Here is a 53,327-nt window from a genome sequence, read left to right as displayed (position 1 = left end):
AGCATCTGGCGCCGTCATCATCAAAACGCGCTCAACGCAGCCACTTCCGACGACGCGGCCAGACCCCACCCTAACCACCAAGTGCGGCTGCAGTACTAGGCCGCCCCGGACGTCTACCGTTCGGGGCGACGTGGTGCTTCATCTGGGCTACTCCAGCAGGCGTGCGGGATCCCGTTGGGGCCGCCCGGGCAGGGGGTGGTGCCACTGTTCGGCTGGCAGCATGGCGTAGAAGTCGACGTCGTTCTCGATGCAGTCGATGAGATCGTTTCCGCTGGTCAGATTCCCGAACAGTGAGTCGAGCAGCATCTCGTCGTGCCAGCCGTAGCTGTCGCAGCCGTATTCGGACATCTGTCGCTCGCCCCAGGCCCACGCTCCGATACTGCTCTTCTCATCATCGGCGTTGTCGTCCTGCGCTATAGACAGCGCCCGGTGCAGGGCGACGATCTCGGCGAAGGTGGCCGGGGCCGGGTTCCTGCCGGCTTTGATGTCGCTTGCGAGGTCGAAGAAGGCGAGTGCGAAGGAATTCCACCAGCCCTTGGTCTGTGCTCCGACGGGGAGGTCTTCGGCGTCGAGGATCTCGGTGGAGTCGATGAGCGTATCCAGCGGAGTGTCGCGCAGGAGATCGTCTTTGAGGCTGTCGCCGAGCATCTCCAAATGGCCCATCAGCCGCAGCGCCTCGCGGGGGGTGAGCAGCGGCTCGCAGTCTTCTGCGTCGTCGTCGTTGGTCTTTTGGCATGCGGTGTGCGCCGGCCCGAAGTCGGCGACCAGGCGTGCCTTGTCCTCTGCGTGCCGGCGTTCGTCGCCGGATCGGTCGCCGCGCGGCGGGCAGCCGGCCAGTGCGTCGTCGATGGCTTTCACGACCGGGTCCGGGAGGTCGGCCAGGTCTTTGAACTGCCGGTCGGTGACGCGGAACGGGCCGAAGCCGGAGTTCCAGGCGATGTTCAGCAGGTGCGCGATGCGCTTGGCTGTTGTGAGGTCGCCGACGGTCGTCACCGTGACGGCCTCGGTGGAGGCCAGTCGGGGGTGCAGGGCGATGATGCGAGCCTTTCCGCCTCCGGCACGCTGGACTGCGAACGTGGGTGGGGCGGCCCTGCGGGTCACCATGCTGGTGTCGTATGTGGCCATGTCGGCCCACTCCTTTGTGAAACACGCGCACGCGGCACGCCGCCGTGCGCAAGACATTGGGGATTCGACCTGCTGGATGTCTCGATGCCGTCGAGACCCCGCGGCTGATCGGAGTTCGGTGCCTCCAGCTGGATGCCGCGACACCATCGCGGCCCCATGGCGGGGCTTCCTGCACACGGCTCTACCAACGTTCTGTCACACGTAAACGTACGACAGTGCCGAGCGATCGAACCACGATGGCAGCGGCCCATCTGGCTCGCTCGCCGCCGCAGCGGGCGCGGAGCGCACGATCTGACAGGTGGCGTTCATCGCACTGGGACTCAGAACGACTGAGCCGCTGACCGTCACCGGAACCAGCTGGCAGAAACTAGCTGCCCTGGTCACCAGCTGTACGCGGCATAAGGAGGGTTCCTCGGAAGTCTCGACGACTCGTTGACGGCCGCCCCCATACCGGCCCCACACAGGTCAGTGACACCGAACATCTGTCGCAGAACAGCTCGGCGCGTTGTCATTGGGAAACACAAAACCCCAGGTCATCGACCTGGGGCTGGTGCTCTAGCGAGTGCGCACGAAGGGATTCGAACCCCTAACCTTCTGATCCGTAGTGTGACAAGGTTCTTATATAAACCATCTGTTTGATGTTGCCCTCGGGCGTGTGGTGTCAAACTCTCCAGATACGGCAATCCCAAGCCAAGCCGGATCTGTCGTGTTCTGCCTGCAGGTGCCGGGACGTCCGTTCCCGGACCGTTCCCGGACTCGACCGCGACGTGTCGCTCCGTATCGGCCCATTCTTCCAGTGTTCGAACATCGAAAACGGCTCGTAGCTCCTACGCTGTCGCTCCAGCAGAGCCCGGCGATCAATTTGCCTTCGCTGCGTCCGCCCGATGTGGTGTGAATGTGATCGCCGTTCCGTCATCGTCTATGGCGAGTTCAACGTGGTGCCGAGCGCCTTGGCGAGCCGAGCCAACAGCGGCAGGGTGGTAACGGTGTCGCCGAGTTCGAGCTTGGAGACCTGTGTTGAGTCATTTCGGCGCGGGCGGCCACCTCGGACTGGCTCAGGCCGCGCGCTGGTCGTGGACCGCCTGGCCGAGGTCGAAGCCACCAGTTTGATCTCCCAGCGGGCCGTAGTCACCGTCGCGGGTTCGTCGCCCTCCCGCAGCCGCCGCTCGCGGGTCTTTAAGCCGTTGTGGCTCATCCCAACTCTCCTTCTTCGATGCCGCGGGTGTAGGTGTCGTAGATCTGGTGATCTTCGGCTTGGCAGGTCTTGCCTCTTCGCCTCTGGTCAGGCTATGGCTTCGCTAAAGTCATCACTGTCCGGGCTCAGGTAGAACCACCGGCTAACCAAGGTGTAGCCGGGAGGGAGGTCGTTGCCCGTCAGTTCCCTGTACCTCTCCCTGGCCGCCTCGCCGGCCTGTTGACCGGTGGGGAGCCTCCGTAGGAAGGGGTCGCGGCCAGGGTCAAGGGCGGACTGGCGGGGCTCGTTCGTGACATCAGGGTCGGAGATCGGCTCAGAGCCCTCGATGTCCTCGGCGTCATACCTCTCGCCGCCTTGCCACTCGTGGCGATGGGCGGCCATAACCAGGCCCACAACCAGCGCCACTCCGACGGCGACGCGGATCTTCGGCTTGTGCCTGTCATACCAGTTCATCGTCTTCTCGGCGAAGGAGCTGGGCTCGCCGTTCCCGAGCGAGGGCTCTTCGTGTGCGGTGGTGAACTGGTTGTCGACCTCGAAGGCCTCGGCGGACTCATCCACCCATACAGATTTACCCGACCATGCGCAATCAATGCGGTAGCGTCAAGAATCGTGACGAGACCGTGCCAACGAGTTGGCGGACTCACTTACGAGTACCAGATCGCCGCCTGACCGCGCCTCACGCTCCCCATCAGAAAACGCAGCACCAGGTGTCTTTCCGAGCCGAACGCTGTCCGACGCGGGCATACTGCGCTCGCAGGCCGAGGCGATCATTGCCTGCGGCTTCGTCGTGGTCGGCCTGCTGGTTGCCTGAATGGTGTACGTACTGGCAGTGACCTGGCACGCGACCAGCCGGGTCCGAGTGCTGAGTGCCACCTTCCCTCCGCAGCCGACTTGGTTGTCGAGCAGGCCCGGCCGGGACGTATCGTCGGTGCAGTGTTCGACACGGTGTTCACCTTCGCGGGAATCGACGTGATTTGCACCAGCGCGCGGGCACCCCGCCAGAACGCGGTCATGGAGCGCTAATTCCGATCCTGCGTGCGGAACTGATCGACCGGACTCTGACCTTCGACCTGGAGCACCGCTGCGGCTGCTTGAGGGTCTCCCATGTCCGTTGTTCCGTGGTTGTTCCAAAACGGCTGTGCATCGCCTTCAGGCGTGACAGGATGCTCCGGAACAACAAGGGAACAACGGAGGGAAGGGGGCGCGGTGGCCAAGTACTACACCGCATCGAAGAGTCGGTCGCAGGGCCGTGAGGGATGGGCGGTGATCTTCCGCCACCCCGTCCGCCTCGACGGCAGCGGCAAGCCCGGGCGCCGGGTCCGCCGTGGCCTCGGCACCAACGACGAGAACGTTGCTACCCATCTCGTCGAGGAGTTGAACGAGGTCCTCCAGCGCCCTGAGCTGTGGGAGCCAGCCGCTCGGGTCGGCCTGGCCGCACGTTTCGATGAGCGAGTCCTCGATATCTTCTACGACGGGATGGAGGCTTCCGCGCATGACCCCGAGGCCCTGCGAAACGACATCCTTCCGTTGCCCGACCAAGAGTCTGGCTATCGCTCGGTGCTGATGCTAGGGACGACGGGGGCCGGCAAAACGACGCTGGTCCGGCAGATCCTTGGCACCGACCCGGATACGGAACGCTTCCCCTCGACGTCGACCGCCAAGACGACCGTTGCCGACACCGAGCTGATCTTTCACGCCGACCCGATGTTCCGCGTCGTGGTCACGTTCGTCGGACGGGATGAGGTGATCGATTATCTGACCGAGTGTGTCTCCGAGGCAGCACTCGCGATCCTCCGCGACGCATCGGAGAAGGATCAGCGACGCCGGCTCCTCGATCACCCGAATCAACGCTTCCGGTTCAGCTACATCCTTGGTCGTGCGACCTCGACCCTAACGGACGAGGACGAGGACGAATCGGACGAGGTAGGCGACGAGGAATCCGCGAGCAAGCTGATCGACCTCAGCGCAACTGAGGCCGTAATCGCCAGGGCGCTTATCAACCTACGAACTTTGGTGGAGGCGTACGAGGAACAACTTCGCGAGCTGGTCATCGATGACAGCGACGAGCGGGTCATCGAAGAGTGGCGTGAGGTATATCTTGACTCCGAATTACGTGGTGACGAACGCTTCCACGCGATCGTCGACAGCCTCTTCGACGAGATCGAGAAAAGGTTCGATCTCTTAGCTACCGGTGCCATCACCAAGAGTCGGCAGGGATGGCCAATCAGCTGGTCGTGGGAGACCGAGGACCGTACCGACTTCATGAGGGCCGTGACCCGGTTCTCCAGCAACTACGCACCGCTGTTCGGGTCTCTGCTCACCCCTCTGGTGAACGGGATCCGCGTCGCTGGACCATTCGCACCGAAGTGGGGTGACGGCGAGCCTCCGCAATTGGTCCTCATCGATGGCGAAGGACTCGGCCACACGCCATTGTCGGCCGCCGCGCTCTCGACCGCAGTGTCAAAACGCATTGAGATCGTCGACGCCGTGCTCCTCGTCGACAACGCAGCACAGCCTATGCAAGCGGCACCAGTCGCTGCGATGAAGGCCGTGGTGACGTCAGGCAATGCCAGTAAGTTGCTTATCACCTTCACGCACTTCGACATGGTGAAAGGCGACAACATACCGTCTGTTGCCGATCGTCAGGCCCATGTGAAGGCGTCGGTCGACAACGTCCTCAAGGCTGTCGGCGAGGATCTTGGTCCCTTCGCCGAGCGTATCCTGCACCAACGGATCGACAGGGCCTGCTTCTTCGTGGGTAGCATCGACGAGACCCTCAACGCCACGAAGAGGCCTGACCGGCGAACCATCGAGCAGATGAAAGCCATGCTTGACGTCATCGAGCACATCGCCGATGAGGTCGAAACGACCGACACGCGGCCGGTGTACGACAGGGTTAACCTTGTGCTCGCTATTCGCGAGGCTGCGACCTCATTCCACCAGCGGTGGACCGGCCTCCTCGGGATCGCCTATACACCTGGCCACCCGAAGGAACATTGGACCCGGATCAAGGCCCTTTCCCGCCGGTTCGCCGAGGGGTTCGCGGACGAATACGACACCCTCAAGCCCGTCGGTGAGTTGAAGCGTGAGCTGGACGGCCAGATATACCGCATGCTGCAGCAGCCGGTTCGTTGGAAAGGTCCGGAGCCTACCGACGACGACAAGCAGTTAATGATCGACGCTCTAGCGAAGGAGATTTCCCGGGAAGTGACGGCCCTCTGCTCCCGGCGCCTCAACGCCGACCGCAAGAAGGGGTGGCAGCAGGCGTTTGCCGAGTTCGGTAGCGGGTCGACGTTTCGCCGGGCACGGATCATCTCCGGCGAGGTGTACGACCGGGCCGCACCGATCCCGACGGTGACGCCTTCACCGGACCAGAACAGCTTCCTCCATGAGGTCACCGCTCTCGTGGATACCGTTGCTGCCAACCTTGACGTCAAGCTCCTGTAGATCATCGATGCGAGGGCATCACCACGACGCCGCTAACGGCGGATCCACGCCGAGTTGGCCGGCCTCGGCATCCCAATCGCCGTCTCTCTGCTTGGCGAGTCGGCGATGCCAGGGCCAGCAGCGTTGCCGGGCTGTCTGGGAACAGCTCGGCCCAGCATCGGAGAGGGATCAGCGAGGGGAACGCCTGTGGTGGTCGCAGTTTCTGACCATCAAAGGTCTCCTCGTCCTCGATGTCGCTCTCATACGCCCTGTACAGCAGGGCGCAGGCATAGATCCCGGTCAGCAGATCTTCCAAGAGGTCGATCGCCGTGCGGGAGGTGTCCAGCGGCGTGGTGCGGATCTCGACGACCAGCCGCTCCAGCAGGTCCTCGTCGTCAAGTCGTTCGGTGTTCTCGACGGCTTCGGAGAGCGCGGCCATGAGTCCGGGCAGGTTCGGCAGTTGGCCCCAGCGATGGCGATCGCCCCACCGATCAGTGCGGTGACCGCGTCGTTGGGGCTGCCTCCAGCCTTCATCATCGCCAGCACCAGCGTTGGGGACGCGGTTGGCACCGCCTCGATGTCTTCGGCGATCTCCACGATCTGAGTGACGTCGTAGCCAGGCGCCCCGGCGGTCACGGTGGCGGCAGCATGCAGCCAGTACGCCGCCGCAACCGTGCCGACGTCGGGTCCACGGTTGTGAACAGTCCGATCCCGCCTAGCAGGCCGGCGCGCAGCAGCGCGTCAGCGGCGGCCACCCGCGCAGGGGAGGCTGAGGTGCGCGAAAGCTTCACGGCCTGCGCCGTCCGGCCTGACAGGTCGCCGAGCTCGGACCGTTCGATCGCCTCGATCTCGGCGGTGACATCCATCAGCACGTTGGCGGTGAACGTCTCGCGTGCAAAGCCCGGTCCAGCAGGTGCGCGCTCTCGGCGACCGGATCGTAATTCACGAGTGGGCCGCCGTCCTCGTAGGGGAGGTTCGGCTTGTCGATGATGGCGTGGACCTGGCCGAACTCCTCGCGATGTCGACGCCACTGAAATCGGCGACGTTCACAGTGTTTGCTGGTTGCGGTGGTTTACTCCATGCGTGCGACAGTTCTGAACCAGCCGAATGCCTCCTTCAAGAGGTCTGCGTTTTCGCCCGTCGACAGCACACTGAGGTCGAAGCTGGGCCGCAGTCCGATCTTGCCGGAGGGGATCGAGACCCCTTCTAACCGGTTGAGTCGAATCCGCAGCTCTTGCCTAAGTTCGGTGTCGCCGAAGGGCCGGCGGTCGAGGAGGTACTGGAAGACCACCTCGATTCGGCCGCCACCCTTGGCGCTTGAGGGCACTATCGCGCAGGGCCAGACAGAGGCTTCCCGGGGCCGATCGAGCATGGGGAAGCAACTGGTGACGCTCGCCGCTCCGTACTCGAATCGGCCGCCGTCGTCGGACCAGTCGGCCAGTAGGGCGTTGACTGCGGCGACAACAGCGCCAGGGTTCGCCTCGATGAGTTGCTTTTGGAACCGGACCTCGCGTTCAGCGCCGGTGTCCTCCGTGGGGCGTGCAGGTTCAAGCGGCTCGGCCAGGCCGACGAGTGCTACGAGGTCTTGCACGGTCAGCAGCTGAGAGGGGTCCGCTGTCTTGTGCTGTTCGTCGATGGTAATTCCCGCGTCACGCAGCACCTGGTAGATATCTCGCGTGTCGTCGGGGTCGCTCCAACGGAACTGCGGGGCGACTTTACCCTCGACGGTAAGCACCCGGTACGCGTTGGTGAGGCCGGGGGTGTTGGCGAGGTATTGCCCTACGGGTAGCGCTTGCGAACCGATGAGGGCGGCGAGATTTCCGTAGGTTGTCCAGGTGCCCTCGGGCAGCGCTACCAGCGCTTGGCGCAGCAGCGACCAGTCGCGGGTGCGATCAGAGTGGTTGAGCCGGGGCAGTGGAGCCGGCCATAGTGCTACGGCCCGCTCGGCAAGGTCATCAGCCCGGGCCGCGATCTCGGCGGCGCCCCAGCGTTCGAGCTCTGCAATGCGCCGGTTGGTCTCCAGGTTGCTTTCGCCGAGCAGCTGCCGCTTGCGGTCGAAGAAGTCGTTCGCGAGTTCCGCGTTGTATGCCGTGAGAGTCAGATTGCCAAGCGTGTTCACCAGGCGCTGGTGGAGATCCGACGGGTTCTCACCCTCCTTGGTCTCCGCGGAGAGAACAGCGAGCCACTTGGCGTTCGGCGACTGCGGGAGGATGTGCTCGATTGTGAGGTTGGAGCGCTCGAAATCGAGATGCTCACGGTGCCCAAAAGACTCCTCCAGACGCTGCATGACAAGTCTGCGCTGAGCGCCGCGGCCACGCAGGTAGAACGGCAGCGCGTGGATGGCCTCGGACAGTTCCGTGTCAGTGGGCCAGTCGCGCTTTCGGTCGGACAAGACCTGGTGGATGCCATCGACCAGGCCTATTCCTGAGGGTAGTTGGCTGGGTATCGCTTGAAAGATCCGGCCCAGCGAGTTCGTCGGCAGCTGGCAGATCATGCGACGGACGAGATATGACTCGATGTAGTCCAGGCCGCGCTGAAGATCTTGTTCGGAGATACTTCCGTCGGCACTGGCGTCGAGGAGCATCAACGTGATCGGGTCCGTCGCCACGGCCTGCCACGTCTTCAGCCTGCGCAGGCTTTCGCCGACGGATCCAGGTTCCGTCTCCGGGGCTATGATCCGTAGCCAGGAGCGTGAGCGGCGTAGAAGCTTCGCGACGTACTGTTCGACGGCGGCTTCGTCGCCGCTCTTTTCGAACTGTCGTTGCTGTGCGTCGTAGAGGCCTTCCTGACTGACTCGGGCGTCGCCGTCGAGGACGAGTTGGAGCCACAGCAGGCGCTCAAGGTCCTCGTTCGACATGCTTTCCTGCAGCGGGATCCAGTAGGTCTGGTAGACGTGTTCTGCGCGGGTAGGCAGGCGCATGAAGACGTGGTTGCGCATGAGGTCCGCTTGAGACAGGCGGGCGCCGGTGTTATTGATCGACTCGAAGATCCTGTGGACGTTGTCCCCGTGATCGGCGGTAATCGACACCATGGCGAGGCGGCTGGTGATCGCCCGCTCGATACTGGTGACGGCGACATCAGTAATGTCCTCGCCAAGAGCCTCGAGCCGTGCGGCGAAGAACCGGTAGGTCTCGTAGATCTTGTCATTGCCTCCGCTATGCGTGCCGCGTACCAGCGCGTCGAACGATGGACGGTCGGTCTGTGTCGGTAGCAACTTGAGATAGTCGCTGGTGCCCGAACGCCACTTGTTCACGAGATAGAGCTCATCGATCCGCTCGCCTTGCCTGGCGTCACTCACCGCGAGGTGGTCCCGCACAGCGATCAGCGCGATGAGGAGTGTGGTCAGCCGCTGTTGTCCGTCGATCACCAGCAGACGCGTGAAAGCAGCTTCGTTCAGCGGCGAGGGCGCCAGAACGATGGAGCCGAGGAAGTGGGTGCCATCTCGCCCTTCTTCTGTGAGCAACGCCTGATCGACGATGTCGGACCATAGCTGTTCAAGGTTGCGCTCCACCCAGGTGTACGTGCGCTGATAGAGCGGCACCTGGAACTGGCGCTCACCCTCGACGAGATTGATCAGTCTGGTCTGGCTCGCCTGCACGACAACCTCCTGCGCTTTGGGGCTCGGTCCCAGACCCCTGCCGGGCGAGGATCATGATATGAGGGGTCTGATGGGACGAAAGGCTATATCGGATCCGAGTGCAAGAGTGCTGGCGTTGCCGGGCTGAGGCAGTAGCCAGCGGATCGAGAACCGGGCATAGCGGCTCGGTACGGTCCGAACGTCAGTGACACTGGCAAGGCCTAGGTGGACGATCACATCCGCTTAGTGGTGAACCGATCTCGAGCTGAGCCCGAGGTGTAGGCATTCATTCCAAGACAAGGGCGTACATCACGGAGGAGCGGAGACTCAGTCGGTGCGATGCTCGCCGACCAGCCGTCTGTGGATTCCCATCGCGGCCGACCGCAATCAGACAGCCACCACAGTCGGCGATCAAGGAACTACCGTGCGAAGGCTCGGCTGTTGCTCCATAATTCCGGCATGGTTGTGGGGGACGAGAGCGCAGTTCTTGACCAGGGTGTCGCCGCGCTTAGGGAAATAGTTGCGATCCGGCAGAAGCAGGGAGTGCATGTCAGGGACCAGGCAGGGGCGTGGAGGGACTATACCCCTGATGAGCTCTGGCAGACGTTGAACGGCTCAATGGCCAACCACATCTTGTGGCGGGATCGAGAGGCCCTTGAACTGCAGGCGGCTGACCGATGTGCCCGCGAAGCGCTAGAGGTCGGTGACCCCCGTGAACTCAAGAAAGCAATGGTGTGGCTCTATCGCGCTTGCGTCACAGCTGGCCGGCGACGCAATGACCTGGCAGGCGGCGAGCGACGGGCCGCGCTTAGCCTTGCCGAGCTGATATCCCTGCGGATCAAGGTGCCGCATCGCTTCACCGAACACGCCGCGAAGCTGAGGGCCCAGCTTGAGCAGGACGACATCACACCTGACTGGTCCGCTCTGCTAAGCGTCCGCATGACCGAACGGCACGCGAAGGAGCTTCTCGCTGCGGCATATCTCGGTGCAACGGCACAGGTCCAGGCGGCGCTACTGATCCCGGATGTCGACTCTTATATACCCCCCTTTGCACTGCCGGACCTGCTGTCGCGCATGGCCCAGCGTCAAGCGGTCCGGACCTCTCGGCGAAGGGAGCCGGCTGCTTACGACAACAGCGACGCGAACGTCAAACTGTGCTCGATCACACTGAGTGGGTTCCGGGGGACGCCAGCACCGCAGATGCTTACGTTCGCCACGCGAAAGGGCGGTCCCACCTCCACGATCATCTTTGGCGAGAACGGGACTGGCAAGTCCAGCATTGTCGACGCGATCGAGTTCGCGCTGCAAGGCAGGATCGGACGCTCATTCGACCTCGAGTCACCGCATGGTCCAGCCGCCCGAAATTGGACGGTGGCCGATTCCGAGCCCTGCTGGGCCGAAGCGCAGCTGTCGAACGGCGTGACAGTGCATCGCGAAGCGCACAAGGACGCCAGCGGCGTCACTGCCGTACCGGCCGACGTGCGACCAGGGTTCCGCCTGGCGCCGCTCACCATCAAGAGGGCAGATATCCTGCGCTTTCTAGACACCGAGGCCATGAACCGGGGCGCCGTACTCTTGGATTATTTCCCCGCGTACGCCGACGCGATGGCCGCTCGCCCCGAACAGGAGTCCCGCCGGCTCCGCTCAGAGATGGCGCGCCTCTTCACCTTCCGTGCAGGGCTGGCTGAAGAGCTCGCTCCGCTACTTGGCGAGGATCCCGAAACACTTGCTGACCGCAGTGGGTTCGACCAGGCAGTCCGGCAGCATGTGATAGGCACCGAAACCCCGGAGGCGTTCGCAGTTCGCGACGGTTGGCAAGACCTCGAGCCACGACTTAATACCTTGATCAGGCTGCTTTATCGTACACACGTCGATCTCAAAGCTGTCAAGAAGCGGCTCGAGAATATGCAGATGCCCCTCAACCCGGAGCCCACCAGGAGTCAGCGTGCCGGGATCGAGACAGTCCTCGACGGAGTCGGCCGCGAGATCTCTCTGCGGTTCAAGGAGATCGCCACCCGGACACCGGTCGAGGAGATCAGCGTGGTGTTTGGCAAAGCCGGTCCTCTAGCGCTGGACATGGTAGTCGAGCTAACAACCGGGCAAAAGGCCCAGCCTCACCATGTTCTCTCCGAAGCGAATCTAGACCTTCTGGCGTTGCTGTTCTTCGCGTCCGTGGCTCAGCAGGCAGCCCTCCACGGCCAGGCCAAGATCCTCATCCTCGACGATGTTTTCCAGAGCATCGACGCCGAGATCCGCCGAGGCTTCTTGGAGTACCTTCTTATCGAGTTCAATGACTGGCAGCTGATTATCACTACCCATGACCGGCGCTGGCACAAACAGCTTGAAGAGATGTTCCGCGAGTTCGGCCTCGGGTTCATCTCGCAGCACATCCGTGGCTGGGACAGCAAACGAGGCCCGCAGTTGGACCAACCTGGGGTTGATACCCTCACCAGGAACGTCATGGCCGCGCTCGGCAGCGGAGACCCGAAGCACATCGCCAGCACTGCGGCGATTCTTCTGGAGTCAGTCTGTGACAGCTTGACAAAGAACCTCCAGTTGAGCCTTCCTCGAAAGGACTGGTACACATTGGCTGACCTGTGGCCGCCGGTCCGTCAACGATTTGCTAACGGCGTTGCAGCGCCTGCGGTCAGTGCTCTCCCGCTGTTCGGCAGTATCCGCAACCAGACGGTGCACGCTGACCCCCTGGGCCAGGACCTCACTCTTCCTGAGGCAGTTGACTACGCTGATGCCGTAATGCGCTTCTATAACGCCCTCCGCTGTCCGAGTTGTCACGGACTTGTCAATAAGGAAAAGAAGGGGGTGCCGACGTGCGGATGCGGAAAGCTGGCTCTGTAGTTGACGAAGACGCTGGAGCTCTTTCTAACGCGCAAGCCTGCCAGTTCGAGGGTAGCCGCTGCCCTGAGGACTATTCCCTTCTTACTCCAGCCTATGGGATACTTTCCCATCCGTCTGCCTGGTGATGTGCTTGCCACTCTGTGGGCCGCAGTGTTCACCTTCATCTTGCGCGAGGCCGGGTGGGCCCGCACTACCTGCATGATCACCGCCATGGCTGTATACGGGCTATTTCTGACCGGCTTCCTGGCTGACGCGTGACTTAGGAGGGCCGTCGTGGTTACTGCGTCGCGGTCGCAATTTTGTCATTCAAGGTCTGCGAAGGGTGCAGTGTGGTCGGCGGATGAGGGAAGATTGCCGGCAAGGAAAAGATGAAATTGGCGAGGTGGGAAGATAGAGTGCCGGAAGAACAGTGCCTGTGTGCGAGACTATGGCGTCGGCGTGGCCCAGGGATTGCGCGCACTTGCCGGGTAGGGATGGTGCCTCTTGGGTTTGCCGTCTGGGCCTGCGTCGTCTGGATCTGGCCGAGACTCAACCTGGGTAACGACGCTACGAGCCGTAGCTCGCAGTCGGCGGTCTTGATTGCAGTCGCGAGTATTCAGGCCGCTTTCGCGCTATTCGGCCTAACGATCGTCGCAATCGTGCTGCAAGTGATGGGAAAGTACTCCTGGACGGTGATCCGCAACGCTGTTCCGAAGTGGCTTCTGCCCGTGATGGCCGTGGCTGTCACCGGGGGAGTGGTTCTTCCATTGTGGGTGTCGTTCTCCCCCTCGTCGTGTCTGAGTACGGTCGCGTTCGCGGGGTTTGGCTGGTCGCTTCTGCTTGCCGCCGGTTCAGCTTGGGGATGGCCCGGCGGATGAACCTGCAGGCGGTATCCGCTCATGCCCGTCATCGCGCCCTATCCGAACTCTCGCGTGATCAAGATCCGTCCACCGCCTTCGCTGACACAGCGGAGGTACTTGGCCAATTGGTCGTAACGTCGAGGTTCCGTACTATGAGGGCTTGTTGCCGCTGGCCACCTACGTGATGGTCCTCGCACGTGGCTCTCGCACCGTCCCTGCAAGCCAGACGACCACCGCCGTCCGGGCGTTGACCGAGAGAGCCCTGAGAACAGATTCCGCTGCGCTCGCCTCCGGCGTCGCCAGAGCCATGTGGGTACTAGTTGTACTGACCACAGGGTAGTGACGGGGTTCACGGCTGAGTGATCTTGAAATGGGTGAGGGCCTTCTGGCTTGGTGTGGATTGCGACATCTGCACCAGCGATCAGAAAGGCCCTTATGCCCCACCGTAATGCACCGTTGTCCGAGACCGGCCGTCTGCGTCTTGCCCGCTGCGTGGTCGACGACGGCTGGGGCCTGCGTCGTGCCGCCGAGCGATTCCAGGTCAGCCCGACCACGGCCAAGCGCTGGGCCGACCGGTACCGCCAGTTGGGGACGGCCGGGATGGCAGATCGGTCCTCCCGGCCTCGCACCAGCCCGCGTCGCACTCCGACGCGCACTGAGCGGCGGATCATCAAGGTGCGGGTGCTACGCCGCTGGGGCCCGGCACGGATCGCGTTCCTGCTCGGGCTGAACCCGGCCACCGTGCACCGGGTCCTGACCCGCTACCGGCTGCCCCGGCCGCGCACCTGGACCGGGCCACCGGAAGGGTGATCCGCCGCTACGAGCACGCCGCTCCCGGCGACCTGATCCACGTCGACATCAAGAAGCTCGGGAACATCCCCGACGGCGGCGGTCACCAGGTGCTCGGCCGCGCCGCCGGGCGCAAGAACCGCTCGGGCGTCGGCTACGCCTACCTGCACAACGCCGTCGACGACCACTCCCGGCTGGCCTACACCGAGATCCTGGCCGATGAGACGAAGGAAACCGCCCCCGCGTTCTGGACCCGCGCTCACAAGTTCTTCACCGACGCCGGCATCACCGTTCACAGAGTCCTGACCGACAACGGCGCTTGCTACCGCTCCCATCCCTGGCGCGACGTGCTCGCCGAGGCCGGGATCACCCACAAGCGAACCCGGCCCTACCGGCCTCAAACCAACGGCAAAGTCGAACGCTACAACCGCACCATGCTGGAGGAATGGGCCTACGCCCGTCCCTACACCAGCGAGCAGGAACGACGCGCCGCCTTCCCAGCCTGGCTATACACCTACAATCACCACCGCGGACACACCGCGCTGAACGGCTCACCACCAGCCAGCCGCGTCCCCAACCTAATGGGGTGGTAAGAGCTTCCGCGGATGCCTATCCCCAACCCGGACCGCGAGTCCCACCGAGAGACTGGCCGTCGCGGGAGCTCTTCGGCCGGCGTCGGTGACTCATGTGAAGGCCCCGGGGCGGTGATCCCTGATTCTAGAGCTGAGCCCGATGCTGGCCGATCAGCCCCTCGATGGGGTGGTTTGCCCGCCCCTGGCTGTCAACGCAGCCGTCGGCCGGGAACCTGGTTCGTTGTCCTACGCCGTCTTCGCAGTCACCTCTTGACCAGGCCGGAAGCCCTCGACTTCCCGGTTAGACCGAGGCCCGCGCGGATCGCTTGGACCGCGAACGGCTAATCGGATGACGGACCGGATCCATCAGAGTCCTTCCATTAGGGAGCACGCGCGGGCCTGCCAGGCGCAAGGACGTACTGACCAGCCAGATGAGGGGAGCCCTGGTGCCCGACAACGACGTGTACTGCGGAATCGACTGGGCCAGCGACCACCACGACATCGCCCTGATCGACCAGGACGGCACCCTGGTGGCCAAGGCCCGCGTCCCTGACGACGCCACCGGCCTGACCACGCTGCTCGACCTGCTGGCCGAGCACGGAGACACCGCCGACAAGCCGATCCCCGTCGCGATCGAGACCTCCCGGGGCCTGCTGGTGGCAAGCCTGCGCGCCACCGGCCGCCGCGTCTACGCGATCAACCCGATGGCCGCGGCCCGCTACCGCGACCGCACCGCAGTCACCCGCAAGAAGTCCGACCATCTCGATGCCACCGTGCTGGCCAACATCCTGCGCACCGATGCCGCAGCGCACCGGCCGCTGCCGGCCGACAGCGAACTCGCCCAGGCCATCGCGGTCTTGGCCCGCGCTCAGCAAGACGCCGTCTGGGACCGCACCCAAGCCGGCAACAAGCTGCGCTCCCACCTGCGGGAGTACTTCCCAGCGTTCCTCGCGGCGTTCGATGATCCGGCCAAGTTCACCGGGCCAGTCGCCCGTGCCGTGCTGGCCGCAGTTGCGACTCCGGAGGTCGCGGCAAGGCTGACCGTGGGCCGGCTGCGGACCCTGCTGCGCAAGGCCGGCCGCCAGCGTGGGCTGGACAAGGAAGCCGCCCGGATCCTGAGCGCACTGCACAGCCCGCAGATGCGCCTGGCACCACTGGTCGAGCAGGCCATGAGCCAGCGCACCCTGGCCCTGCTACGGCAACTCGACGCGGCCTGCGCCAGCGCCGACCAGCTCGAACAGGCCGCCGCCGGCGCCTTCCAAACCCACGCTGACGCCGAGGTGATCGCCAGCTTCCCCGGCCTCGGACCCCTACTCGGAGCCCGAGTACTGGCCGAGCTCGGCGACGACCACGACCGCTTCGCCGACGCCAGAGCACTGAAGGCCTACGCCGGCTCAGCCCCGATCACCCGCGCCTCGGGCAAGAAGACCTCCGTAACCGCACGCCGCGTCAAAAACGACCGCCTGGCCAGCGTCGGCTACCGCTGGGCGTTCTGCGCCCTGACCACCTCACCCGGAGCCCGAGCCCACTACGACCGCCGACGCCAGGCCGGAGAACGCCACGTCGCAGCCCTCCGCAACCTGTTCAACCGCCTACTCGGCTGCCTCCACCACTGCCTGCAACACCACATCCCCTACAGCGAAGCGATCGCCTTCCCGACAGCCACACAAGATCGACAAGGGCTCGCAGCTTGACTCCGAAACCCCATCGGATGTCTCACGGGGCAGTACAACTAGGGCTCGATCAAATTGCGGACCCAGCAGTGTGCGTTGAAACGCTCAGATGCTTGAGAACGATCGCGGCTGACGCACGCAAACAGGGCCGACGCGACGTCGCGGATACCGCGCTCGATGCATTGGCGAACATCACTGCCGTACGCGTGGGTCAAGGTCTTCAGCAGATCGGGTTCCGCACGCCGCCTTCGCAGCTGACTCCACCGCCAGAACGACTCTCGTCGGGTTACTTCCCGCAACAACGTTATCCGTCGTCCTTCCCCCCGGTTGATGAGCTCGAACCAACACACGTGCCGCTCACAGAAAAGGAGCGTCGCGGGCAGTTAGATCATTTCGCCGCGGCCTTCGCCTCGGAAGACGACGCGGATACCGGGAGCTTGGTCGAGGTTCTGCAGGCCGGACTCCTGCTCCCGAGCGATGTCAGACGGCGTGCCGTACCACCGGGAGACACCTCTGGGCGGCACTCTAATTACGTGCCCCGACTGCCTAGGGACCATCGCGCTTAGTGCCAACAGCCTCGTATGCGGGGCGTGCTCGAACACCGGCGTGCGCCACGGAGTTGGACACGTCCGAAGCGTGGCACTAGCGAAGATCATCGCGGGGCTGCCGCACAAATTCGAGCACACGCGTCTCAACCTGCTACGAAGTATCGTTGACGGCTATCCCGGCCGAGCGTCGTCGCCGAGTATCTGACCATTACAGTCAGTTCCCCGACTGCTCCTGGGCTCTGACGGATCGTCCGCCACACCGAGGCTAGTAGCGGGCTCCTGTACCTCCAAGGCGTGTGCGACTGCCGATGCTGGAGTCAAGGCGTGGGTCGTCCTCGGTGAGGCCAGTTGCCGCAGCGACGTTCTTCCTCAGCTCACCCATCGAAGCCTCGAACGCAAACTGATCAAACCTTTCAGCGTCCGCATGGCCGCTCGGCAGGAGCCCGTCGAAGACTCGGTCAGCGTAATGCAGAACCTCATGATAGGCGCGCTCCGCCTGTATCAGCATTTCCTCAGTCGCAACCAGGGAGAGCTGGAAGTACGCATCTCTAGTCCTGTCCCAGCTTGCGGTGCAGCGACCTCTGATGCGTTCTTCCTCCCCGTCTTCGTCTTCGTCCTCGAACTCGACGTTGGCGAATTCGACCGCGCTCGTATCGCCCAGCCAGGTCTGGATCGTCGATTCGAAGCGATGTAGTGAGCCAAGCAGCGCGATCCGATTGATGGATGGTCCGCCGAGGTTGGAGGTCATGACACGAGGCTACAGCGGGGTACTGACACGCGCGGTGGAGCGTTAGGTGTATGGTCCGCGACCGTACCCTGATCTGGAACCATGCACGTCAGCCTGCGGATCCTGCGGCCTGCCATCTATTCCACAACGCCCACAGGCGACACATGAGCCTGTCCGAAGCGGTGCCGGTGAAGGCGAGGCACAACGAATGTCACAGACCTCGATGCCTCCCGATCTCGAAGCACCGGAGGCGCAGGAGGCCTCTAGTGAGCATCGTCGACCGCCCTGAACTGCACGAAGGTTGGAAGGTTGCTCGGAATGGGCTCATCGTGTCATGTTTCGCTAGCCAATACCGGTACGTCGGTTTGTCAGCGGACGACAATCTTCCACTGTCCATTGACATCGGTTCTCGGGCGGTACCCGAACTCAACGGGCGTTTCAGATATCGCTGGCATCGGGAAGAGGGACACGGCTAGGTTTCCTCGAAACGATCCGTGATCAAGTGGCGGAGGAGTCGCGCCACATCACCCTCTCATAGAGCAATGGTTCGACGGAGCGTAATTCCCGTTCGACAGCTTCGGTCAGTGCCCGATCGTCGACGAGTACACCGAACTCGACGTTGTGGCGCTCGGCGCTCCACGAGAAGTTGGCGCTGGTCACCAGGAGGAACCTGTGATCGATGGCAAGGAACTTGGCATGGTTGCGGATAATGGCGCCGTCAAATTCCTTAGTCCGCAAGACGATCGCCGGACGAAGCTGGGCCGCTATCACTTCCGCGGCCGGGGCATTAATCCCAGTTGCCCCGGTATCGATGTAGACCCGGACCTGCATCCCCGCGCGCTTAGACGCGTCCGCCAGCACCTGCCAGAGTTGCGAGGTCGGCTGGAAGTTGAACGTCGAGCACGTGATGGATTGACGGGCTCCGTCCACGATGTGCGCTACAGACGATGTAAGCGGGCCGCTGCGACCAAGCGGGCCCGGCATCGTCCATATTGGCGTCGCCATGCTTGGTGTCGAAAGGGCGCCTTCTATGGCTCGGAGCACGGCGATCCGCGCCGGCGTCGAGACCTTGGCCAGCAACGGACGGACCAGCGCTCGTTCCGCCTGTCCGAGCACACGGAGTGCGCCAGTCAGAGTGTCGCCCTCGGCCAGGCGGTCAGCCATGCGGGCGGCCGCGGTCCCGGTCAGGATCCGCCCGAGCTCACGCGCCGCTGCCTGGTCAACCGCCTGATCCGAAGAAGCCAAGGCCATTCCCTCCCGGCAGATCAACAAGGAACCTACGGTCCAGGAATCTATTAGAACGCTCGCAGGAAGTTTCGGAGGCCATGACGCAGCAGTGGCATGCGGCTCCGTGTAGGAAATCTTCCGGGTCCTGCGGCGTACGCATCGCGCAGATCGGGTCCGAAGAACATCGGGTGGCCCGAAAAAGCGCGTCGGCGACCACCTGTTCGAAGCGATCAGGTTCGCTGCCGCTGACCAAGCCGCCCAGCGTGCCATCACTGTCTGATGCCGTGGTGCAGATCAACAATCCGGCAGCGGGTCCTCGCGCCTCTGAGCCCTGCCATGCATAAAGCCGTTCGCTCAGACTCGCAGCCGAGTATCCGCAGGACATCGCAAGTTCTCGGATGAGGACGTGTGCGAGCGTATGGATGAGCCAATAGCGTGGCGGACGAAGCCGCGTATCAGGGTCTACGTCCTCCGCGGTCTCTGAGAAACGGCGATCGAAGTTGCGCTTGTGCGCGTCGCGATGAGCGGTCCAGATGGCGGCGGATTCAACCCGTGTCTCCCACCTGGCGACAGCTGACTCGTCCAGTTGGAGATAGATACCCTCGCCGTGGTCCTCGGTGGCGACCGTCCATGCCGGTCGTGGTGCGCGGGCCAGCGGAACCAGACGCCGCGGCAGGTCGCCGACTCGGTCCATTGCGTCGATCCTGGTGAAGCCGACCAGCGCGTTAACCTTGCGCAAGCGGTCCACCGCCAGCACTCTCGTGACTTCTGGTGCCAGGTTGGCACCGCGCTTACGCAAGGTCAGGGTAAGCCCGCTGACCTCATCCTGATGTTGTGCATTGAGCGGGTCTTTCTGAAGATACGTCCACTCAGGAACGAGCAAATCCACCGGATCCCACGTCTTCACCCATTTCTCAACCGTTTCAGCCGATTCCTCCGGAACGAGCGCGGCGTGGACAGCTTGCTCAAGCGCCTCATCGGAGTACGCCGTCACATCCACCTTGCCGTCGAGTACGTCACGGAGTGTCTCCAGATCGTCGGAGTACTTGCCCAGCTTGTCGCCGAGTGCCGCGCGGATGCGGGCGGCGAGTTCGTCGAGGGTCTCCTGCTCGGATTCCGGCATTACGATGATCGATTGCGTCGCCGCAAACCATAGGTTCGATGCGCCGATCAATATCAGTTTGGCCCTTTTGCGGCAGCCTTTGGGCTCGAACGCATCAAGATGCGGATGCCGTCCCCGGCAGAGCGGGAGCTTGGCTTGCCCGGCTTCGCCCTGGGCTTCGTTCATCGGCCTGCTAGCGTCGCAAGACTCACATTTGATGATCGCCGAGGCGCCTTTGCCCGTGGTGCGGTCAACCATCTTGAGTGTCGGGACGCTTGCCTCTGAACAGGGCCGCCAATGATGAACCCACTCTTCATAGGGAAACTCGTCGAGGTGACCGTCGACACAAGCCAGGAGATAGCGTGCGGGCACCGCAGCCCGCCGCGCCGGCCTGCGGGAGCGGCTTCCCGCTCGGCCGGTGCATCTCTCGTGTTCAAAACGAGCAAGATCGCTGCGGAACGGATGGGTGTTCGTGTAGGCGAATTGCGAAAGCGTGCCGAGCATGTCGCAGCCTGTGCAGCGTAGCCACTGTGGAAAGATCCGGGCTGGCACGCCGAGATCGTTTCCCTCGGTAGAGATGCTGGACTTCTTGGGCTGCCACGGATGCGGTCGCAGCTGAACGTCCCGAGATCGCAGGAGCTTGGCGACGACGTCACGCAGCCGTGGCGCCCTGATCTGCGGGATGCCATCGCGCCGCCGCCAGATTCGATCCCAGTCGTCCAGTCCGGTCGGCATGATCGTGAACTGCGGCAGGTCCATGATCGAGCCCGGGCCGTAGGTATAGAGCAACGATGACGGACGTGCGGAACCGACCTTCGCGCGGTTGAGCTTTGCTGCGTTCTTGACCTCGAGTTCGGCGTCCCCCAAAGGGTCGACCGCGTTCGCGGGATCGTATACGTATCTGGGTTCGGGCTCGGCGGCGGTCACGCGTTCTCCTGAGGCGGTGTCCACCGTGGTGCTCCCGGCGGTGCGATATAGACGAGGTTGTCTTTGATAGGGCTCACCAGCAGGTTAATTTCGGGCTGCACCTCACGCATGGAGTTGGCGACCACGAAGGGTGGCGCGTCGCGCGTCCCGGACCGGGACCGCGCGTTCTCGGCGCTCATCATCAGCGCGTCGAACCGGGTGTCGTCCGTGACTCGCTCGTAGACCAACGACTTGCGGCGGTCGGCAAGGTGGGCGCGACGCTTCTCCCACTGGTCCAGCCGGTTCGACAACCGATTGCGCGCGGATCTCGCCGCGACTTCGTTAGAGGCGCGGAGCACGCGCTCGGTCAGAGTGTCGATCAGTGAGACCGCGAAGTCGCGTTCTGACCCGATCTTGGCCGCGCCAGCCTCGGGGGACAGACCATCGTCGCGCGAGGCTTGAAGCACACGAGCGGAACTGACGAACACGCCGTCAAGCCCGCGATCCATCGAGGTCGCCGAGAATGGCGTGACCGACAACGCCTCGACCTGGGCGTAGAACGTCTCGTGGTAGTGCCGGAACTGCTCGTAATGTGCCAGGTCCCGAGGCCTGGCCCAGTTGCCGAGCGATACGACGAGACCGGGCCGCTCTGCATCACGTCCGACGCGGGACGAGGCCTGAATGTACTCGGCGGTGTTCTTCGGCTGGCCAACCACCAGCATCAGGCCGAGACGCGAGACGTCTACGCCGACCTGGAGCATCGATGTGGCGAGAACGGCGTCGAACGGTGCGACGTCACGCTCCTTCACTTTCCGTCCGGCAGCCCGGTCTTGTGCCAGTTGACGCTTCCCCGAGCTCGAGTCATACATGACGTCGAAGGGGACGGCCATCTGATCGAGCGTGCCGGTTATATCGGAACTCGACACTCGCGACGTCAGCTCGGCAACGTGCAGCGATCCGAAGTTTGTTCCGGTCCGTCCTGGCAGAAGCGACCACGGCCGACGCTTGCGCAGCGCGGTCTGCACGTCATCGCCGAGGAACCGGGCCATGCCCGCCAATTCGCGGGTCGCGCTGAAGTATCCGACGAGCGTCATGTAAGGGTCGGCTGCGTCTCCAGACCGGTCGAGCAACAATTGTCCGGCGGCCATCAGAACCTCCGCGATGCGGATCTCGGCGGTTGTCAGACGTACGCCGGTCGTTGAAATGCCGATGTAGCGGCGACCCGGATGACCGGCATCGATCGGCTGCTCCTTCGAGAAGAACGTCGCACCGGCATCCAGCACCTGCGGCGGGAAGATGGTGATGTCCCGTCCGTACAAGGCCTTGACCTGATCGGCGGCATTGCGCGCGGTGGCTGTGGAGGCGACCAGCAGTGGCAGCACCGGCTTTCCGCTGGCATCCTGCCATGCCGCCATCGCGTCGACCGCCACCTCGAACAGCCCGACGGTGGTCCCGAGCGCTCCGCTGATGAGGTGGAGCTCATCTTGGATGATCAAATCTGGCGGACGCAGCCTTGCGGACTGCCGCACTGCCGCTGCAGGCAGGCCGGACTTCGCCGGATGCTTGTTCCCGACCTTGATATCGCACTGCGGGTAGTCGGGATGGACGAATCCGTGGCGTTCGCAACGCCGTGCGACGTGACCGAACACGGAAGCGGCCTCGCCTTCGCGGGCCAGCCGGGCGAATTTGTCGACGGTGGCGATCAGGAAAGCCGGCGCGAGCCGGTAGATCTCCTCGTCCACGGTAAGTACGGGAAGACCTTCGGAAACGGTGCCGCCCTCGGCAAAGGGGCATTCGGCGAGATCATCACCGCAGTACACAAACACGCGGCGATTCTCCGCAATCGGCTTCACATCCCGTGCTCCGATCGGTGTGCCGCACCAGGGACAACGGTTGAGCTGTAGAACTGTCAGCCTGGAGCTTCCGCCGCTCTTGTTGGCACGGGCAAGCTGTTGGTCCGCCTCGTCGAAGCGCTTGGGACTGACATCCGTACCCACCCAGAGACCGATACGGAACGGCTCACGACCCCAGGTTGCCTCGTCCTCCAAGCGGGCGAGCTCCGCCGCACAGACCAGTGCGGTCGCACGCTGGAACTGTTGAGCCGTGAGCAGGCGCAATGTGTACCGCATGAGAACGGCCGTCCCGGCGCCGCCGTCGAGCGGGCCGTCCGGCGTATTGATGATGCCTTGACGGCGGCGGATTGCGAAGGTGTATGCGGCCAGACCAAGGTAGGCCTCAGTCTTGCCGCCGCCAGTCGGGAAGAACAGCAGTTGCGCCTTCGGGTCTGTTCCGGAACGGCGAGGCAGGCTGGGATCTGAGAGCATCGGCAGCTGCATCAGGACGAAGGCGAGCTGGAACGTGAACCATGAGTGCGCCTTTGGCCCCTGGCCGAGAACCTTGTCCCGAGCTGATTCGTAGCTCAGGCTGGGATCATTCGCACGCATTCGCGCGACCTGCGTCTGAACACGCTGATCAGCCATGACCCGGTTCATGAATCGGAAGCAGCGCAGCGCCTCGTCATCGGACAACAGGTGATCCAGCCCCTCGGCAAGCTGATGCTGCACTCTACGTGCCTCCGCGACGAGTTCGGCTGCATCCTCGCGAAGGTGGTCCGGGAGCCCTTCAGCACGCGCACCCTGGATGTCGAGCCAGCTCGTGTACTCGTCGACGATCGGGGCCAGGCCCGCGCGTAGCTCTTCGCGGCTTGCCTCGGCCAGCGCGCGCATGTCGAGCAACGCAGCTCCGATCTCCTCCGCTGTGGTCTGCGGAGTCTCAGCGGTGGGTAGCCAGGTCGTCCAGACCGCGACTGCGCGGCGGTCGTCGGGGGACTCCACTTTCCAGTCCACCGAGCAGGTGCGGCCCACCGCGAACTCAAGCCGATCCCGGTATTGCAGGCGCAGGCGACGCAGCTCGTCGTCACGCTCAGGCCGGGTGTCGGTGAGCCGGTCGCTCACCGGCACGAACGCGGGTTCGCCGTCGGCCGTGACGTGCAGCTTCGCCTGGTAGAGCCACGCATCGACCGGAATCTTGCGCGGTGACACGCGGTCGTTGCACAAAGCGATCTCGATCAGCTTTCTGGCATTGTTCGGGTCGTCGTAGCGGTCGACGCGCAAGACGACCGTGTCGAGGAGCTGGATCGTGGTGGTCTGCCGGGGATCGAGGTCGGCGATGACGATCGGTGTCGTGATCTCAATGGGGGTGCGCTTGTAGCGCCGGGTTCCCGCAGCGGCGGTCTTCTCGTTTTCGCCATCGGCGCCTTTGGCACGATCAGGCTCCTTGAAGCTCTCGTAGCGGCCCCAGGAGGACGTGACTGTGAAGGCGGTGACGTCGTCGGCGATCTGGCAGCGGAGCCCCATCGATGCCGGCATCATCAAGCCACGCTGCTGTGGGCTGTCCTCCACTTCATCGTCCTCGGAGCCCGGGCTGCTGTCGTCGACGGCTGTCATCGGGACTCCACGGCCCTCATAAGCGTCGAGTGCGTCGCCGACGTCGGTAGCGGCATCTGGCTCGTCGGCGGAGCTCGGAGCCTCCGTCCGGGTGCGCGGCGATTCGAGTCGGAAGGGAGCGATCCGGCCGATGAGATAGGCCACATCCGGTGCGCCTTCGAGTACTTCCTCCGGGCCGTTTGCTGGGCCGAGGAGTTCGCGCTCGAGAATGTCGACCAGATTCTTGCGAACGGTGACGGAACGACCGTCCGGTTCGGAGGCGAGCTGGTACTGACGCTGCTGCGCCGGCTGGGTCATTCGTCAGCCCCCTCGTCCTCGGGGTCGGCGTCATCGTCGAAGACCACGTCGCCCTGAGCGGCCGCGCGGCGGTGATTTTCCTCCAGTAACCGGTCGAAGATTTCGACACGGGCTTCCGGGCTGACGGTCCAGCGGGTCATCTGCCGGTAGGTGTGGAAGCCATGATCCAAGGGGACATCGGACCAGCCGTAGGCAGCCATGACGGCCTGGTCGAGCTCGACGTGGATGGCGCGTAGGCGAGCGACATCGGCGTCGGTGGAATCTGGTGTGCTGTAGTCGTTGATGAGGTTGTAGAGCTTGGTCAAGCCGAGGCCACGGCGCAGCATGATCTCACGGCGCACAGTGTCGAGTTCATGGCCCAGCTCGGCGAGACGCTCAGTACCGGCCGGACGCGGGAAGGTCTCGAAAATGCCGGACGAAGTATAGGTCGGATCAACCCGCATCGTCGTTCCATATTTGATCGCCCACATCTGGTGCAACCCGGATGACAAGAGCGCTTGATCGCTGAACGAATCGGTTGCGAATACCACGAGCTTCTCGTGAAACACCTGGCCGGTTCGGACCCGCAATGGCATTACGGTCTTGCTAACGCGAGCGATCACCAGCACCTCGTCCAACCGGGCAATTGCCTTCCGCATCTCTGGTGCGTTACGCGTAAATTGCCACCAGATTTCGCGGCGTTGCTTGACCTTGTTGCGGGCTCGCTCTGGTAGAACTCGTTCCAAAACGCGCTCGTATGGCAAGGCGTAAGTCTGGGCTGCTTCTCGAGTTCGGTCGTTGAAGTCGATGACCCAGCGTGAGCCGGACGTATCAGGTCGGGAGTTGAGGTCCTCACCGTTGAGATACGGGAACAGGACCTCACTATTCTTGAAGTCCTCACTGATCCAGGCTGCGGCCTCTTCCGGTTCCAACACGAAGCCCATACCCAAGATATTACATCCCTGGAATGTCTTCTTTGTGTTTTCGGCCAGACGCTTCGGCTTGCCCTCGACGCGACCGGCGGGCTCCAGCAGCGTCGTAATTGCCCGGCAGTTCATGTCGTCAGCTACGCGTGGGGCGATATCAGCAACCTTGCGTCGACTGCCCCATACGGCCGCGTATTCCACGCTAGCTCCGGCCGCCGACCAGGACCGGCTTTGGATAGCTCGCATGATCGTGAACCCGTCGCGCTCCATCTGATCCAGTCCGACCTCGCGTGTGTCACCCTGCCAAAGGGTGTTCGTCCCGATCAACCCGATGTTTCCTCGTTCGTTGAGGAGGGACAACGCCCGCAGAAAAAAGTAGGCGACCAGGTCGGCACTACCCTTCTTCCCGCTGGCCAGCACGTTCAGATACCAGTCTCGGATATTCGTTCCCATTGCTCCGGTGAGCTTCTGCCCACCTAGGAACGGCGGATTGCCGATGATCGCATCGAATCCGCCGCGCTCCATGACATCCGGCACCATCAGAATCCAGTGCAGCGGCTGCCAACGTTCGTAGTCCGTCTCTACCTGGGGCGTTAGGCCTTTCTTGAGGATTTCGTCGAGCATCGCTCGCTTCGGATCCGCGTCGGCGTAGGCGAGTCCGGTCGCATAGCTCAGGATTTCGTATGCTTCCTTCAGCTTCTTCCCTGGCTTGCCGTTGTCCTTCTCGCTCCGAAGCCCGGCCGCGATCACCGCGTCCCCGACCTCGTTCAGGCGACCCACCAGCTGTTGATAATCCCGCCACAACCGCCGTTTGGCCGTCGCGGAACGTTGCGGGTCGGCGTCGTCAACCTCGCTCGTCAACTGACGGCGCATTGCAGTGGCGCGACGCAACGTCGACTCGACGTCCAACTGGTCCAACGTCTGCTTCATCGAGGGGAGCGGGGCAATGTGCTGGTACTCCAGCTGCCTTCGGTCCGTGAGGCCCAGCAGCGAATTGCCGTGCAGAATCTTGTCGTCCACGAACGAGAAAGGCAGCTTCGCGTCCAGCGAGACGAGCCACAACGACAGCTTGCACATCTCCACGGCCATACCGTTGATGTCCGCACCATACAGACAGTTCGCCACGACGGTCCGCATCGCATGCGTATGCTGCTCCTGAGGCGTCCCTATCGACACGCCGTCCCGTTGCCAAGCTTCGACAAGGCGCTCGGCTAGATAGCGTGCCGCGGCGACCAGAAAGGCGCCCGACCCGCAGGCGATGTCCGCGACTTTGAGCTCCAGGATCTGATCCCAGGACACCGGCACCCAGCCCTCGTCCTCTGGGCGGTCGTACGGCCCCGGCTTGTATACCAGCGGTTGGAGCGTGTGCTGCACGACCTCCTTCGCCAGCCATTGAGGCGTATAGTGCGCGCCGGCCGACGATCGGGACGGCGACTCGGCAACGAGCACGCCACCCGGGCGCACGACCGTCAGCCGGCCTCGGAGATCGCGCCGGATGATGCCGACGAAGGGGCGCAACCGGTCGCGAAGCTCCTCCTCGTCGGGGCTTGTGATCGCGCGGAGGGCGCGCTCGGCGTCCTCGACTGCGCCGACGTCCCTGAGCGCTTTGGCCAACGCGGCCTTCGTCGAGGCGGTGGCCGCGGGCTGGTGGTTCTTGACCCATTCGCGGATCGCTTCCGCTAACGCATCGGTCCCCGCGTGCAGGTGCCCAAGCCGCTCGACCTCGGCGAGCGGGATCTCCGGTTCCTCGCCTTCCTTGCCGATCAGTCCGAGCACCACACCGGTCTCGTCATCGACGTTCTTACAGGTGTAGCCGAGCAACCCTTCGTAGATATAGCCGATCTGCTCGACATCGATGTCACGAAACGAGATTCGCGCGGACTGTCCCTTCAGCTTCGCGATCTGCACAGCGCGCAGCATTTCGAGCATCACCCGGTCAGAGACCGTGATGACAAGCGGACCCTGCGCACTGCGTGCGTCGAGAAACGGGAACCGGATGGGATCGAACAGCGACCCGCCATACGATGGTATCCGGATGTCCTCGAAGCTCGCGCCGGCGTACAGCGCGCACGAGGTGGCGAGCAGCCGGTGCCAGGTCAGATGGGTGGCGTCCAGCGATTCTGCGCCCTCCTCCCGCGCCCGCGCGTCGAGCGTGTCGAGCTCCTCACTGATGCCGTATCCGCTGACGAACGCTTGGCTAGTCGGCAGGAGGCCTCGTTCCTCGGCGAAAAGAAGGAACACCACCCGCATCATGATGGTGACCGCGGCCTCGTACACCTGCCCGCGCTCCTCGGGCAGTGGGTCTGCAGCACCCGCTCGACGGGCTTCGAGCCCTGCCTCGGACAGCGCTTGCACAAGGAGTTCCACTGCCCGGCGCACCTGGGTGCCAAGTGCCTCGGTGATCTCCTCGGCAGCGGCTACCGATTCGCCGAACAATTCGGTCAGTCGATCCTTTGGCTTTCCGCCGAGCAGACGGCGTACGTGAAGCAGCTCGATGAAGGCGTTGCGGGTCTGCGGTTCCTCGATCCAGGTCTGCGCGTCGACGATCCCGGAGGCCGCCACCGTCTCCTGGCGTGCGCTGACGATTGCCCACCACCGGCCGTCGGTCACCACCCCGATCGGCACACCGTTGGTACGCAGGAGTTCCTCAGTACGGTCGATCGGCGTGGTGGCCCAGCCGTCGGTGAGCGGTTCACGCAGCGAATCCACCGGATCCACGACGAGTACCAGCACCGGAGTCTCATCACCGCGCCTCAGCGCACCCGTCGGGGATACTGTTACCGAGTGGTCCGGCGAGTGCACGGGATCAACCGACACGGCCGTCGTGTAGTACTCACCCCACTCGAACACATCTCGCAGGACGGTTTCCACCCAGCGGTCGCGTTCCTGACGGTAATGATCGAGCTGTGCAGCCACAGCCTGTTCGTCGCTCGATGTCGCGTTCTCAGTACGTCCGCGGTCCCACCGCTCCCAGGCCTTCTCGAAGGCGGCTTTCGAATCCTTCAGCACCGCGAGGGTGGCATCCTTCGGCTGCGGCATGCCCTGCGGCCAGACCCGCTTGAGCGCCGGTACCGCGATGAACGGGCCGTCGCGATCGACGAGTTCGAGCCAGTTGCGGTGCAGTTGGGTACCCGTTGGAGGTGTGCGCCGACCGCCGTAGCGACTCGCGGTCATGCCTTGACCCTTCCGCTCTCGGCGTCAGCCGGTGTGATGGCGAAGACGATGGCCGCCGCCGAGACGTGCGGCCGGATATCCCGGTAGCGCTCACGAATCGCGGCGATCTCGCGTTGCTCCTCATCGCCGAGGCCGACCAGCCGGTCTTCGATCGCGCGCAAGTCACGCCGCCGCTGCGCCTGCTGGTCATCGGTGAACAGCATTTCTTCCTGCGAGAGGATCTCTTGGTTCAAGCGTTCCCTGGATTCACGCAGGTTGGTGCGGAACGCTGCGAAGATCTCCTGCACGCGGGTGACGTCCGCATCGCGCCGGGCTTCCAGCGCCTCGGTGACCTGCTGCTGACGGCTGTCGGCCTTGCGTGACATTGCAGTCAGCAGTCGATTGCGTAGCCGGGAGTCCGGGGCATTCCACATTTCGGTGACTGCCTTCCGGACATCGCGACCGGCGAGGTCCAGATTCTGCGCGTCGAGGGTTTCGTCGAGCACCGCTTCAACCTTGGCTTCGGCCATGGCATTGCCGTGCAGCCGGATCCCAGTGAGGAAAACCTCTTCGTGTAGACGCAGGCCGCCGCGTCCGACGAGGACCAGGCGTGAGACCGCGGCCACGCACGATTCCGGTAGCCCCTCCGCCACGACGGCGGTCACCCTGTTGACGCTGGCGTCGACGTCGAAAAGCGCGCTGCGCAGGATTCGGGTGGAACGCTGCATGAGCGCGTGACCCAGGTGGATGTACACCAGCTCATTGGAGTTCAGGTCGACTGCGTCGTCGAAGGTTATGGGCCGGGGGACGCCCGGTTCCAGACGTGTATCCAGGCCACGCAACGCCGGTTGCCAGGCTGCGCTCAGCCCGGGAATACGGTAGACAGGCGCGTCGGTGTCTTCCGCGAAGGAGTCGTCCGCAATAAGTGGAGGTTGAGCCGTTAGCTCGAGCGCGGTTTCCACGACGCGTCGCGCGTTGAAAGCGGTCAGGTGCATCTCGCTCTTGCGCTCGGCGTAGTTGCGCGATAATTCGGTGAGTTGGCGGTTGAGCGCCAACCCACCGGCGAGCACGCGGGTGATGACCGCGTTGCCGCTCTCGTTAGAGTCCGCTGGGGCAGGCTTGGTCTTGCGGCCGGCTGCAGACGGGACGAAGTAGCTACGCACATCGTTGTCTACAACCTCGTTGACAGACCCAAGGTCGTCCCCAACAGTTCCGATCTTCACGACGACCCGCTCCACCAGGGCCTTCAGATCCTTCGCATATTGAGAAGCGTTGTCGACGACCGAGAAGCTATAGATCTGCGGGGGGTTCGGCTGCCCGTACCGGTCGATCCGGCCGATGCGCTGTTCCAGCCGCGATGGATTGAACGGAATATCGAAGTTGACCAGCCGGAAGCAGTAGGTCTGCAAGTCGATACCTTCGCCGGCCGAGTCGGTCGCGAGCAACACCCGCACCGGGTGTTTGGCCGGATCGGCGGTGAATTGCGAGCGGATCAGCTCTCGGTCGTCGGAGTGCGTGCTGCCTTGGATCGTCGCAAGCACGTCACGGTAGCCGCGCTGGATCAATACACCAGCGATCCAGTCGAGAGTGGCGGCGTATTCCGTGAAGACGACGACGCGCTCACGGGTCCAGATCTCCCCATCGGGCCGGCACACGCCGTCCAAGAAGGCGATCAAAGCCTCCAACTTTGCGTCGGCTCTGTGCTCGAACCCCGAGCCCCAGTCGATGAGCTTCTCAATTGCGCCGGTCGGCGCAGTGATCAATGGATCGGTGGCTTTGCTCTGCCGCAGCGCGGTGAACTCTGGGTGCTCGACATCGCCCTCTTCCTCGTCGGACTGGCCGCTGCCCAGGACCTCGGCGTAGTAGTCCTCATCGTCGTCCAAACGCGGCTGGTACCCGGTTTCGGGCGCATCCTTGTACAACTCCAGGGTGCGGGCGAACGACCAGGGACTCGACAGGAATCGCTTCTTTAGAAGCATCCCGGCCATGCCGCCGGAGTTCTTCGTCCCGTTCGCTTCGGCGCTGTCGGTCAGGATGCGATGTAGCAGCTCGAACTGTGTCTGTTCGCTGTTTCCGGGCGTGAACGGAATGGTGTGCAGTTCGCGGGGCTGGAAACCTTTGTCCGGCAGGTCGGTCTTGAGGCGCCGGATGGCCACATCGCCCAGTGCCCGCTCGTCGAGGTTCGCACCACGGCTGAACCGCCGGCCGTCGATCATCGCCATAAGCGCGGTAAATGACTCCGTGTAACCGTTATGTGGGGTGGCACTGAGGAAGAGCCGGTGCTCGCACTTGTCCGCGAGCGCCTTTGTGGCGATTGTGCGCTGGCTGTCCACCGCATAGCCGCGTTGACCTGGAGCCGTGTTCGGGCTGGCAGGGGCGACGTGATGAGCCTCGTCGACGACGAGTATGTCGAAGGCGAAACGCCGAGCCGAAGCGGTGTCCGCGACATCGGCGAAGACGTCGCGCAACAGCCGCTGGGCACGCAGCGACGGCAGCCACGCCATGCTCACGATCACCCGCGGGTAGAGTCGGAACGGGTTCGCCGCCAGGCCGTGGGTCCGGCGGACCCGAGCGAGCAACTCACTGTTCACGACGACGAAGTCGAGGCCGAATTTCTCGAGCATCTCGTCCTGCCACTTGCGGGCCAGGCTCGGGGGGCAGACGATCACCACCGAGCGAGCGCGATGACGCAGAAGCAGCTCCTGGACGACCAAGCCGGCCTCGATTGTCTTGCCGAGCCCGACATCATCCGCGAGCAGCAGGTTTGTCCGTGATGACTGGAGCGCTCGGCGTAGCGGCTCAAGCTGGTAGGCCTCGACGTTCGCGCCGCTGCGGAACGGAGCCTGGTAGGAATTCGCGTCGGCAGAGGTCACCGCTCCCCAGCGGACGGCATCGACGAAGGCGGCAAGGGTGTTCGGATCGTCGAAGGAGTCGGGGCTGACGCGTTGCGGTAGCCCTTGGTCCGGCGCCACCGTGTGCCCCACCTCCAGCTCCCACACGACTGTCAGCTCCTGCCCCAGACGGTCTTCTGCAAGGGACTGAAGGCTCACTGTGTGTGACAGACCTGGCTGTGCCTCGTCGGCGGGGCTGCGCGGGAGTCCTTGCCGGCGCACATCGGCCACCGCCCAGGTCGCGCCTCGCACGGTGACGATCTGCCCCGGTTCCGGCACAGGCGGCATCCCGCCTGTGGTGTCCTGCGTGGCTTCCGCCGCGGCTGTCACGGAATCTCCCCTCATCGCTGCCCGAGGCTTCATCCTCCAGCAGCCTTGCGATTTTCGCAAGGCGGTCGCTAGGCTGCTCTCATGCCCAGTCTCTCCGAACGCGTACTCGACCTCGTAGCAGCGTCCGGTGCGACACGCCGCGAGTTCGCCCGGCGCATCGGGCTCGACGAGTCCAAATTCTCCAAATCGATCACCGGCACGCGCCGGTTCTCCTCCCTCGACCTCGCCCGAATCGCCGAAGAGTGCGACGTCACCGTGGACTGGCTCATCACTGGCGAGCAGTCACCCCTGGCGGCCACAGCCGCACGCGGGACCGGAGGCAGCGCGGAGGCTGCCCTCGCAGCCGCCGAGCGATACAGTGCACTGCGAAGCGATATGACTGCGCTCGGCTATGGCCGGACATGGCAGTCCGTCGTCACGGTTGCCAAGGGCAGATACGACGAACAAGGACGCGTTCTCGCTGTTCAGGCACGGGCACGGATGCAGGGGGCGGGGGACACGGTCGATACGGGCACACTGGCTACCGCGATTGAAGATGTTTTCGGGGCGGACGTGACCATTGTCGAGCTGGGCGCCGGGTTCGACGGTCTGGCTGCCTGTACCCCGGACGTCAAATTGATCGTCCTCGCCACATCGCGGACGCCGACCCGGCAGAGGTTCACCCTCGCGCACGAACTCGGCCACCTACTCGCCGGAGACGACCAGGAAATTCACGTCGACCCCGATGTCTACGATCGTGACCGGGCGCGGGAACCGAGTGAGATGCGTGCTAACGCCTTCGCGTCTGAGTTCCTGATGCCTGAGGCACGCATTCGATCCGCCGTAGGCCAGGCAGCATTGACAGAGCGGTCATTTGCGGAGATGGTGTGCGAATTCGGTGTCAGTCCCTCGACGCTGGCATACCGATTGCTCAAGCTGCGGCTGATCGATGCAGGGTCCTGCGACCGATTCAAGCGGACGACCAGCGCAGAGGCCGCGCGACTCGCCGGATTCGGCACACGCTTTGCCCAGCACGTGGTCGAAGCCGCAGCTCCACGCGTCCCGCGGTTGCTCGCGCAGGACTGCTATTCGGCATACGAGGCTGGCGCGGCGACACTGCGTCCGTACGCTAATCTGCTGGACCGGGATGTGGATGAACTCAGGCACGAACTCGAATCGACCGAGGGAGCGCCCGAGGCCAGATGACCAGATTCCTTTTTCCGGACAACACGGTTCTGTGTAACTTCGGTGCGGTAAACCGCCTTGATCTACTCGAATCCCTCCTAGAGGGCCTCGGTCGCTGGACCGATGCGGTCGCGAACGAGTCGTCGATGTCTGCGCGTTTCGTCCCCGCGCTCGGTGACCTCGCCAACGGGCACCTGCTCGGCGAACCGATTGAGATCACCGATCCCGACGACATCCTGCAGATCGAACGAGCGCGCCGCGCAGTCTTCGGCGGCACCCTGCACCAGCCGCTCAGGCACCTCGGAGAGGCCCAGACCTGCCACGTGATCCTCACCTGGCACGAATACGCCGGGTCATGGTGGATCTCAGACGACCTCGAATCATTGCGCTATGCGAGTCGAAATGGCATCACCACGCGCACAACGGGCAATCTTATAGAAGCTGCGGTCAACAAGACTCTCATCAGCAAGAATGAGGGCTTCGCGTTATTGCATCAGATGGTTAACAACGGCCGCCCTCCACGGCTCCTTCGCGCCGCCGGACGCCTCGATACCTAACAGATTCGTGGATCAGCCACAGCTCTATGAGCGCTAGCGCCATAAGCCAAAGGTCCACAATCCGCTGCCCGGCTCACTGCTGGCGAGCCCGGCGGACGGTGCCTTGCCGCCGTCAACGAGGGCAGCAGCCTGCCCCCGGCGGACACCCCGCGCTCGACCAAATCTGCCAGCAGCGACTTCACCACGGCGGTGCTCTCCGCAGCGTTTTTCCACAGGACCAGTCGGGTCTTGGTGCCGTCAGCGCCGATCCCGGGCGCGCCACGACCATGCAGTGGTCGCCGATGTGCACCCCGCCGATCATGAGGACCTTGATGTCCAGCCCGGGACGGTCAGCGGCCAGCAACTCAGCCAGCGCGGTCTTTGTCGCCGCGACGAACCGGTGGGAGGCCGCTGACCAGCACGTGGACTTCGCCGTGTCCCCACCCTGGTGCCGACCGGCTCCAGCGTGCAGGCATGCCGCCTGGTCGCTACCCCGGCCAACATCTTCTCCATGATGACCGCCGAGAGCTGGTCTTCGGCAGCGAACGGCTTGTAGGGCTGGAGCTGGACCTCGGCGCCGTCGACGCTGCGCACCAGCGGCCGGGTGACCTGAACCGGCCGGTTGCCCAACTCGACCGAGCCGCGCTTGCGGCCGTGAAGCACCGCAATGCGCCCGGCGTCGTGCTTGCCACGGGGCCTGACCAGCTGCTCGACCTCGGCGTCTAACATCGCCTGTCACCCCGGCGGCCATGCTCATCGCCAGCAGGTCGTTCGGGCCACGGCGGCGATGTCGCTGAATACCCCAGGCAGCTCGAGGGGCAGTTCCGCAGGCCCGCTTGCCGTGTCGGCATCGGCGACCAGGCGCAGGTTGGGTACGGCCTTCTTCACGGCGGTCCCCCGCATATCGGATTGAATGTGGTGTTCCACCCGATCTACCACTTAGCGAATGTCGGTGGGGACCACTATCCAAGTTCCACGAGATCCGGGACGTCCTCCGTGTTTCGTAGATGCAAGCGCCTTACGAGCTGGCGATCGGCCATTGGAGCCTTAAGTGCCGTACGCTCTGTGCCATGCATCGTGTCCGCGCTGCGGTTTTCGATTTCTTCGGTACCTTGACGCCGAGTCGGCCTAAGAGCCTGCGGGATGCGGAGAAGCACGCTACGGCGGACTTGCTCGGGATTCCACGTACGGACTGGATCCGGGCGGTTGACGTCGCGTACTCCGACCGCGTGCTTGGTGTTGACGACGACCTTGCTGCGTTCTTCGAACGGGTTGCCGAAAACGCCGGCTACAGTCCGTCAAAGGAGAGTCTTAGGCAAGCTGTCGCCGAGCGGCTGACGAGCTACGTCTCCGTCTGTGCCGTCCGAGATGACGTGGTTGATGGGCTCTCTCAGCTCAGGAAGGCCGGCCTCAGGATCGGCCTCGTGACCGACTGCGGCATCGAGTTGCCGTCGATCTGGGACGCGCTCCCAATCGCGACATTGGTCGATGCAGCGGTCTTTTCTTGCCGAGAGCACACCCGGAAGCCCGATCCGGCTCTGTTTAGAGCGGCGGCCCGGCGGCTTGAGGTCGCGGAGGAGGAGTGCTTGTACATCGGTGATGGTGGCGGCGATGAGATCGCTGGGTCTGCGCGCGTCGGCATGAAGGCGATTCTGTTCCGACCGAACGACTGGGCTGATCACGATGCATCGGAACGCGCTGTCGGTTGGGCGGGGCCCGAGGTAACGTCGGTGACGGAGCTGGCAGTCCGGCTACTTGGGTTCGGGGTGCCGGACCGCTAAACCAGGATCCCAGCAACTGCTGTTCACGATCGCTGGACTACCAAGCGCCGTTTTCATCAGAAACGCGCTCAGCGCCGGCATTTTCGGCGACGAGGCTAGACTCCACCCTGACCATCAAGCGCTGCCGGAGTGCTAACCGGCAGCTCCCGTGAGGTGCTGCGCCAGGGTATGGAGCCGCTCAACGAGTTGGGCTGAGCCGCCCGAATAGGAGACTCGCGCGAGGGCGCGCTCTGACGCTTGGCGGATGTCAATCTCGTCGAGCCCCAAGATAAGCATGAGCTGCTGGGCGAGAATGATAACCGTCGGGTAAACGTCTGCCTCCTCGAGGCCGGCTGCCCCACGACGTGCGGCGTCAACGGCGGTGCGAAGGTCGCCGTTCCGCGCTTCTAGGAACGCCTGGTAGACCGCAGCTCTCGCACGTCCCGATCGGTATCCGACGCGTTCGAGCTCGTCGAACGCGGTGTTGAGGGCCGCCTGAGCCTCGGCATACCGGTCGAGCTGTGTGAGCGCGACAGCCATGGCTGTGTAGCATTTCCCGATCGAAGTGCGGGAGCCAATGTCCGTGTTCGCTGCAAGGGCCTCGGCCGCGGCATCGAGTGCTGCGACCGGATCTGTGAAAGACAGCGTTTCGGCCTTGAGGGTGAGGATGTTGGCACGCCCTACCCGGTTGTCGATCTTCTGAAAGTCGGCCTCGGCGCGAGCCAGATGAACCCATGCCTGCTCGAAGTCGCCCGTGAAGCGGTACCCGTTTTGCATGTACGTTTGGATCGTGGCGCGGGTCCCGTAGTCGTCTACGGGGCAATCCCGGAGAATCTCTGCGGCGCGATCGAGCCCCTCGCTGAACCGCCCACGAGCGATGTCGAGGTCAACCATCCAAGCGCCGGCGCGCCAGTGCGCGGATCCGTTGGCGGCATTCCAGACATCCTTGTAGAGCGCGTAGGCGTCCGAGGTCTTCCCGTCTACACGCAAGACGTTTGCCGTATCGATCGCGCCGCGAGCGCCCGCGAAAGTGTCTAGCGGCCAATCGGTACCGTCGGTCAAGGATCGGGCACGAGCGCCGTCTCCAAGCAGTCGTGCCGCTTCGATTTCTAGGGCGAGCGCCGCCGTGGCCAGGTCAGGATCGCCGCTACCACCACGGTCGACGAGATGATTTTCCAGGTCGAGCCGAATGCCATCGCTGGCCTGCCGTCCGCCGACCTCGAAGGCCCGGTCGGACGTCGTCAGCAACTGCTCGCCGTCCAGGTCGCCAGCGATGAGGCGGTAGTAGATGCTTTCGCGGAGCGCGCGGCCTGGGTCCGTTTCAGCTGTGCCGTCGCCGTCCGTCTCTTCAGCGCGCCGTGACCAGATTGCCGCCAGCCGAGTCGCGATGTCGTTCTCGACGGCGCTGGGTAGCCGGCGTCGGAGCTCGGCCCGCATGAGCTGGTGGAGGCGGCAGCCCATTGAGCTAGCCGGGTAGACGAAGGAGTACGAAGTCACGGACTCCCAGGTCAGTCGGTCTGACGGAAGCGAGTAGGCATTCGCCAGTTCCCTGAAGATCTCGAAGTCGAACGTGCGGGCGGTGCTGAGCAGTTCCAGGAGCCGGATCTCGTTGGCTGAAACGTGTTGCAGGAACCGCTGCAAGATTTCTTCCCTTGAACCGATGGACAGCGTCGACTGACCAGTATGAGTTCGGGTGTCGATGGCCAGGTGGAGGTAGAAGGGCACGCCTGCGCTTGCGTCGGCGATCATGGCCCTTTCCATCGGGTCGGCAATGCCTGATGAGGTCAAGAGCTCCATTCGCGCGTCCATCGGGAGCGCGTCGATTCGTGCATAGCGGACGACGCTGGACCAGTCGGTGTTGTGCTGCTCCCACGCCAGTGGCTCGCGACTTGCGACGACGACGAGAAACTTGTCCAACTGGACGACCAGATCTCGTAGCCAGACGTCGGCATTGGAAGCACGACCAACCCGTACGGGTTCAGGGACAAGCGCCTCGTAGGCGTCGATGAACAGCACGAACGACTGCGTTCCGAGGTTCTCACGCAGGTCGGCTGCGAAGAAGTAGGTGATTGCGTCGACGAGTTCCGAGTTCCCGAGGTCATCAAGACTCTTAAGCCTCTCGTCCTCGTGAATCCGATAGCGCTGGCGGGCCCGGTGCTGGGCCTTTTTGATGATCTTCAGGATGGTCATCGCGGTCCCGAAGACAGGTGTTCCGGTTGCCGCGTCGAGGACCGTCGTCAGGATCGAGCCCTCTTCGACGAACGGCAACTCCGCTCGGCTGATGTGCAGGTGAGGATGCAGACGCTGCCAGAGGACTGCATAGGCGATATCAAAGCGGTCGAAGCGCAGTCCTTGACGCCCGAGTTCGCGGCGAAGCGCAGCGAGCGCAGCCTCCTGTTGCCGCATGGCCGGGACCTGAAGGTCAAGCAGGGCGGTTCGGGCTTCGTCTTTCACGGACTCCCGGAGTTCCTTAAGGAGCCGGGTCTTGCCGATCCCGCCGACGCCCACGAGGTCGAGGACGCGAACCGCGTCCCGGCTCCGAGCCTGCTCCTCGCGGAACGCAGCGAAAGCCGTTACCCGGTCGACAAAGGTTCGAAGTTGCGCTCCGGCTCGATTGAACCTTGGCTCCACCGGCGTCGTCCCCCCTCGTGAGAAGAGGCGAGCCAACAGCGTGTGATTCAGGCTCGCCTTGAGTCGATTATCGCCGTTACCGAACTTTGACGTCAAAGCTCTGTTTTACTCGAAGCCTGGTCATACACCAGCTGCGGCGGCCCCAGCCACGGCCGCCGCCATCGGCGTCGATCGTGTCTGTGCCTGTGTTGTCCGGCCACGTGGGGCGTATGCCCGCGCGGGCTGCTCGAGATCTCGCCAGCACGAACCGCCGACAGCTGGGACCATCCCTACCCACGTGGGAATCGCTTCAACCCCTTGATGTCGGCAGCATCTCCCTCACCTCGAAAGCGAGGCGAGCGTGACGACACGGCTGCAAATGCCCAAAACTAAGCAAGTTAGTTATATTCTGGTGCGAGCTATCCTGGTTCGGTTTGGATGCCGCGATTGTTTCGCAAGGTGTTGGTGATGTGCACAGGCGTCGGCGCGGTTTTCGCCCCCTTATTGCTGGTTGAGCACCCCGCTATGACCGCTCTGCTTCCTGCCTATCTGTACTTCGTCGTCGTCGGCGTACCGATGGCGGCGATCGACGCTACTACGGGGAAGCTGCCGGACTGCTTGACGCTGCCCTCTTATCCTATCCTCGTCATTTTGCTTAGCGTCGCCGAGGCTGCGTCCTCGAACCAAGGATCGATGGAGCGGGCCGCCGCAGCTGCGGTCGTGCTCGTGGCCTTGTTCTTCGTGGCGGCGTTCATGCGCGGGGTGGGGCTGGGCGACGTCAAGTTGGCCGGCCTTCTCGGGCTGGTTCTTGGTTTTCGGAGTTGGACGACGGTCTACGCTGGCATGCTCGTCGCGTTTGTACTTGCGGCGATCTTCATCGTGTTCTCAAGCGCCCGTCGTGGGAACTACGCGCGTATCCCTCTGGGGCCGTTCTTGGTGGCCGGGGCCATGGTCGCGATTCTTCTCTAGGGCGGCCAGAGGCACGGTTCGCTTGCTAGCGCTTACCTGCTCATCTCACTAATTAACTCTTTCGAGTGGTGTTAGCGTTTCGCACCTTTTGCCGCATTTATCAATGCACTGAAGTAGTGATCATCAAGTTCTCGAGTCGGCGCGGCTCGCGTGGATACCTGACTCGGGAGGATCGCTGTGGCGGGGAAGGATGTTGTTCGTGCAGGCTTCGTTGCATGTGCTCTGACCGTGTTGACCGCCGGTTGCGGTACTTCGTCACCGCCGCCGCGGGCTACGGCGACGCCGTCGACGGCCGCCCTGCCGACTGACCCGGCGTCGATTGCGAGCCGGGATGCACTGGCCGCATACGAGGGGATGATGGCGGACTGGACGGCGGTGTCGAAGACCTCGAACTACCAGGATCCGACGCTGACGCGGCATACCAGCGGGGCTGCGCTGTCGCAGCTCGTGAGGACTGTGGCTGCCGCACAGGCTGAAGGCGTGGTGAGCAAGGGCCAGCCTGTCGACAGCCCACGAGTCGTGAAGTTGACGCCGGCAGGAGCTCCGACTGAGGCGATTTTGGCGGACTGTGCTGATGGGACCTCCTGGCTTCAGTACAAGACCGACGGGACCCAGGTTCCAGGCGTTGGGGGTCGGCACGCGGCTGATGTGCAAGTTGATGACATCGACGGCGTGTGGAAAGTCACCAAGTTCGTGTTCCATCCAGCAGGGACATGCTGACCTCGGTGGGGGCGGTCGCGATGGTCCTCGCAGCCGTGGTTCCGGCCCCTGTGCCTTTCCCGACGACATCCGGCCCCGCCAGTCAGCACTCCAAGTCTGCGGTCATCAGCGACACGTTTGCCGAGGTCGACTGTCAAAGCACGGAATGCGACCTGGGCGCGGGTGTTGGGCCGGCCGCTGGCAGCGCTGCTGTGGCGCACGCGGCCTCCGGGACAGTGCAGTCGCCGCGCCCGCTCTGCCAGTTCAGGCCTGACCCGAGCTTTGTTCCGCCGCCGACTATGAGCCCAGCTGACGCGCACGCTGGTGAAGCTGGCTCCTGGATGTTGAGACAGTGCTCTGGACCCGCAATCGACGTGATGGGCAGGGCCTCGACGCCGACGGTCGGCGAGGTTGTCTGGGTCCCCAAGGCGGCTCCTCTGACACCATCCGCCCTCGCCCAAGTCGCCTACAAGCAGCTGAAGCCTCCGACTCCGACGCTCGTCTTGAGCCCACCGAATACGCGACCGGAACTGGTCGGGATGCCGCTGTGGCTCTCGATCCCCGCTGCATCGTGGGCTCCGGTGACCGCGAGCGCGTCGGCGGGCGGGGTGTCGGTGACCGCGACCGCGGAGCCGGTGTCCGTGATGTGGTCGATGGGCGACGGTGGGAGCGTGACGTGCCGTGGGCCTGGGACGCCGTATCCATCCGATCCGTCGGTGCATCCGCCGCTGCTGTCCTCAACCTGTGGATACACGTATGAGCGGCCGACGGCGACGCCACGGGACAAGTCCTTCCCGGTGACCGCGACGGTGGATTGGCAGGTGACGTGGTCGGGGACCGGGAACAGCGGCGGGACTTTCCCGAACCTTCGAACATCGTCCGGCACGCAGGTGCAGGTTGCCGAAGTTCAAGCACTCGTCACCAATGTCTCAAGCTGACGCGATCGACGACGAAGAAGACACAGGGCACGTTCATGACCACACAGACCACGCGTCCGGGCCAGGCCTCGCCTGACTGCACTGCGCAGGATCCGTCCCGCCCCGTAGGCAAGAAGCAGTCGAGAGCGGGGTTGCTGTCGGCGCCGCGCAGGATGCAGCTGCCGTGGGCGATCGGTGGCGGTTTGACGGTCGTTGCGACAACGATCGGCTTCTCCGCGGGCTCGGGACTGCTTAGCGAAAAGTCGCCTGTGCTTGTGGTCGCGGAGCCTCTTGCCGCAGGCCAGACGATCACCTCCGACGCGCTGCGCAAAATCCCCGTGGCTGCCGACGCGGGAGTGGGGGCTATCGATGCTTCGCTGGCCTCGAAGGTGATCGGTCGCACTGCTGCGGTTCCGCTGACGCCGGGAACGCTACTGAACGTCTCGGACATCGGGAAAGCGACGTTCCCGCCCGCGGGGCAAGCCGAACTGGCCGTGGCGCTTCGGGCCGGCGCCTACCCGCTGGACCTGGCAGCCGGTGATCGGGTCCAGGTCGTCATCGTGGGCGACAGTCAGCCGGCGGTGACGACGACGAATCCTGCGACAGCCGCCCCGGCGCCGGTACCGACGTACGCGGTGGTGACGAAGGTGGGGAGAGTCGACGGTCAGGGCGGAGTGGTCGCCGATCTGTTGATGGACCAGAACTCGTTCCAGAAAGTTGCCTCTGCCGGTCCGTCCGGAGTGTCTGTTGCCGTTCTGCCGCCGCTGGCGGGCAACTGATGTTGTTCGCGGTGGGATCGTGGCGCGGCGCGCCGGGCGTCACAACGACCGCGCTCGCGCTCGCCGAGTCCTGGCCCGGCCCGCAGCGTGCAGTGGTCCTGGAGTGCGACCCGCGCGGCGGATCCGTGGCCTGTCGGTTTCTGGTGCCTGGGCCGCGGACGATTGAGGCCCTGGCTAGTGCTGCCAGACACGGCGGGGATGCCCGGCTATTGGGTGAGCACGCATGCACGACGTCGGCCGGAGCCGCTGTGGTGACTGCGCCGGAGGACGGCGAGCGGTTGCGTCCGCTGATTGCGGCGCTTGCGAAGCCGGGCGGGCTGCTGTCGACGGTCGCTGCGGATTCGGAAGCTGCCGTGTTCGCCGACTGCGGACGGTTGGACCCGCGTGACATCGAGACGCGTGCAGTGCTGGCCTGTGCCGAGTCGCTGATTCTTGTAATCCGGCCGGTGGTCGAGCACGCCCTGGGGCTCAAGGCTGTCCTCGGGCAGATTAAGCAGCTTCATCGGGACGTCGGGCTGGTGCTGGTCGGGTCTGGCTACTCGCCAGCCGAGCTGACGGAGCTGCTGGGACTACCGGTCTGGGGCACGTTGCCGCTGCTTCCGACTGGCACCACGTCCAGGTTTGCAGACCGGCTACGGCGAGGCCCTGCTCAGATCGCGTTCCGAGAGGCCTCTGCTGGCATCGGGAGCGCGCTCATCGAGCGACGGCTCATCGACGGTGCCACACCGAACGCTGCCCGTATCGCTGAAGAGGTAGGAGCTTCTGCGTGACTGAGATCAACCTCAAGTCGGAAGCCGGAATCGGCTCCCAGATCGCCACCTCAGTCGGCCTCCGAATGGCCGAGTTGTGTCAGGAAGAGGAAGAGCTGACGGGGCGGCCTGTTCCTGAACAACGCCGGCGGGAGATGGTCGCGGCGATCACCGAGGACGAGCTCGGGACGCACGCCAAGCGATCGTTGTCGGTTGGGGCGGAGTACCTGGACGCCGAGGCGGAGGGGCGGATCGCCGGGCAGGTGGTCGACGCGTTGTTCGGCCATGGCGGATTTCAGCCGTACTTGGATGATCTATCCGTCGAGAACATCAACTGCAATGGATGTGACAACGTCCGCTTGAAGTTCTCCGACGGACGTCGGGCGGCTGGGAAGACGCCAGTCGCAGCCTCCGACGCCGAACTGATCGAGCTGATCCGCAGGCTCGCCGCCCGCCCGGGCGCCGAGGAGAGACGGTTCGACAAGGAGAAGCCGAGCATCAACCTTCGGTTGGGAGACGGCTCGCGCTTGTTCGCCGCGATGGGCGTGTGTGATCGTCCTACTGTCTCAATTAGGCGTCATCGCTTCCCTGACGCTTCGCTCGCCACACTTCGGGATCTAGGCACGCTCGACGACGTGCTGTACGAGTTCCTGCAGGCTGCCGTCCGTGCGAGGCTCAACATCCTTATTTCTGGCGGGCCGGGCCTGGGTAAGACGACCATGCTCCGCGCGCTCGCCTCGGCGATCCCGCCGGACGAGCGGCTGATCACCATCGAAGACGTCTATGAGCTTGGGCTGTATCACCCGGAGCAGCATCCCGACGTTACTGCGTACCAGGTCAAGTACCCGAACACTCAAAACGTCGGCGGTATCAACCAGGCGGAGTTGGTACGGATGGCGCTGCGAGGTTCGCCCGACCGCGTAATCCTGGGAGAGATCCGGGGCGAGGAAGTCGTATCGGTATGCAACGTCATGTCACAAGGCATTGATGGAAGCATGGCCACGATCCACGCGTCGGATTCACGCGGCGCCTTCGGGAAACTCGCCTCCTACGCCGCGCAGGCCCCAGAACGGTTGTCCCAGGCATCCACAGCTCTCATGGTCGCCAACTCCGTCCATCTGGTGATCCAGCTGAAGTGGTCCAAGGACAACGAGGAGGTGAGTCTGAGACTCTGAAATGGACCCAGTAAGGCGTCTGATCTGGCCCCGCTGGGTGTGCAGGGCGTGACCGGTATGAGCGTCTGATTTGGCTCCGGGGTGGGTCACTCGTTGGGGTCGGGTCCGTCTTCTATGTGCTTGCTCCGGGTAGACCGGCTGGCGTTGTCGCTGTCGGGCTGCGTGGAGGGGCGGATTGGCGTCCAGGGTGGATCTGTTCTTGGCGATCCGTTTCGATCACGACGCGGGGATGAGTGTGCGGGGGCTGGCCCGCAAGTATGGGGTGCATCGGCGCACGGTGCATCAGGCGCTGGCCTCGCCGTTGCCGCCGGAGCGTAAAGCGCCGCAGCGTAGCGCTCCGGCGTTGGGTCCGTGGAAGGCGCAGATCGACGCCTGGCTGGTGGAGGACTTGTCGGCGCCACGCAAGCAGCGGCATACCGCCTCAAGAATCCATGAGCGGCTCATCGCCGAGTGCGGGGCGCAGTTGTCGTATTCGATCGTGCAGCGGTATGTGAAGCGGCGGCGCGTGGAGATCAGGGTGGCGGTGGGTTCCGGGCCGGGGGCCGGGTTCGTGCCCCAGACGCGCACGCCGGGCGCGGAGGCGGAGGTGGACTTCGGGGATGTGGCGTTCGTGCTGCGCGGCAAGTTGGTGACGGCGCGGATGTTCGTGATGCGGCTGTCGTTCTCGGGGTTCGCGGTGCACCGGGTGTTCCCGGCCGAGTCCCAGGATGCGTTCCTAGCCGGGCATATCGCGGCCTTTGAGGTGCTTGGCGGGGTGCCGACGCGGCAGATCCGCTATGACAACTTGACCGCGGCGGTGAACAAGGTGCTCGTCGGGCGCAACCGTGTCGAGCAGGTGCGGTGGACGGCGTTTCGCCAGCACTACGGGTTCGACGCCTTCTACTGCGCCCCCGGGATCGGCGGAGCGCATGAGAAGGGTGGGGTGGAGGGCGAGGTCGGGTATTTCCGGCGGCGGCATTTCGTGCCGGTGCCGAAGGTGGAGTCCCTGACCGAGTTGAACGAGCGGTTGGCGGTGATCGACGCCAACCAGGCATCTCGGGTGATTGCCCGCCGCGCGGCCACGGTCGGTGCGGACTTCGACGCCGAGCGGCCGTTGCTCAAGCCGTTGCCGGCTGAGGGGTTCCAGGTGTTCACCGACATGCATCTAAGGGTGGATGACCATGCCCGGATCGGTATTCACACCAACTGGTACTCGGTGCCGGCTTCGCTGATCGGGGCCGAGGTCCGGGCCCGGGTGCAGGCCGATGTGGTGACCGTGTTCCACGGCGGCCGGCAGGTCTGGTGCCGGGAGCGGATCGTCGGCAAGCGCAACGATCGCCTGGTGCTGGACGACTATCTGGAGCTGCTGCTGCGCAAGCCCGGGGCGCTGCCCGGCTCGGTGCCGCTGGCCACCGCCCGCGCCGAGGGTGTGTTCACCGACGCCCACCAGGCATGGTGGGACGCCGCCCGCGCCGCACACGGCGATGCCGAGGGCACGCGGCAACTGATCGAGGTGCTGCTGGCCCACCGGCACGTGGCGCACCCTGACCTGGTCGCCGGGCTTACCGCGGCCAAGGAGTCCGGGGCGTTCACCGCCGACGCCGTGAAGATCATCACCAGGCGGATCGCGGACGCGCCCACCGTGGCCATCGACACCGGCGGCAAGACCGGGCTGCTGCTGCCCCTGCCCGAGGCAGCCGACAGCACTGACGCCGCAGGCACCCACGACGCGCCGCTGGCCCCGGTGATCCAGCTGCGGCCCAGGCCGCTGCCCACCTTGGGCGCCTACGACGACCTGCTGCCCAACCGGCGAACCGACACCGGAACCGACACCGGAGGCACCCCGTGACCACCACCGCCACCGCTCGCACCCGCGACGAACTCACCGACCAGGCCGCCACCGCCAGCATCGACGCAGCCTGCCGACTGTTGCGCCTGCCGGTGATGCGCGACCGGCTGGAAGACGCCGTGGCCACAGCACTACACCACCAGGCCGGTTACAAGACCTTCCTGGCCGACCTGCTGGCCGCCGAATGCGACGAGCGCGAAACACGCCGCAAGATCCGCGCGGTCAAGGCTGCGGCATTCCCCCGCATCAAACGCGTCGAAGAATTCGACTTCACCGCCAACCCCAACATCACCCCCGCGGTCGTGCACACCCTGGCCGGCGGCACCTGGATCCGCGAGGGCCGCCCGCTATGCCTGATCGGCGACTCCGGCACCGGCAAATCCCACCTACTCATCGCCCTGGGCATCGCCGCCGCCGAAGCCGGACACCGGGTCCGCTACACCACAGCCGCCGCCTTGGCTAACGAACTCGCCGAAGCCGCCGATGACAAACAACTCACCCGCACCATCGCCCGCTACACCCGCCTGGACCTGCTCTGCCTGGACGAGCTGGGCTACTTGCGACTGGACCGCCGAGGCGCCGAACTCCTCTTCCAAGTCATCACCGCCCGCGAAGAAAAGTCCTCGATCGCCATCGCCTCCAACTCCACCTTCACCGAATGGTCAGCCACCTTCACCGACCCCCGGCTCTGCGCCGCGATCGTCGACCGCGTCACCTTCAACGCCACCATCATCGAGACCGGCACCGACTCCTACCGGCTCAAAACCACCCAGGCCAACCGCGCCCGCACCAAGGAGACCGGACGATGAGCATCGTGTCCTGCTACATCATCGTCAACGCCGACACCACCGTCGAGCAGGACTTCGACCACCACAGCCGAATACAGATCACCACCAGCGACTACAGCAGCGTCCACCTGCTACTTCCCGGCAACCACGCCGCCGCCACGACCTTCCTCAACAGCCTGATCACCGCCTGCGCACAGCTGGTCGACCACGTCCAGCAACCACCCGAACACGACACCGTCAAGACTGAACCTGCCGGGGCCACATCAAAAGCTCACGACAACCCGGCACACAGCTCCCAACCGGGGCCGCACGAAAGGCTGAACCGGGGCCAAACCAGTAGACGAAACTCACTTGATGAAGTGCATGATCCCCATCCACAGCAGCGAACCACCTCCGCCTGCGCGGAGAGACCGCCAGCAGCGCCCAGCCCATCCGCCGGCTGAACGAACCACCTCCGCCTGCGCGGAGAGACCGCGGCGGCCGGCGCGCCGGGGGTCCGGTTGGTCGAACCACCTCCGCCTGCGCGGAGAGACCAGCAGAAAAGAGGCAGGGCTGATGCGGATCCACGAACCACCTCCGCCTGCGCAGAGAGACCCCGGCCGCCTTGGCCCGCAGCCAGTCCAGCGGCGAACCACCTCCGCCTGCGCGGAGAGACCGGAAGTCGAATTCCCCGGCACGCTCGCGCGTACGAACCACCTCCGCCTGCGCGGAGAGACCTCGGCGAACTGAGCCTGGAGCTCGGCGTAGTTCGAACCACCTCCGCCTGCGCGGAGAGACCCACCTCACCGAACACCAGATCGCCGGCCACGGCGAACCACCTCCGCCTGCGCGGAGAGACCGGCGCCACCGACGCCTGCACCACCCTCGACCCCGAACCACCTCCGCCTGCGCGGAGAGACCGAGGCGATCATCCGGCATGACACCGGGGACAACGAACCACCTCCGCCTGCGCGGAGAGACCGAGGCGATCATCCGGCATGACACCGGGGACAACGAACCACCTCCGCCTGCGCGGAGAGACCGACAGGTCGAAGTCGGTACGGCGTTCGGTCTGCGAACCACCTCCGCCTGCGCGGAGAGACCACTCGGCCCCCGTCCGCACCTCGCGGCGGGGGCGAACCGCCTCCGCCCGCGCGGAGAGACCTTGGTGGGCACGTCCTTGTCGTCACAGAGCATCGAACCACCTCCGCCAGCGCGGAGAGACCCGGCTGAATCCGGCCACCCCACCGTCGCCGAGCGAACCACCTCCGCCTGCGCGGAGAGACCGGGTCCACGCCGAGGGTCAGCAGGCCGGAACTCGAACCACCTCCGCCTGCGCGGAGACACCCGCATAGGAGAGGCCCGATGGCCCTGCTCACTCGAACCACCTCCGCCTGCGCGGAGAGACCCGTCCCAGTCGGTCATCGTCCCCGCCCTGCGGCGAACCACCTCCGCCTGCGCGGAGAGACCCGGGTCATGTAGTTCAGCCGTCCGCGGAATGTCGAACCACCTCCGCCTGCGCGGAGAGACCAGGGTACGCGGCATCGTAGGCATGGCGGCGTGTGAACCACCTCCGCCTGCGCGGAGAGACCTCGGGCAGCGACGGCATCCCCTCGCGTTCCGGCGAACCACCTCCGCCTGCGCGGAGAGACCGCGTTCCTGGCGCTGGCCGAGATGCCCGCGGCCGAACCACCTCCGCCTGCGCGGAGAGACCAAATGGATCGTCACTGTCGTCAAGAATAAGGACGAACCACCTCCGCCTGCGCGGAGAGACCGTTGGCGTGCAGACCCAGGGCTCGGCGGGCGGCGAACCACCTCCGCCTGCGCGGAGAGACCGTCGACGACGACCTGCCACGCCCGGCCGTGGACGAACCAACTCCGCCTGCGCGGAGAGAACACCGCCTGCGCGGCCGCTGACCGGCCGCCGGCCGCACCACCTCCGCCTGCGCGGAGAGAACTTCTGGACGACGTCGCCGAGGCCGTCCAGCGCCGCACCACCTCCGCCTGCGCGGAGAGAACAACCTGATGCAGGCCCTGCGTCAGCTCGATGACGCACCACCTCCGCCTGCGCGGAGAGAACGCCCTCGACGGCGTCTCCGCCCCCACCGGCGCCGCACCACCTCCGCCTGCGCGGAGAGAACGAAGCGGTAGGACGGTGGACTCGAACCACCATCGCACCACCTCCGCCTGCGCGGAGAGAACACACCGCGGACGGGGACCCGTCCCCCGCGCGCCGCACCACCTCCGCCTGCGCGGAGAGAACCCGGACTACGACGACCTCATGGCCAGAGCGGCGCACCACCTCCGCCTGCGCGGAGAGAACTTGGTGAACGACCGGCCACCTTCGACCAGGTACGCACCACCTCCGCCTGCGCGGAGAGAACCTGATCGACTCGCTGTCGTCGTCGACGTCGAACGCACCACCTCCGCCTGCGCGGAGAGAACGCCCGAGATCACCGGCGTACCGCACGCCTGCGCGCCCCACCTCCGCCTGCGCGGAGAGAACTCACGGATTACCGGAGCTTCGCAGCGCCCCTCCGCACCACCTCCGCCTGCGCGGAGAGAACAACTCCAGGCGAACAATCTGCGCCCCGAATTGCGCACCACCTCCGCCTGCGCGGAGAGAACCCGCCCCGAGGAGAGAACATGAACAGCCTGGACGCACCACCTCCGCCTGCGCGGAGAGAACGAAGTCGAGCCGGCCGGAACCCTCCCGCGCGTCGCACCACCTCCGCCTGCGCGGAGAGAACCATCAGCGAGCTCGCGACGTCGCCAATGGCGCCGCACCACCTCCGCCTGCGCGGAGAGAACTGGCGCCGGGAACGTGAGCGCCGAACAGTAGGCGCACCACCTCCGCCTGCGCGGAGAGAACCAGCCGCACCACACGTCCCTTGCCTGCGTCGACGCACCACCTCCGCCTGCGCGGAGAGAACAACAGCGGGTTCAACCCGCAGTACGCGGAGAGCGCACCACCTCCGCCTGCGCGGAGAGAACCGATGGAGCAGCAGCTATGGCAGCGGCTGGGCCGCACCACCTCCGCCTGCGCGGAGAGAACAGCGCATCAACCCTAAAACCGGCGAGCCGATCCGCACCACCTCCGCCTGCGCGGAGAGAACGTTGCCGGGCCGATCAGCAGGAAGTTCGACAGCGCACCACCTCCGCCTGCGCGGAGAGAACCAGCTCGTCGACCTCACTCACCGCCGCGCCCCCGCACCACCTCCGCCTGCGCGGAGAGAACTTCGGGCAGTTCGCCGAGGCGCAGCTCTCGAACGCACCACCTCCGCCTGCGCGGAGAGAACCGAGCGCCCGCCGTCTGAATGCGGCTCGCTACTGCACCACCTCCGCCTGCGCGGAGAGAACGGGTGGGCGCGGCGGCCGACCACAGACAACGACGCACCACCTCCGCCTGCGCGGAGAGAACGGCCGTCGTCGCCTGCTGCGCCGCCTGAGTGGCGCACCACCTCCGCCTGCGCGGAGAGAACCAGAACATCACCGACGCGCAGGCGAAGCGGGACGCACCACCTCCGCCTGCGCGGAGAGAACGACCACGAAGACGTCGAGGTGCCGGGCGAGGCCGCACCACCTCCGCCTGCGCGGAGAGAACGACCACGAAGACGTCGAGGTGCCGGGCGAGGCCGCACCACCTCCGCCTGCGCGGAGAGAACGGCACCTACCAGCCGATGACGGGTTTCACCGGCGCACCACCTCCGCCTGCGCGGAGAGAACGAGACACACGGCGGCGTGCACGGCGACAACTGCGCACCACCTCCGCCTGCGCGGAGAGAACACCGGCGATTTCACGTCGCGCTACGGTGGCAGCGCACCACCTCCGCCTGCGCGGAGAGAACTTATTGCTGCCGTGTGTACGCGGCGAGTAGTGCGCACCACCTCCGCCTGCGCGGAGAGAACCCCTGATCCAGCGTCGCCAGGTCCGACAGCATCGCACCACCTCCGCCTGCGCGGAGAGAACGACCGGCCCGGCACCCTGCGCGGCCAGGACGTCGCACCACCTCCGCCTGCGCGGAGAGAACCAGGCCGGGGTCTACGCGGGCGGCTTGGCCAGCGCACCACCTCCGCCTGCGCGGAGAGAACAAGGGTGGGGATCTCGGTCATGCTGCTCGTCCCGCACCACCTCCGCCTGCGCGGAGAGAACTTCTACGCCTCGGTAAACCGCACCGCGATCGACGCACCACCTCCGCCTGCGCGGAGAGAACAACAACAACGTCGCCACCGCCCGCACCGCCGCCGCACCACCTCCGCCTGCGCGGAGAGAACCCCGCCGAGGACACCCCGAGCCTCATTGCCCGCGCACCACCTCCGCCTGCGCGGAGAGAACGGCCTCGGTAAATGGCTCCCACTGGCCGTAGCCGCACCACCTCCGCCTGCGCGGAGAGAACGGACTCGGCGACCTGCGAAGTCTCCGCGACGACGCACCACCTCCGCCTGCGCGGAGAGAACGCCTCACGTCGTACTGTGTGGGGACGCGCCTACGCACCACCTCCGCCTGCGCGGAGAGAACGCCGCGGTCGGCCGGGGCGGCGGTCAGCCAGACGCACCACCTCCGCCTGCGCGGAGAGAACCCTTCCCGAGCTGCGACGATTCGCTGGCGTTATCGAATCGCGATAAAGGCTGCCAGCAAGAAGGGCTCCTCTAGCAATCAGGTCGTGTCGGGTTCCGGCAGAATACCGTGGCTCCTGTCCTGGGGCGGATCGCGTGCTTTGTCAGTGGGCTCTGTTTGGCTTGTGGTCTGCCCGGTCCCGGGTGGTTTAAGTCCCGGTTGTGGCCGGCGGCGCCGAAGGAACACCAGCGTGCAAGATCAATCTGATCCGGTCGCTCAGGCAGGCAGTCCAGCTGGCGTGGTGAACGTCTGCCTGTGGGGTAAGCATCGCGAGCTTCCGGGACCGTATCCGCTGGTGTGTCACCTGCTGGATACTGCCGCGATGGCCGGGGCCTTATTTGATACCTGGTACGACTCCTCGAGGGCTGTTCGTTTGGCCGACAGTCTCGGTGTGCCATCTGGCGCTGTTCGTGAGCTGGTGATGTTCTGGGCTGGGCTGCATGACATCGGAAAGGCCACACCGCCGTTTCAGGCGAAGGTGCCTGAGCTGTACAAGGAGCTCACAACCGACCCTGGCTTCGCCACAGAGCGGTTGACGGAGGAGGAGCTCAGGTTCGGGCACGACGATGCGACGCTGTGGGTGTTGGCCGAGGTGCTTCCGCGCTTGGGCTACCCGGCCGGCCGGGATGAGCTGGCTCATGTGGTGGCGCAGTTGCTAGGTGGGCACCATGGTCGGTTGCACCAGCCGCTGGCGCATGACGAGTTGCGGCGTCCGCGGGCGTACAAGGGCGCCGCGTTGGGGGCTGGTGGCTGGGAAGTGCAGTGTCAGGCTCACGCGGCAGCGCTGCGGGGGGTGATCGGTGGTGGCGCGGGTTCGGTGCCGGAGTCTGCGTTGCCCGGTGCGGAGATCCCGGGGCTGGCTGGCCTGGTAGTGGTGGCCGACTGGCTCGCCAGCCAGGTGAGTTTCATCAAGCCGCGCATGCCCGATGCCGACTGGGAGGCGACCGGGCCGCAGTTGCAGGCGCACTTCGATCAGGCTGTGCTCGATGCTCCGGCTGTGGTTTCCGCCGCGGGCCTGGGCCGGGCGCGGTTTCGGGACATGCCGACGCTGGCGGAGTTCGGCGAGCGCTTCGGGTTCGAGCCGAACCTGCTGCAGTCCTCGCTGATTGAAGGGCTCGCTGAGCAGGTTCACGGTCCGGGAATGCTGTTGATCACCGCACCAGCTGGTGATGGCAAGACGGAGGCGGCGCAGCTGGCAGCGCTGCGTTTCGCACAGGTCGCCGACGCCGGGGGAGTGGTGTTCGCGCTGCCCACAATGGCGACGACCGACGCGATGTTCACCCGGCTGTCAGGCTTTTGCGACGGACGGAACCTTCTTGAGTCTGCCTCGATCGGGCTGGTGCATGGACTGTCGTGGCTGAACAGCGACTTCGACAAGCTCGCCGAGGCCTCCGTGTCGGCCAACGCCACAGCCAGCGACGTGCAGGTCGCTGCGTTCTCCTCGGAGTGGTTGCGGGGTGGTCGCCGGGGCCTGTTGGCGGCTGTGGGGGCGTTGACCATCGACCAGATCCTGGCCGGCGTGCTGCCTGTGCGGCACAACCTGCTGCGGTTGTCGGCGTTGTGCGGCAAGGTCGTGGTGATCGACGAGGCACATAGCTATGGGCCATGGATGCACGCGCTGCTGCTGCGGCTGCTGACCTGGCTGGGCGCGATGCGGGTGCCGGTGGTGGTGATGTCGGCGACGCTGTCCGGCCGGATCGCGCACAGCGTTGTGGACGCCTACCGCCGCGGCGTGCTCGGCGCGGGAGCAGGTGTCTTGACGCCGGTCGCGGCCCCATACCCGGGTTGGTTGTTCGTCGACGGGATCAGCGGTGAGGTAGGCAAGCCGGTGACGGTCGGCAGCGCGCGGGCGCACCAGTTGCAGGTCGAGATCGCAGCGGTGACGCGCACCGGCGGTGAAAGGGACCGGCTGAGCTTCATCACCGAACGCCTGGCCGGCATTGCCGGAGACGAAGGCGGCTGCGTCCTGGTCTGCTGCAACACAGTGGCCGAGGCCCAGCAAACGTTCGAACACCTGAGAAAGGCGCTGAACGCTGCCGGCGGCGAACCGGTCGAGGTCCGGTTGCTGCATTCACGCCTTCAGGCCCTGCGCCGTAAGACGGTTACCGACGAGGTGCAGTTGGCATTCGGCAAGCCCGGAAACGGCGGCACCCGTCCGACGCGTGCGGTGCTGGTCGCGACGCAAGTGGTCGAGCAATCCATCGACTTGGACTTCGACCTGGTGATCAGCGACCTGGCACCGATCGCGCTGCTGTTCCAGAGGGCCGGCCGGTGCCAGCGCCACTTGCGCGCCACGCGTCCGGCCTGGGTCGGGAACGATCCGAGGCTGGTGGTCCTGGATCCGGTGAACGGCGACGACGTGTACGAGCTGCCTAGGGCGTGGGGCTCGGTGTACTACGACAGCCTCCTGCGGCATACCCGTCGGCTGCTGAAAGAGCACGAGGGTGCCGCGATCGAGGTGCCCGAAGGCGTGCAGGCTCTGGTTGATGGCGTTTACGGGGACGTGTTCGCTCAGCCGGGGAACCTCTCCGACAAGACTGGTCTTGATCAGTGGAAGGCCGACCTGGAATACGCTGGCGCGGTCTTGGCCGAGAAACAACTGGCCGGGAACATCATCATCAACGAGCCGGAGCCCAACCCGACAAACCTGTATTCGGAGTTGTGGAAGACCCGCGACGAGCTCGACGAGGACCTGATCGTTACACGTCTTGGCGCTGACAGTGCCCGCGTGCTGCTGGTCTACCGACAGTCCGACGGAAACCAGAGCCTGGATCCAGCGGGCAAGATCGCGTTGTGCCAGCCACTGACAGCGGCCGGGGTGCGCACGCTCATGGAGCACAGCATCCCGGTCCCCAGCAGCTGGGTCCGCGGTCATGCCTCGGTCGTGGAATGCCCTCCGGCGTGGGAGCGGAACGCGTTGCTGCGCGAACTGGTGCTGCTCGAGGGACGCACGACTGCCAGCGAAGGCTGGCGCGCCGACGACAGCAGCCTCCACTACCACCCCATCGTCGGCTTGCGTCACGCCCGGGACCTGTGACAGTTCTCAGCAGACGATCAATTGTTTTAAAGCAGACTAACTCGGCTTTCGCCGTTTTCGCAGGCGTGATGGGTTGCCCCTGATCGGGCGGTTTGCAGTGGTTGCGGGCTGAGCGCCCCGGCGACGAGAGAAGCA

General features: G+C 64.7%; 28 protein-coding genes, 1 pseudogene and 1 CRISPR repeat array. Of the genes and pseudogenes, 15 read left to right on the top strand and 14 right to left on the bottom strand.

Annotated features, from left to right (window positions below; translation table 11 throughout):
- Positions 1 to 147 precede the first annotated feature (147 nt).
- The 3 genes from ABH926_RS50265 to ABH926_RS50255 form a co-directional block, all read right to left on the bottom strand.
- Entirely contained in the window at positions 148 to 1,125 is a 978-nt protein-coding gene (locus tag ABH926_RS50265) for a hypothetical protein (RefSeq protein WP_370374525.1), read from the bottom strand.
- A 919-nt stretch (positions 1,126 to 2,044) separates the two neighbouring features.
- Positions 2,045 to 2,320, bottom strand: coding sequence for a transcriptional regulator (locus ABH926_RS50260; RefSeq protein ID WP_370374524.1), 276 nt, complete (start codon positions 2,318 to 2,320; stop codon positions 2,045 to 2,047).
- Between the two features lie 87 nt (positions 2,321 to 2,407).
- Complete coding sequence (locus tag ABH926_RS50255; RefSeq protein WP_370374523.1) at positions 2,408 to 2,878, bottom strand: hypothetical protein; 471 nt, start codon at positions 2,876 to 2,878, stop codon at positions 2,408 to 2,410.
- 648 nt (positions 2,879 to 3,526) lie between these two features.
- On the opposite strand from ABH926_RS50255, the gene ABH926_RS50250 reads away from it, so the two are divergent.
- Entirely contained in the window at positions 3,527 to 5,767 is a 2,241-nt protein-coding gene (locus ABH926_RS50250; protein WP_370374522.1) for a hypothetical protein, read from the top strand.
- A gap of 1 nt (position 5,768) precedes the next feature.
- On the opposite strand, the gene ABH926_RS50245 is transcribed toward ABH926_RS50250, so the two are convergent.
- From ABH926_RS50245 to ABH926_RS50235, 3 genes are all read right to left on the bottom strand, one after another.
- Complete coding sequence (locus ABH926_RS50245) at positions 5,769 to 6,185, bottom strand: hypothetical protein (protein ID WP_370374521.1); 417 nt, start codon at positions 6,183 to 6,185, stop codon at positions 5,769 to 5,771.
- A 193-nt stretch (positions 6,186 to 6,378) separates the two neighbouring features.
- Positions 6,379 to 6,612, bottom strand: a complete 234-nt coding sequence (locus tag ABH926_RS50240) for a hypothetical protein (protein ID WP_370374520.1) — start codon at positions 6,610 to 6,612, stop codon at positions 6,379 to 6,381.
- 206 nt (positions 6,613 to 6,818) lie between these two features.
- On the bottom strand, positions 6,819 to 9,344 hold the full coding sequence (locus ABH926_RS50235; RefSeq protein WP_370374519.1) for a DUF262 domain-containing protein: 2,526 nt from the start codon (positions 9,342 to 9,344) through the stop codon (positions 6,819 to 6,821).
- 438 nt (positions 9,345 to 9,782) lie between these two features.
- On the opposite strand from ABH926_RS50235, the gene ABH926_RS50230 reads away from it, so the two are divergent.
- The 3 genes and pseudogenes from ABH926_RS50230 to ABH926_RS50220 all read left to right on the top strand — a co-directional run bounded on the left by ABH926_RS50230 (position 9,783) and on the right by ABH926_RS50220 (position 16,073).
- Positions 9,783 to 12,179 carry an AAA family ATPase gene (locus tag ABH926_RS50230; protein WP_370374518.1) on the top strand — a complete coding sequence of 799 codons (2,397 nt, stop codon included), beginning with the start codon at positions 9,783 to 9,785 and terminating at the stop codon, positions 12,177 to 12,179.
- A gap of 1,274 nt (positions 12,180 to 13,453) precedes the next feature.
- Positions 13,454 to 14,400: pseudogene (locus ABH926_RS50225) on the top strand (IS481 family transposase).
- A 425-nt stretch (positions 14,401 to 14,825) separates the two neighbouring features.
- Positions 14,826 to 16,073 carry an IS110 family transposase gene (locus ABH926_RS50220; protein WP_370374517.1) on the top strand — a complete coding sequence of 416 codons (1,248 nt, stop codon included), beginning with the start codon at positions 14,826 to 14,828 and terminating at the stop codon, positions 16,071 to 16,073.
- A 792-nt stretch (positions 16,074 to 16,865) separates the two neighbouring features.
- On the opposite strand, the gene ABH926_RS50215 is transcribed toward ABH926_RS50220, so the two are convergent.
- The 6 genes from ABH926_RS50215 to drmD form a co-directional block, all read right to left on the bottom strand.
- Positions 16,866 to 17,348, bottom strand: a complete 483-nt coding sequence (locus ABH926_RS50215; protein WP_370374516.1) for a hypothetical protein — start codon at positions 17,346 to 17,348, stop codon at positions 16,866 to 16,868.
- A gap of 477 nt (positions 17,349 to 17,825) precedes the next feature.
- On the bottom strand, positions 17,826 to 18,572 hold the full coding sequence (gene drmC / locus ABH926_RS50210; RefSeq protein WP_370374515.1) for a DISARM system phospholipase D-like protein DrmC: 747 nt from the start codon (positions 18,570 to 18,572) through the stop codon (positions 17,826 to 17,828).
- A complete protein-coding gene (gene drmB / locus ABH926_RS50205; RefSeq protein WP_370374514.1) occupies positions 18,547 to 20,583 on the bottom strand; it encodes a DrmB family protein in 2,037 nt (678 codons plus the stop codon). The genes drmC and drmB overlap by 26 nt, the downstream gene beginning before the upstream one ends.
- Complete coding sequence (gene drmA / locus ABH926_RS50200; RefSeq protein WP_370374513.1) at positions 20,580 to 24,305, bottom strand: DISARM system helicase DrmA; 3,726 nt, start codon at positions 24,303 to 24,305, stop codon at positions 20,580 to 20,582. Before drmA ends, drmB begins: the two co-directional genes overlap by 4 nt.
- Complete coding sequence (locus ABH926_RS50195) at positions 24,302 to 28,384, bottom strand: DNA methyltransferase (protein WP_370374512.1); 4,083 nt, start codon at positions 28,382 to 28,384, stop codon at positions 24,302 to 24,304. The genes drmA and ABH926_RS50195 overlap by 4 nt, the downstream gene beginning before the upstream one ends.
- Positions 28,381 to 31,599 carry a DISARM system SNF2-like helicase DrmD gene (gene drmD, locus ABH926_RS50190; RefSeq protein ID WP_370374526.1) on the bottom strand — a complete coding sequence of 1,073 codons (3,219 nt, stop codon included), beginning with the start codon at positions 31,597 to 31,599 and terminating at the stop codon, positions 28,381 to 28,383. Before drmD ends, ABH926_RS50195 begins: the two co-directional genes overlap by 4 nt.
- A 66-nt stretch (positions 31,600 to 31,665) precedes the next feature.
- Here drmD and ABH926_RS50185 point away from each other — a divergent pair, with 66 nt between their 5' ends.
- The 4 genes from ABH926_RS50185 (at position 31,666) to ABH926_RS50170 (ending at position 35,065) form a co-directional block, all read left to right on the top strand.
- Complete coding sequence (locus tag ABH926_RS50185; RefSeq protein WP_370374511.1) at positions 31,666 to 32,769, top strand: helix-turn-helix domain-containing protein; 1,104 nt, start codon at positions 31,666 to 31,668, stop codon at positions 32,767 to 32,769.
- Entirely contained in the window at positions 32,766 to 33,305 is a 540-nt protein-coding gene (locus ABH926_RS50180; protein ID WP_370374510.1) for a hypothetical protein, read from the top strand. Before ABH926_RS50185 ends, ABH926_RS50180 begins: the two co-directional genes overlap by 4 nt.
- 453 nt (positions 33,306 to 33,758) lie before the next feature.
- Positions 33,759 to 34,010 (top strand): hypothetical protein, encoded by a 252-nt coding sequence (locus ABH926_RS50175; RefSeq protein WP_370374509.1) that lies wholly within the window; start codon positions 33,759 to 33,761, stop codon positions 34,008 to 34,010.
- A gap of 344 nt (positions 34,011 to 34,354) precedes the next feature.
- On the top strand, positions 34,355 to 35,065 hold the full coding sequence (locus ABH926_RS50170; RefSeq protein WP_370374508.1) for an HAD family hydrolase: 711 nt from the start codon (positions 34,355 to 34,357) through the stop codon (positions 35,063 to 35,065).
- A 132-nt stretch (positions 35,066 to 35,197) separates the two neighbouring features.
- Here the strand turns inward: ABH926_RS50170 and ABH926_RS50165 are convergent, their stop codons facing one another.
- Positions 35,198 to 37,771, bottom strand: a complete 2,574-nt coding sequence (locus tag ABH926_RS50165) for an aminoglycoside phosphotransferase family protein (protein WP_370374507.1) — start codon at positions 37,769 to 37,771, stop codon at positions 35,198 to 35,200.
- A 351-nt stretch (positions 37,772 to 38,122) separates the two neighbouring features.
- On the opposite strand from ABH926_RS50165, the gene ABH926_RS50160 reads away from it, so the two are divergent.
- Positions 38,123 to 38,623 carry a prepilin peptidase gene (locus ABH926_RS50160; RefSeq protein ID WP_370374506.1) on the top strand — a complete coding sequence of 167 codons (501 nt, stop codon included), beginning with the start codon at positions 38,123 to 38,125 and terminating at the stop codon, positions 38,621 to 38,623.
- A 1,165-nt stretch (positions 38,624 to 39,788) separates the two neighbouring features.
- Here the strand turns inward: ABH926_RS50160 and ABH926_RS50155 are convergent.
- Positions 39,789 to 40,208, bottom strand: a complete 420-nt coding sequence (locus ABH926_RS50155) for a hypothetical protein (RefSeq protein WP_370374505.1) — start codon at positions 40,206 to 40,208, stop codon at positions 39,789 to 39,791.
- Positions 40,209 to 40,295: 87 nt separating this feature from the next.
- On the opposite strand from ABH926_RS50155, the gene ABH926_RS50150 reads away from it, so the two are divergent.
- The 6 genes from ABH926_RS50150 (at position 40,296) to cas3 (ending at position 53,192) form a co-directional block, all read left to right on the top strand.
- Entirely contained in the window at positions 40,296 to 41,018 is a 723-nt protein-coding gene (locus ABH926_RS50150; protein WP_370374504.1) for an SAF domain-containing protein, read from the top strand.
- A complete protein-coding gene (locus ABH926_RS50145; RefSeq protein ID WP_370374503.1) occupies positions 41,018 to 41,788 on the top strand; it encodes a hypothetical protein in 771 nt (256 codons plus the stop codon). Before ABH926_RS50150 ends, ABH926_RS50145 begins: the two co-directional genes overlap by 1 nt.
- Positions 41,785 to 42,942 (top strand): CpaF family protein, encoded by a 1,158-nt coding sequence (locus ABH926_RS50140; RefSeq protein WP_370374502.1) that lies wholly within the window; start codon positions 41,785 to 41,787, stop codon positions 42,940 to 42,942. Before ABH926_RS50145 ends, ABH926_RS50140 begins: the two co-directional genes overlap by 4 nt.
- A gap of 175 nt (positions 42,943 to 43,117) precedes the next feature.
- Positions 43,118 to 44,770 carry an IS21 family transposase gene (gene istA / locus ABH926_RS50135; protein ID WP_370374501.1) on the top strand — a complete coding sequence of 551 codons (1,653 nt, stop codon included), beginning with the start codon at positions 43,118 to 43,120 and terminating at the stop codon, positions 44,768 to 44,770.
- On the top strand, positions 44,767 to 45,579 hold the full coding sequence (gene istB, locus ABH926_RS50130) for an IS21-like element helper ATPase IstB (protein ID WP_370374500.1): 813 nt from the start codon (positions 44,767 to 44,769) through the stop codon (positions 45,577 to 45,579). The genes istA and istB overlap by 4 nt, the downstream gene beginning before the upstream one ends.
- 362 nt (positions 45,580 to 45,941) lie before the next feature.
- A CRISPR array of direct repeats spans positions 45,942 to 50,117; the repeat unit is 29 nt; unit sequence CGCACCACCTCCGCCTGCGCGGAGAGAAC.
- 228 nt (positions 50,118 to 50,345) lie between these two features.
- Entirely contained in the window at positions 50,346 to 53,192 is a 2,847-nt protein-coding gene (gene cas3 / locus ABH926_RS50125) for a CRISPR-associated helicase Cas3' (RefSeq protein ID WP_370374499.1), read from the top strand.
- Positions 53,193 to 53,327 lie beyond the last annotated feature (135 nt).

Origin of the sequence: Catenulispora sp. GP43, assembly GCF_041260665.1 — a bacterium.
Taxonomy (GTDB): domain Bacteria; phylum Actinomycetota; class Actinomycetes; order Streptomycetales; family Catenulisporaceae; genus Catenulispora.
The sequence above is the reverse complement of the archived record's forward strand: the minus strand, read 5'-3'. Positions and strand labels throughout refer to the sequence as shown.

Coding starts and splice junctions, on each gene's coding strand:
- ABH926_RS50265 (WP_370374525.1), bottom strand. CDS start 1,125: ATGGCCACATACGACACCAGCATGGTGACCCGCAGGGCCGCCCCACCC.
- ABH926_RS50260 (WP_370374524.1), bottom strand. CDS start 2,320: ATGAGCCACAACGGCTTAAAGACCCGCGAGCGGCGGCTGCGGGAGGGC.
- ABH926_RS50245 (WP_370374521.1), bottom strand. CDS start 6,185: ATGGCCGCGCTCTCCGAAGCCGTCGAGAACACCGAACGACTTGACGAC.
- ABH926_RS50240 (WP_370374520.1), bottom strand. CDS start 6,612: ATGGATGTCACCGCCGAGATCGAGGCGATCGAACGGTCCGAGCTCGGC.
- ABH926_RS50230 (WP_370374518.1), top strand. CDS start 9,783: ATGGTTGTGGGGGACGAGAGCGCAGTTCTTGACCAGGGTGTCGCCGCG.
- ABH926_RS50215 (WP_370374516.1), bottom strand. CDS start 17,348: ATGACCTCCAACCTCGGCGGACCATCCATCAATCGGATCGCGCTGCTT.
- drmA (WP_370374513.1), bottom strand. CDS start 24,305: ATGACCCAGCCGGCGCAGCAGCGTCAGTACCAGCTCGCCTCCGAACCG.
- ABH926_RS50195 (WP_370374512.1), bottom strand. CDS start 28,384: ATGACCGCGAGTCGCTACGGCGGTCGGCGCACACCTCCAACGGGTACC.
- drmD (WP_370374526.1), bottom strand. CDS start 31,599: ATGAGGGGAGATTCCGTGACAGCCGCGGCGGAAGCCACGCAGGACACC.
- ABH926_RS50185 (WP_370374511.1), top strand. CDS start 31,666: ATGCCCAGTCTCTCCGAACGCGTACTCGACCTCGTAGCAGCGTCCGGT.
- ABH926_RS50180 (WP_370374510.1), top strand. CDS start 32,766: ATGACCAGATTCCTTTTTCCGGACAACACGGTTCTGTGTAACTTCGGT.
- ABH926_RS50175 (WP_370374509.1), top strand. CDS start 33,759: ATGCCGCCTGGTCGCTACCCCGGCCAACATCTTCTCCATGATGACCGC.
- ABH926_RS50170 (WP_370374508.1), top strand. CDS start 34,355: ATGCATCGTGTCCGCGCTGCGGTTTTCGATTTCTTCGGTACCTTGACG.
- ABH926_RS50160 (WP_370374506.1), top strand. CDS start 38,123: ATGTGCACAGGCGTCGGCGCGGTTTTCGCCCCCTTATTGCTGGTTGAG.
- ABH926_RS50150 (WP_370374504.1), top strand. CDS start 40,296: ATGACCACACAGACCACGCGTCCGGGCCAGGCCTCGCCTGACTGCACT.
- ABH926_RS50145 (WP_370374503.1), top strand. CDS start 41,018: ATGTTGTTCGCGGTGGGATCGTGGCGCGGCGCGCCGGGCGTCACAACG.